This is a genomic window from Rhodococcus sp. JVH1 (assembly GCF_000280725.2).
Classification (GTDB): domain Bacteria; phylum Actinomycetota; class Actinomycetes; order Mycobacteriales; family Mycobacteriaceae; genus Rhodococcus_F; species Rhodococcus_F jostii_A.
In genome coordinates this window covers 1,146,685-1,201,348 of sequence record NZ_CP166289.1, presented here as the reverse complement: position 1 = coordinate 1,201,348, position 54,664 = coordinate 1,146,685, and the positions used below count along the sequence as shown (strand labels likewise).

At 66.3% G+C, this 54,664-nt stretch carries 64 protein-coding genes and 1 pseudogene (2 of these 65 running past the window's edge); 52 read left to right on the top strand and 13 right to left on the bottom strand.

What is annotated here, in order from left to right; all coding sequences use genetic code 11:
• A protein-coding gene (locus JVH1_RS05810; RefSeq protein WP_009479342.1) for a non-ribosomal peptide synthase/polyketide synthase crosses the window boundary here: on the top strand, positions 1-1,309 show its 3' portion. Its footprint begins 32,417 nt before the window's first position; only the last 1,309 of its 33,726 coding nucleotides appear in the window; its start codon lies beyond the left edge, outside the window; it ends in the stop codon at positions 1,307-1,309.
• 73 nt (positions 1,310-1,382) lie between these two features.
• On the opposite strand, the gene JVH1_RS05805 is transcribed toward JVH1_RS05810, so the two are convergent.
• From JVH1_RS05805 to JVH1_RS05790, 4 genes are read right to left on the bottom strand one after another with little or no spacing between them, the layout of a single operon-like run.
• A complete protein-coding gene (locus JVH1_RS05805; protein WP_009479343.1) occupies positions 1,383-2,342 on the bottom strand; it encodes a diiron oxygenase in 960 nt (319 codons plus the stop codon).
• Positions 2,339-3,271, bottom strand: coding sequence for a prephenate dehydrogenase (locus JVH1_RS05800; protein ID WP_009479344.1), 933 nt, complete (start codon positions 3,269-3,271; stop codon positions 2,339-2,341). The genes JVH1_RS05805 and JVH1_RS05800 overlap by 4 nt, the downstream gene beginning before the upstream one ends.
• Positions 3,268-5,340: an aminodeoxychorismate synthase component I gene (gene pabB, locus JVH1_RS05795; protein ID WP_043782018.1), complete on the bottom strand. Its 2,073-nt coding sequence runs from the start codon at positions 5,338-5,340 to the stop codon at positions 3,268-3,270. The genes JVH1_RS05800 and pabB overlap by 4 nt, the downstream gene beginning before the upstream one ends.
• Complete coding sequence (locus tag JVH1_RS05790; RefSeq protein ID WP_009479346.1) at positions 5,340-5,777, bottom strand: chorismate mutase family protein; 438 nt, start codon at positions 5,775-5,777, stop codon at positions 5,340-5,342. The genes pabB and JVH1_RS05790 overlap by 1 nt, the downstream gene beginning before the upstream one ends.
• 231 nt (positions 5,778-6,008) lie before the next feature.
• On the opposite strand from JVH1_RS05790, the gene JVH1_RS05785 reads away from it, so the two are divergent.
• Positions 6,009-6,944: a triacylglycerol lipase gene (locus JVH1_RS05785; RefSeq protein WP_043782021.1), complete on the top strand. Its 936-nt coding sequence runs from the start codon at positions 6,009-6,011 to the stop codon at positions 6,942-6,944.
• Between the two features lie 27 nt (positions 6,945-6,971).
• Here JVH1_RS05785 and JVH1_RS05780 read toward each other — a convergent pair whose 3' ends face one another.
• Both JVH1_RS05780 and JVH1_RS05775 read right to left on the bottom strand, forming a co-directional pair.
• Positions 6,972-7,667 carry a GntR family transcriptional regulator gene (locus JVH1_RS05780; protein ID WP_009479348.1) on the bottom strand — a complete coding sequence of 232 codons (696 nt, stop codon included), beginning with the start codon at positions 7,665-7,667 and terminating at the stop codon, positions 6,972-6,974.
• 47 nt (positions 7,668-7,714) lie between these two features.
• Positions 7,715-8,857, bottom strand: a complete 1,143-nt coding sequence (locus JVH1_RS05775) for an acyl-CoA dehydrogenase family protein (RefSeq protein WP_009479349.1) — start codon at positions 8,855-8,857, stop codon at positions 7,715-7,717.
• A 155-nt stretch (positions 8,858-9,012) separates the two neighbouring features.
• Here JVH1_RS05775 and JVH1_RS05770 point away from each other — a divergent pair, with 155 nt between their 5' ends.
• Both JVH1_RS05770 and JVH1_RS05765 read left to right on the top strand, forming a co-directional pair.
• Positions 9,013-10,545, top strand: coding sequence for an aldehyde dehydrogenase family protein (locus JVH1_RS05770; RefSeq protein WP_009479350.1), 1,533 nt, complete (start codon positions 9,013-9,015; stop codon positions 10,543-10,545).
• Between the two features lie 23 nt (positions 10,546-10,568).
• Positions 10,569-11,501 carry an oxygenase MpaB family protein gene (locus JVH1_RS05765; RefSeq protein WP_009479351.1) on the top strand — a complete coding sequence of 311 codons (933 nt, stop codon included), beginning with the start codon at positions 10,569-10,571 and terminating at the stop codon, positions 11,499-11,501.
• 39 nt (positions 11,502-11,540) lie between these two features.
• On the opposite strand, the gene JVH1_RS05760 is transcribed toward JVH1_RS05765, so the two are convergent.
• Positions 11,541-12,779 (bottom strand): TetR/AcrR family transcriptional regulator, encoded by a 1,239-nt coding sequence (locus JVH1_RS05760; protein WP_043782023.1) that lies wholly within the window; start codon positions 12,777-12,779, stop codon positions 11,541-11,543.
• A 273-nt stretch (positions 12,780-13,052) separates the two neighbouring features.
• Between JVH1_RS05760 and JVH1_RS05755 the strand changes: the two genes are divergently transcribed.
• The 14 genes from JVH1_RS05755 to JVH1_RS05690 all read left to right on the top strand — a co-directional run bounded on the left by JVH1_RS05755 (position 13,053) and on the right by JVH1_RS05690 (position 28,546).
• Positions 13,053-14,288, top strand: a complete 1,236-nt coding sequence (locus JVH1_RS05755; RefSeq protein ID WP_009479353.1) for an acetyl-CoA C-acetyltransferase — start codon at positions 13,053-13,055, stop codon at positions 14,286-14,288.
• Positions 14,289-14,308: 20 nt separating this feature from the next.
• Positions 14,309-16,483: a 3-hydroxyacyl-CoA dehydrogenase NAD-binding domain-containing protein gene (locus JVH1_RS05750; protein WP_009479354.1), complete on the top strand. Its 2,175-nt coding sequence runs from the start codon at positions 14,309-14,311 to the stop codon at positions 16,481-16,483.
• 1 nt (position 16,484) lies between these two features.
• The gene (locus tag JVH1_RS05745) at positions 16,485-17,474 is read left to right on the top strand and encodes a nitronate monooxygenase family protein (protein ID WP_009479355.1); all 990 of its coding nucleotides are present in this window, start codon (positions 16,485-16,487) and stop codon (positions 17,472-17,474) included.
• Entirely contained in the window at positions 17,471-18,262 is a 792-nt protein-coding gene (locus tag JVH1_RS05740) for an enoyl-CoA hydratase (RefSeq protein WP_009479356.1), read from the top strand. Before JVH1_RS05745 ends, JVH1_RS05740 begins: the two co-directional genes overlap by 4 nt.
• Before the next feature lie 126 nt (positions 18,263-18,388).
• Entirely contained in the window at positions 18,389-19,981 is a 1,593-nt protein-coding gene (fadD5, locus tag JVH1_RS05735; protein ID WP_009479357.1) for a fatty-acid--CoA ligase FadD5, read from the top strand.
• 64 nt (positions 19,982-20,045) lie between these two features.
• Positions 20,046-20,855, top strand: a complete 810-nt coding sequence (locus JVH1_RS05730) for an ABC transporter permease (protein WP_009479358.1) — start codon at positions 20,046-20,048, stop codon at positions 20,853-20,855.
• On the top strand, positions 20,855-21,715 hold the full coding sequence (locus JVH1_RS05725; RefSeq protein ID WP_009479359.1) for an ABC transporter permease: 861 nt from the start codon (positions 20,855-20,857) through the stop codon (positions 21,713-21,715). Before JVH1_RS05730 ends, JVH1_RS05725 begins: the two co-directional genes overlap by 1 nt.
• Positions 21,715-22,770, top strand: coding sequence for an MCE family protein (locus JVH1_RS05720; RefSeq protein WP_043782025.1), 1,056 nt, complete (start codon positions 21,715-21,717; stop codon positions 22,768-22,770). The genes JVH1_RS05725 and JVH1_RS05720 overlap by 1 nt, the downstream gene beginning before the upstream one ends.
• On the top strand, positions 22,767-23,783 hold the full coding sequence (locus tag JVH1_RS05715; protein ID WP_043782026.1) for an MCE family protein: 1,017 nt from the start codon (positions 22,767-22,769) through the stop codon (positions 23,781-23,783). Before JVH1_RS05720 ends, JVH1_RS05715 begins: the two co-directional genes overlap by 4 nt.
• Positions 23,780-24,820 carry an MCE family protein gene (locus JVH1_RS05710; protein ID WP_043782027.1) on the top strand — a complete coding sequence of 347 codons (1,041 nt, stop codon included), beginning with the start codon at positions 23,780-23,782 and terminating at the stop codon, positions 24,818-24,820. Before JVH1_RS05715 ends, JVH1_RS05710 begins: the two co-directional genes overlap by 4 nt.
• Positions 24,817-25,908: an MCE family protein gene (locus JVH1_RS05705; protein ID WP_043782059.1), complete on the top strand. Its 1,092-nt coding sequence runs from the start codon at positions 24,817-24,819 to the stop codon at positions 25,906-25,908. The genes JVH1_RS05710 and JVH1_RS05705 overlap by 4 nt, the downstream gene beginning before the upstream one ends.
• Positions 25,905-26,954: an MCE family protein gene (locus JVH1_RS05700; RefSeq protein WP_043782030.1), complete on the top strand. Its 1,050-nt coding sequence runs from the start codon at positions 25,905-25,907 to the stop codon at positions 26,952-26,954. Before JVH1_RS05705 ends, JVH1_RS05700 begins: the two co-directional genes overlap by 4 nt.
• Positions 26,951-28,138 (top strand): MlaD family protein, encoded by a 1,188-nt coding sequence (locus tag JVH1_RS05695; RefSeq protein ID WP_043782032.1) that lies wholly within the window; start codon positions 26,951-26,953, stop codon positions 28,136-28,138. The genes JVH1_RS05700 and JVH1_RS05695 overlap by 4 nt, the downstream gene beginning before the upstream one ends.
• A 30-nt stretch (positions 28,139-28,168) precedes the next feature.
• On the top strand, positions 28,169-28,546 hold the full coding sequence (locus tag JVH1_RS05690; RefSeq protein WP_009479360.1) for a hypothetical protein: 378 nt from the start codon (positions 28,169-28,171) through the stop codon (positions 28,544-28,546).
• 19 nt (positions 28,547-28,565) lie between these two features.
• Here the strand turns inward: JVH1_RS05690 and JVH1_RS05685 are convergent, their stop codons facing one another.
• The 4 genes from JVH1_RS05685 to JVH1_RS05670 form a co-directional block, all read right to left on the bottom strand.
• Positions 28,566-29,414, bottom strand: coding sequence for an ABC transporter permease (locus JVH1_RS05685; RefSeq protein ID WP_009479361.1), 849 nt, complete (start codon positions 29,412-29,414; stop codon positions 28,566-28,568).
• Positions 29,411-30,226 carry an ABC transporter permease gene (locus JVH1_RS05680; RefSeq protein ID WP_009479362.1) on the bottom strand — a complete coding sequence of 272 codons (816 nt, stop codon included), beginning with the start codon at positions 30,224-30,226 and terminating at the stop codon, positions 29,411-29,413. Before JVH1_RS05680 ends, JVH1_RS05685 begins: the two co-directional genes overlap by 4 nt.
• On the bottom strand, positions 30,223-31,191 hold the full coding sequence (locus tag JVH1_RS05675) for an ATP-binding cassette domain-containing protein (RefSeq protein ID WP_009479363.1): 969 nt from the start codon (positions 31,189-31,191) through the stop codon (positions 30,223-30,225). Before JVH1_RS05675 ends, JVH1_RS05680 begins: the two co-directional genes overlap by 4 nt.
• Before the next feature lie 288 nt (positions 31,192-31,479).
• Positions 31,480-31,956 carry a hotdog fold domain-containing protein gene (locus JVH1_RS05670; protein ID WP_009479364.1) on the bottom strand — a complete coding sequence of 159 codons (477 nt, stop codon included), beginning with the start codon at positions 31,954-31,956 and terminating at the stop codon, positions 31,480-31,482.
• A gap of 466 nt (positions 31,957-32,422) precedes the next feature.
• On the opposite strand from JVH1_RS05670, the gene rpsJ reads away from it, so the two are divergent.
• The 24 genes from rpsJ to map all read left to right on the top strand — a co-directional run bounded on the left by rpsJ (position 32,423) and on the right by map (position 44,992).
• Positions 32,423-32,728, top strand: coding sequence for a 30S ribosomal protein S10 (gene rpsJ, locus JVH1_RS05665; RefSeq protein WP_003938093.1), 306 nt, complete (start codon positions 32,423-32,425; stop codon positions 32,726-32,728).
• A 20-nt stretch (positions 32,729-32,748) separates the two neighbouring features.
• Positions 32,749-33,405 (top strand): 50S ribosomal protein L3, encoded by a 657-nt coding sequence (rplC, locus tag JVH1_RS05660; protein ID WP_009479366.1) that lies wholly within the window; start codon positions 32,749-32,751, stop codon positions 33,403-33,405.
• The gene (rplD, locus tag JVH1_RS05655; protein ID WP_009479367.1) at positions 33,402-34,091 is read left to right on the top strand and encodes a 50S ribosomal protein L4; all 690 of its coding nucleotides are present in this window, start codon (positions 33,402-33,404) and stop codon (positions 34,089-34,091) included. Before rplC ends, rplD begins: the two co-directional genes overlap by 4 nt.
• Positions 34,088-34,393 carry a 50S ribosomal protein L23 gene (gene rplW / locus JVH1_RS05650; protein ID WP_005239632.1) on the top strand — a complete coding sequence of 102 codons (306 nt, stop codon included), beginning with the start codon at positions 34,088-34,090 and terminating at the stop codon, positions 34,391-34,393. Before rplD ends, rplW begins: the two co-directional genes overlap by 4 nt.
• A 40-nt stretch (positions 34,394-34,433) precedes the next feature.
• Entirely contained in the window at positions 34,434-35,270 is an 837-nt protein-coding gene (gene rplB, locus JVH1_RS05645) for a 50S ribosomal protein L2 (protein ID WP_009479368.1), read from the top strand.
• A gap of 13 nt (positions 35,271-35,283) precedes the next feature.
• The gene (gene rpsS, locus JVH1_RS05640; protein WP_003940820.1) at positions 35,284-35,565 is read left to right on the top strand and encodes a 30S ribosomal protein S19; all 282 of its coding nucleotides are present in this window, start codon (positions 35,284-35,286) and stop codon (positions 35,563-35,565) included.
• The gene (gene rplV / locus JVH1_RS05635) at positions 35,562-35,966 is read left to right on the top strand and encodes a 50S ribosomal protein L22 (RefSeq protein ID WP_005239634.1); all 405 of its coding nucleotides are present in this window, start codon (positions 35,562-35,564) and stop codon (positions 35,964-35,966) included. The genes rpsS and rplV overlap by 4 nt, the downstream gene beginning before the upstream one ends.
• The gene (gene rpsC, locus JVH1_RS05630) at positions 35,966-36,772 is read left to right on the top strand and encodes a 30S ribosomal protein S3 (protein ID WP_005239635.1); all 807 of its coding nucleotides are present in this window, start codon (positions 35,966-35,968) and stop codon (positions 36,770-36,772) included. The genes rplV and rpsC overlap by 1 nt, the downstream gene beginning before the upstream one ends.
• Positions 36,773-36,775: 3 nt before the next feature.
• Complete coding sequence (gene rplP, locus JVH1_RS05625; RefSeq protein ID WP_005239636.1) at positions 36,776-37,192, top strand: 50S ribosomal protein L16; 417 nt, start codon at positions 36,776-36,778, stop codon at positions 37,190-37,192.
• Complete coding sequence (gene rpmC / locus JVH1_RS05620; protein ID WP_005239637.1) at positions 37,192-37,428, top strand: 50S ribosomal protein L29; 237 nt, start codon at positions 37,192-37,194, stop codon at positions 37,426-37,428. The genes rplP and rpmC overlap by 1 nt, the downstream gene beginning before the upstream one ends.
• Complete coding sequence (gene rpsQ / locus JVH1_RS05615) at positions 37,425-37,706, top strand: 30S ribosomal protein S17 (RefSeq protein WP_005239638.1); 282 nt, start codon at positions 37,425-37,427, stop codon at positions 37,704-37,706. Before rpmC ends, rpsQ begins: the two co-directional genes overlap by 4 nt.
• A 170-nt stretch (positions 37,707-37,876) precedes the next feature.
• On the top strand, positions 37,877-38,245 hold the full coding sequence (gene rplN, locus JVH1_RS05610; RefSeq protein ID WP_005239639.1) for a 50S ribosomal protein L14: 369 nt from the start codon (positions 37,877-37,879) through the stop codon (positions 38,243-38,245).
• Positions 38,245-38,562, top strand: a complete 318-nt coding sequence (gene rplX / locus JVH1_RS05605; RefSeq protein ID WP_005239640.1) for a 50S ribosomal protein L24 — start codon at positions 38,245-38,247, stop codon at positions 38,560-38,562. Before rplN ends, rplX begins: the two co-directional genes overlap by 1 nt.
• Before the next feature lies 1 nt (position 38,563).
• Complete coding sequence (gene rplE / locus JVH1_RS05600) at positions 38,564-39,130, top strand: 50S ribosomal protein L5 (protein ID WP_005239642.1); 567 nt, start codon at positions 38,564-38,566, stop codon at positions 39,128-39,130.
• A 4-nt stretch (positions 39,131-39,134) separates the two neighbouring features.
• Positions 39,135-39,320, top strand: a complete 186-nt coding sequence (locus JVH1_RS05595; protein WP_005239644.1) for a type Z 30S ribosomal protein S14 — start codon at positions 39,135-39,137, stop codon at positions 39,318-39,320.
• A 148-nt stretch (positions 39,321-39,468) separates the two neighbouring features.
• On the top strand, positions 39,469-39,867 hold the full coding sequence (gene rpsH / locus JVH1_RS05590) for a 30S ribosomal protein S8 (protein WP_005239657.1): 399 nt from the start codon (positions 39,469-39,471) through the stop codon (positions 39,865-39,867).
• A gap of 14 nt (positions 39,868-39,881) precedes the next feature.
• Positions 39,882-40,421, top strand: a complete 540-nt coding sequence (rplF, locus tag JVH1_RS05585; protein ID WP_009479371.1) for a 50S ribosomal protein L6 — start codon at positions 39,882-39,884, stop codon at positions 40,419-40,421.
• A gap of 1 nt (position 40,422) precedes the next feature.
• Positions 40,423-40,830, top strand: a complete 408-nt coding sequence (gene rplR, locus JVH1_RS05580) for a 50S ribosomal protein L18 (RefSeq protein ID WP_009479372.1) — start codon at positions 40,423-40,425, stop codon at positions 40,828-40,830.
• Between the two features lie 37 nt (positions 40,831-40,867).
• On the top strand, positions 40,868-41,524 hold the full coding sequence (rpsE, locus tag JVH1_RS05575) for a 30S ribosomal protein S5 (RefSeq protein WP_005253858.1): 657 nt from the start codon (positions 40,868-40,870) through the stop codon (positions 41,522-41,524).
• Positions 41,524-41,703, top strand: a complete 180-nt coding sequence (gene rpmD / locus JVH1_RS05570) for a 50S ribosomal protein L30 (protein ID WP_005253859.1) — start codon at positions 41,524-41,526, stop codon at positions 41,701-41,703. Before rpsE ends, rpmD begins: the two co-directional genes overlap by 1 nt.
• 2 nt (positions 41,704-41,705) lie before the next feature.
• Complete coding sequence (rplO, locus tag JVH1_RS05565; RefSeq protein WP_005239667.1) at positions 41,706-42,149, top strand: 50S ribosomal protein L15; 444 nt, start codon at positions 41,706-41,708, stop codon at positions 42,147-42,149.
• Positions 42,150-42,339: 190 nt separating this feature from the next.
• Positions 42,340-43,653, top strand: a complete 1,314-nt coding sequence (gene secY, locus JVH1_RS05560; RefSeq protein ID WP_005239668.1) for a preprotein translocase subunit SecY — start codon at positions 42,340-42,342, stop codon at positions 43,651-43,653.
• Positions 43,650-44,195 (top strand): adenylate kinase, encoded by a 546-nt coding sequence (locus JVH1_RS05555; protein WP_009479373.1) that lies wholly within the window; start codon positions 43,650-43,652, stop codon positions 44,193-44,195. Before secY ends, JVH1_RS05555 begins: the two co-directional genes overlap by 4 nt.
• Positions 44,195-44,992 (top strand): type I methionyl aminopeptidase, encoded by a 798-nt coding sequence (gene map, locus JVH1_RS05550; RefSeq protein ID WP_009479374.1) that lies wholly within the window; start codon positions 44,195-44,197, stop codon positions 44,990-44,992. The genes JVH1_RS05555 and map overlap by 1 nt, the downstream gene beginning before the upstream one ends.
• A gap of 25 nt (positions 44,993-45,017) precedes the next feature.
• Here map and dtd read toward each other — a convergent pair whose 3' ends face one another.
• The gene (dtd, locus tag JVH1_RS05545; RefSeq protein WP_005253862.1) at positions 45,018-45,455 is read right to left on the bottom strand and encodes a D-aminoacyl-tRNA deacylase; all 438 of its coding nucleotides are present in this window, start codon (positions 45,453-45,455) and stop codon (positions 45,018-45,020) included.
• A gap of 269 nt (positions 45,456-45,724) precedes the next feature.
• Between dtd and infA the strand changes: the two genes are divergently transcribed.
• The 9 genes from infA to JVH1_RS05500 all read left to right on the top strand — a co-directional run bounded on the left by infA (position 45,725) and on the right by JVH1_RS05500 (position 51,107).
• Complete coding sequence (infA, locus tag JVH1_RS05540; RefSeq protein WP_003418601.1) at positions 45,725-45,946, top strand: translation initiation factor IF-1; 222 nt, start codon at positions 45,725-45,727, stop codon at positions 45,944-45,946.
• Between the two features lie 86 nt (positions 45,947-46,032).
• Positions 46,033-46,146: a 50S ribosomal protein L36 gene (gene rpmJ / locus JVH1_RS05535; protein ID WP_003938068.1), complete on the top strand. Its 114-nt coding sequence runs from the start codon at positions 46,033-46,035 to the stop codon at positions 46,144-46,146.
• A gap of 221 nt (positions 46,147-46,367) precedes the next feature.
• Positions 46,368-46,742: a 30S ribosomal protein S13 gene (gene rpsM / locus JVH1_RS05530; protein ID WP_005239677.1), complete on the top strand. Its 375-nt coding sequence runs from the start codon at positions 46,368-46,370 to the stop codon at positions 46,740-46,742.
• A complete protein-coding gene (rpsK, locus tag JVH1_RS05525; RefSeq protein WP_009479376.1) occupies positions 46,742-47,155 on the top strand; it encodes a 30S ribosomal protein S11 in 414 nt (137 codons plus the stop codon). Before rpsM ends, rpsK begins: the two co-directional genes overlap by 1 nt.
• A 22-nt stretch (positions 47,156-47,177) precedes the next feature.
• A complete protein-coding gene (rpsD, locus tag JVH1_RS05520; protein WP_005253863.1) occupies positions 47,178-47,783 on the top strand; it encodes a 30S ribosomal protein S4 in 606 nt (201 codons plus the stop codon).
• 117 nt (positions 47,784-47,900) lie between these two features.
• Positions 47,901-48,962, top strand: coding sequence for a DNA-directed RNA polymerase subunit alpha (locus JVH1_RS05515; protein WP_005239684.1), 1,062 nt, complete (start codon positions 47,901-47,903; stop codon positions 48,960-48,962).
• Between the two features lie 27 nt (positions 48,963-48,989).
• Positions 48,990-49,559, top strand: a complete 570-nt coding sequence (rplQ, locus tag JVH1_RS05510) for a 50S ribosomal protein L17 (protein ID WP_005239685.1) — start codon at positions 48,990-48,992, stop codon at positions 49,557-49,559.
• A 5-nt stretch (positions 49,560-49,564) separates the two neighbouring features.
• Complete coding sequence (gene truA / locus JVH1_RS05505) at positions 49,565-50,458, top strand: tRNA pseudouridine(38-40) synthase TruA (protein ID WP_011598159.1); 894 nt, start codon at positions 49,565-49,567, stop codon at positions 50,456-50,458.
• Positions 50,459-50,540: 82 nt separating this feature from the next.
• Positions 50,541-51,107, top strand: coding sequence for an NADPH-dependent FMN reductase (locus tag JVH1_RS05500; RefSeq protein ID WP_083849883.1), 567 nt, complete (start codon positions 50,541-50,543; stop codon positions 51,105-51,107).
• A gap of 645 nt (positions 51,108-51,752) precedes the next feature.
• On the opposite strand, the pseudogene eccE reads toward JVH1_RS05500, so the two are convergent.
• A pseudogene (gene eccE / locus JVH1_RS05495) lies at positions 51,753-52,376 on the bottom strand (type VII secretion protein EccE); the annotation flags it as partial.
• Positions 52,377-53,089: 713 nt separating this feature from the next.
• On the opposite strand from eccE, the gene JVH1_RS05490 reads away from it, so the two are divergent.
• Positions 53,090-54,664 carry the 5' portion of a zinc ribbon domain-containing protein gene (locus JVH1_RS05490; protein WP_371112943.1) on the top strand. Its footprint extends 237 nt past the window's final position, so 1,575 of the gene's 1,812 nt are visible here — the first part of the coding sequence; it begins with the start codon at positions 53,090-53,092; its stop codon lies beyond the right edge, outside the window.

Genomic DNA, 54,664 nt, shown 5'->3' with positions numbered 1-54,664 from the left:
GATCGCGACGATCGCCGCCGTGGTCGACAAGCACGACGTGCTGCGGTCGACCCTGGTCACGTCCGGCGTGGGGGACGCGCTCGAGATCGCACCCGCGGGCAGCGTCGACATCGACGCCACCGTGCAGCGGGTGGCGATCCGGGCCGGCGACGAGCCCGGTTCGCCGGAGTTCGACTCGGTGGCGAGTGCGGCGTTCGACGCGGCGCTGGATCGCCTCGACCCGCGCACCGGGTCGATGCTCCAGTTCGTCTGGTTCGACCCCGCCGAGTCGGATCGGCGCGGACGGCTCCTCGTGGTGCCGCACCACCTCGTCATCGACTCTGTGTCGTGGCGGATCCTGGTGCCGGATTTCGCGACCGCGGGCGCGCAGATCGCCGCCGGCACGTCGCCGTTCCTCGAGCCGGTCGGAACGTCGCTGCGGCGCTGGACCGACGGTCTGCTCGAGGCGGCGGTCAAGCCGGAGCGGGTGGCCGAACTCGAGGTGTGGGAACACATGCTGACCGGACCGGATCCGCTGCTCGGATCGCGTGAGCTGGACCTGGGAACCGATCTGGTGAGCACGCTGGAGCGGACCCGGGTGGATGTTCCGGCACCGGTCACCGAGGCATTGCTGGGTGGCACGCCGGGTGCGCTCGACGGTGAGATCGGCGACGTCCTCGCGGCAGCCCTCGCGTTGGCAGTGGCCGGATGGCGGCGCGACCGCGGAGTCGAGGCTTCGTCGACGGTCGTCACCCTCGAGGGCCACGGACGTGAAGAGTCCACGGTGCCGGGTGCGGATCTGTCGCGGACGGTCGGCTGGTTCACCACGATGTACCCGGCACGTCTCGACCTCGCCGGGGTCGACATCGCCGATGCCCTGCGGGGTGGCGCGGGCGCGGCGGACGCCGTGCGCGCCGTACGGGATCAGCTGAGCGCGATCCCGGACCGGGGAATCGGGTACGGGCTGCTCCGGTACCTGAACCCCGACACGTCGGCGGTCATGAGGAACTGGTCGGAACCGCAGATCGTGTTCAACTACGTCGGACGCGTCAGCGCGGCCGAGGTTCCCGAGGCGGTACGCGGACTCGACTGGCTGCCCGATTTCGAATCCTCCATCGCAGGCGGATACGAGAACAGCGCGATGCCTGCCCAGGCCGTTCTCGACATCCAGTCGGTGGTTTCGGAAACCGCGGAGGGCCTGCAGTTGTCGGCGTTCATGTCGTTCCCGCCCGACATCATCTCAGCGCCGGAAGTGGATCGGTTCGGGGAGTTCTGGGTGGCCGCCCTTACCGCGCTCGTGGCTCAGGCCGAGGAGCGGTCCGGGCGCTGATCTCCGCGGCCCGTGGTGGGGAGGCTCCGAGCCTTTCCACCACGTGGCCCCGTCTGTTTCCGTCGCCGCGGAGTCAGGCCCACTCGAAGGACATCTCGCCCGCGACGCCGAGGTGCTTGCACAGCTTGTGGATCCCACTGAAATCCTGGACCAGTGCGGATCGGCGGGTGTCGTGTTCGGCGTCGTCGATCATCGCCTGACCGCCGTCCAGGTCCAGGATGTCGACGATGGTGTGCCACGTCGAGTAGTCGTTGCTGCTGAATGCCGTCATCGCGTCGACGAGCCCGTCCAGGAAGTGGCGGCGGTCGTCGGGGCTCAGCGTGTCGTAGACGACGCCCGCGATGTCGTCGGCGATCGAGGCGTGACAGTACTCGTCGCGGTTGTGGAGGCGGACCGTCGCCCGGTTGACCGGCTGGATGACGTCGTTCTCGGAGATCAGGTCGAGGTAGGAGCTGATCGAAATCTCCGCCACCGTCATGAAGGCGAACGTGGTGATCGCTTGCTTCCTCGGGTCGGCGGCATCGGCGGTCGCCGCGCGTTGACGGCGCAACGTCAGGACGTCGGGAAGGGCGTTGTTCGGCATGGCCCAACCGCGTTGCCTGCGCGTGACCGCGCTCGCGTTCAGGTGCATGAGGGTGTGGTACTGCTCGTCGACCATCGCCTGGTGGACGGCCACGGCGAACGTGTCGCCGAGCCCGGTGTCCAGGGCGTCGTGCGCGACGAGGTCGAACCCGGGATTGACCACGTACTGCTCGATGTCCATGACGTTCTTGTTGAAAGCGATCCAGGCCCACGCCCGGAGCTGGTTCCGTTGCTCCTCGCGCATGCCGAGGAACCGATCGTGATCGGCGAAGGGCAGCAACTCGTTCGGGTAGTCCTGCTTGTCGAGATCGAACAGCGCGTCGAGGTCCGGTTCCGGCTTCTTCACGGTCGCCCGCTGTCCCCAGTTCCGGGCGAGTCGGGACACGACGGCGCTCTCCACCGGATCAGACGGGTCGTACTCCGGGAGCGAAGGAGTCTTCTGGGGCGTCATGACGAATCTCCATTCCTGTCCCACGACTGCGGCTGTCTGCGAACGAGATCGGTGAAGAGGTCGGCGCACAGCCGGGCGAGGGGTTCGCTCCGGCCGCCGAGCGTCGACGTCGAGCGGGACATGAGCGTGGCGAAATCATCGTCCGAGCCCTGCTCGATGGTTTCCGTGAGAGTGGTCAGCGCCGCGGCGAGCGCGCGGCGGGCCTCGCCCGCGAAGGGATTGCCCGCCTGGATGTCCCGGTAGACCTCCGGGACACCTCCGCCGACCCGCGCGAGGAGCGCGAGCGACACGAGGTGGGGAGGGGTTGCCACCGCGGTGAGTTCGGCGCCGTCGACACCGAGGTCCGCGAGCGCGAGGCCGAACGCGAGGACGCCGGCGTGGGTCAGTGCCTGGGTCGCTGCCGTGAGCCGGTCGTGGTGTTCGGCGTCCAGGCGGACCACCGACGACCCCCAGCCGGACAGCACCGACAGGAACCACTCGACCTCACCGCTGTCCCGGTAGGTCACCGCCGCGACGGGGCGGCCCTCCGGCCCGAGGGAAGGCGCGAACATCGGGTTGACGCCCACTGCGCCGTTGCGCAACGCGCTGTCACGCAGGGCGGCGTCGAATCGGGACTTCACGGACAGCGTGTCGACCAGCAGGGCGTGTTCGGGCAATTCCGCGACGACGAACGGAATCGCCTCCAGAGCGACGCTTTCGGGGATCGCGAGGATTACCGCATCGGCGGCGTGCACCACCGCCCGCAGCTCCGGCGACGGGTCGGTGACGTCCCCCTTCACCTGATCCGGGTCGGACCGGTCGGTGAATCGGATGTCGATGGTGCGCACCGTGTTTCCGTCGGCGCGCAGCCGAGCCGCCAGCATCCGGCCGACATCGCCGGAACCGCCGATCAGCGCGACGGTCCGGGGGGATGCGGCCGGGACGTTCACGGCCCGATCTCGTTCGGCCGGTCTGCCGTCACGGTCAGTGCCCGCAACATGGTGGCGGCCTTGACCATCGCCTCGTCGAACTCCTCCTCCGGGTCGGAGAGGGCGGTGATCGCGCCGCCGATGCCGAACGTCACCTCGGTATCCGTGGCGACGATCGTGCGGATGACGATCGACAGGTCGGCCGTCCCCGTCAGTGAGAAGTAGCCGATCGACCCGGAATACACACCGCGAGGCCCGGACTCGAGCCGGTCGATGATCTCCATGGTCCGGATCTTCGGGGCGCCCGTCATCGATCCGCCCGGGAAGGCGGCGCGAACGCACTCGACGACGGAGGCGTCGGCGCTGAGCGTCCCGCGCACGGTCGACACGAGTTGATGCACGGCCGCGTACGTCTCGACGTCGAAGAGCTTGGGAACGTGCACCGATCCGGGAACGCACACCCGGGCCAGATCGTTGCGCGTCAGGTCGACGATCATCAGGTTCTCGGCGCGGTCCTTCTCGCTGTCGAGCAGGTCCTGCCGCAGTGCCGCGTCCTTGGCGGGGGTCGCGCCGCGCGGACGCGTCCCCTTGATGGGTTTGGACTCCACCACCCGGTCCGCGCCGATCCTGAGGAACCGTTCGGGGGAGGCGCTGAGAACCGACAGACCGGCGAACTGGAGGTACGCGCTGTACGGGGTGGGGCTGATGGAGCGCAGCAACTCGAACGTGTGCAGGGGATCGATCGACTGGTCCACCGTCGCCATGTTGGTCAGGCACACCTCGTAGGACTCGCCGGTCCGGATCTCGCCGAGCGAGGTCCCGATGTGTTCGAGGTACTTGTCGTGATCGTGGCGCAGGGCGAGTTCGGCGGACTCCGGCTTCCGGATCGGCGACACCGCGGTCGGCGGGTTGTCCGGCTCGGCCAGCCGATGCAGCGCCACCTCCATCTCGTCGAGCCAGCGGCGCAACTCCGGATCGTCCTGGTGATCGCTCAGGCACAGCGCGTAGGTGCGCTCGCCGGAATGGTCGATGACGACCGCGCGGTCCGCGAACACCAGCGCGGCGTCCGGGGTGGGCGACTTGTGGGCCGCCGTGCCGCCGGTCTCGGCCTTCAGTTCGTAGCCGAGGTACCCCACGTAGCCGAGGCCGAACGGCACCCCCGGGAGGCCGGGCACCGACCGGGCCTGCAGTTGCCGCTCGAGGTAGTCGAAGAACGGTGCATGTACCTGTTCGACCGGCAACCCCTCGCGAGTGATCCGGACGATCGCTTCGCTGACGTCGTACGTGATGTATTCGGCGCGGGGGCCGGAACAATTGCCCATGATGGTGAACCGCGAATTCGGTTCCGATGCCGACGTCCCGTCCAGCCAGAACGCGTTGGGCCCGGACGCGAAGAGATCCTCGAACGTGGTGCGGGGATCGACTTCGTGGTCGACGCGCACCTGCTGGACCACGTACGGCGCGTGGGGAATCGGGATTCTGAGCATGGAACCGTGCGTGGATGTCCCGGAATGCGTCTGCGTGAGATCGCGGAAGTTCGCGAGCAGTTCGTGACCGAAGGCGGTGCTGATCGACTCGGGGTGGAACTGGACGCCCCACAGCGGACGAGTGCGGTGACGGACACCCATCAGCAGGCCGTCGGCGGTCCAGGCGGTGGCCTCGAGGTCGTCGGGGAGATCCTCGACGATCAGCGAGTGGTAGCGGACCGTCGGAAACGGTGACGGAATGCCCGCGAAGAGTTCGGAACCGTTGTGTTCGACGAGGGACACGCGGCCGTGCATCGGTTCGGGTGCGAGAACCACACTGCCACCGAACAGCTGACACAGCCCCTGATGGCCGAGGCACACACCGAGGACGGGGAGTGCGGTCTCCGTGATGACGCGCGCACTGATGCCGAAGTCCCGTTGCCGCTCCGGGCGTCCGGGGCCGGGGGAGATGACGATGTTGTCGAAGTCGGACCAGGGGATCGAATCCCACTCCACATCGTTGTGCACGACTGTGGGGGGTTCACCGTTCACCTCGGCCAGCAGGGTGAACAGGTTGTAGGTGAAGGAATCGTAATTGTCGACCAAGAGCGTCCGGGTACTCATCACGACTCGACATTCGCAGAGGGCACGGAACTGTGACGAACGTGGTGGTTGTCATGGTGGTCGTGGCGTCCGTTGTGGTGAGGGCCCTCGTCGGCGGGCTCCGCGTTGATCACGAGGTCCTCGAGCCTGCAGGTCTCGGCGATGAGAAGGTCGTAGAGCGAGTCGAAGAACTCCGGGGACAGTGAGTGGCTGTCCGCGTACTGTCGTGCCCGTTCGCGGACGATGTGGATCCGGCCGGGCTGCATCATGGCGATGTGCTCGCGTCGCTTCAGTTCGCCGATGCGCAGGCACACCTCCAAGCGCTGCCGGACCGCGTCGAGAAGGGTCGCGTCGACTGCGTCGAGTACGGCGCGCAGACCGTCGAGTGCCTGCTGCGCCGAGGCGTCAGAATGCTCTCCGGAATCGTCGCCGTTCCGCTGTTCTACGGAGAAATACATAATCGCCCCACTCACTCGATTGGCAGTAGTTTTCTCATCCCGACTATCGTGTGTCGTTGGTGGTTCGTTTCGGCGAGCCTTCCGGATGGCCGGGAGGACTGTCTGTGATCAGCCGAAGACGAATCGTGTGGGTTATCACCCCCCAGAGTCTCGATCTCAGGTTGAGACTTCGATGGACAGTTGGGTAACGTAACCTGAAGTCTATTTCCGTCAACTCAGGATACGAGGAATATGCGTATATCGTCGGCCGGTAGGGCCCTGTTGTTCGCGCTGGCAGGCATCGTGATGCTCTGCGGCGTGGCACCAGCGGCAGCGGATCCCGTGGAAGCGGAACCCGCACCCGCGGCCGACCCGTCGGTACTGCCGGGGGCGAACGACTGGAGCTGTAAGCCGTCCGCGGCGCACCCGCGCCCCGTCGTACTGGTGCACGGCACCTGGACCGGCATGGTGGGAACGTGGAAGGACCTCGCCCCGGCGCTCACGGCGGAGGGGTACTGCGTCTTCGCCCTCAACTACGGACAGGCTGCCGGTCTGACCGAAGGTAACCTGATGCGCATGTTCGGCGGCGCCGACATCGCGGAGTCCGCGCGGCAGCTCGCCGGATTCGTCGACCAGGTCCGTACCACCACCGGCGCTTCGCAGGTCGACATGATCGGGCATTCGCTCGGTGGCACGGTGTCCCGCCAGTACCTGCGGTTCGACGGCGGCGCCGACCGCACGAACCCCGCGCTGAACAAAGTGCACTCGCTCGTCACGCTCGGTGCCACCAACCACGGCACCAGCTTCGGGGACGTCCAGGCGCTCGGTGCAATTGCTCAGGCACTGGGCGTGCCGGTCACGACGCTCGCCGGTGTCGCGGTCGGGCCGTCCTACATCCAGCAGATGGTGGGCTCGCCCTTCCTTCAACTCCTCAACGCGGGCGGCGACACCGACCCGGGCATCGAGTACACGGTGGTCGCCAGCCGCAGGGATACTGTGTCGACCCCGCCGGAGAACACGTTCCTGGCGGCTGGTCCGGGGGCCGTCGTGCACAACATCTGGCTCCAGGACGGCTGCGAGACGAACACGGCCGAACACGGCCAGCTGACCACCGATGCGCGGGCCGTGTACATCATCCAGCGGGCGCTGGACCCCACCTACGGAGATCGCAACCCCGCACCGTGCTGACCCGGCGCCGGGGACCGGTAGTGCCGGTCAGTCCCAGATGCCGACCTCGTCGAGATGCGCGACCAGTCGCTGGGCGCCGTCGATGAAGTGGGCCTTGTTCTCGGCACCCACCACTTCGGCCTTCCCGTCGGCGAGGGCGGCGATGAGACGGCGATGGCTGTCGACCGCCGACTCACCCCAGGCCGGATCGGACGAATAGAACTGCACCGGGGTGTAGCGGGTGGCGCTGAGCAGGAACCACGACAGCTTGCTCGCGTCGGCAAGCCGGTTGATGACCCGGTGGAACGAGAACTCGAGATCCTCGATGCGGCCGGCGTCGCCGTCCTCGACGGCGCGCCGCAGCTTCTCGTTGATCGCGGTCAGCTCTTCCACGGCCTCCGGGGTGGCCGACCGTGTCGCGCGGACCGCGAGTTCCTCGGCGATCTGCCCCTGCAGCCAGAAGAGGTCGTGGATGTCGTCCCGGCTGAGCGGTGCGACGACGTACCCGCGGTGAGGAACCAGTTCGACGAGTCCCTCGCCCCGCAGGGTCAGAAGCGCCTCACGGACAGGTGTGACGCTGACCCCCAGGTCTGCCGCAGTCTCGTCGAGGCGGATGAAGTCACCCGGGCGAACGCCCCCGGACATGATCAGGTTGCGGACGTGCACGGCGACGTCGTCCGACAGCTGGGGTCGGCGGCGCAGGGTGCGGCCCGCTGGGGATCGTGACACGGAGGGCGATGCCATGGAGAACTCCTTCGATGCGGCAAACCAGCATAAACCGCAGGGGATGATTACAAGCCGTAGGTCTTGCCGATGATGTCGCGCTGAATCTCGTTGGTACCGCCGTAGATGGTCGACACGATGGTGGAGCGGACGTGCTTCTCCATGTCGAACTCGGTGGCGTAGCCGTACCCGCCCATCATCTGCATGCCCTCGAGCGCGACCTTTTTCGCCGTCTCCGTGACCTTCAGTTTGGCCATCGACGCCTCGCGGGCCAGCATCTTGTCCGGGTTCGCGTCGACGTCCTTGGCGACGCTGTAGACGAGCAGCTTGCAGCACTCGATCTCGGTCGCGAGATCGGCGATGCGGTGGCGCAGTGCCTGGAACGATCCGACGGGCCGCCCGAACTGCTTGCGCTGGGTGACGAAGTCGAGGGTGTCGGCGAACGCGCGCTGCGCGGTGCCGAGCATCATGGCGGCGAGGATCAGGCGTTCGAAGTTCAGGCCGGTCATCAGCTGGCGCCAGCCGTTGCCGACCTCGCCCACCACCGCGTCCTCGGGCAGGACGCAATCGGTGAAGTAGAGATCGTTGACCTCCTTGCCGCCCATCGTGTCGATTCCGCTGATCTTCAGCCCGCCGGTATCAGCGGGGACGTGGAACATCGTGAGGCCTTCGTGCTTGCCGTCGCCGCGCCCGGTGCGGGCCACGAGCAGGATGTTGTCGGCGAAGTGCGCGTTGGAGCACCACGTCTTCTGACCGTTGATCACCCAGCCGTCGGCGGTCTTCTCCGCGCGGGTGCTGAGGTTGCCGACGTCGGAACCGGCTTCCGGCTCGGACATCGAGATGGACTGTGATCGGCCTGCCACGATGCCGCGCAGCACGATGTCCTTCTGTGCGTCGGTCCCGAACTTCGCGTAGGCGCCGCCCGTGATCAGGGTGGGGCCGATGCCGCCGATGGGGGCCATGCCCATGGCGGCCTCCTCGAGCAGGATGCACATGTCGACGTGGCTGGCGGCCGAGCCGTCGTACTCCTCGGGAATGGTGATGCCCAGCCAGCCCAGCTTGGCCATCTTCTCGTAGACGTCCTGATTGTGGTTGTGCTCGCCGTGATTCGTCAGCCTGTCGCGCTGCTCGCGGGTGCCGCTCTCGCGCTTGCAGAAATCGGCGATCGCCGACGCGAAGTCCTTCTGTTCACTGGTGAATTCGACGCTCATGTCCGGGGGACTCCTCATGGTTGATTCGGCCGGCGAGTCGGTCGGCCGGAGTGACTGTGCGGGGCTTGCCGCGATGGGGTCTGCCGCATACTGTGATGTCCACTACATTACATCACATCACATATATTTGATGTGATCTCGAGGGAGGACAGACCATGCCACAGCAGGCGGAGACGACCGAGACGACGGCCGGCGAACAGCCCGCAGCCCCGACGGAGCAGGCGCCGAAGACGTTCGCGTCCCTGGACCCGCGCAGTGGCAACGTCCTGGCCGAGTACCCGATCCAGGGGGAGCCGGAGGTGCGCGACGCTGTCGACGCGGCCCGAGCGGCCGCGCAGTGGTGGAACGCTCTCGGATTCGACGGCCGCAAGCAATGGCTTCTCGACTGGAAGAAGTCCGTCGCACGAGACGGTGAGCAGCTCGCCGCACTCGTCGCCGCCGAAACCGGTAAGCCGTACGACGACGCGCTCCTCGAAGTGATGCTTGCCGTCGAACACCTCGACTGGGCCGCGAAGAACGCGGGCAAGGTCCTGAAACGGCGCAAGGTGCCGTCCGGCCTGGTCAGCGCGAACCAGGCCAGCAGCGTCGGATACGAGCCGATGGGTGTGGTCGGTGTCATCGGGCCGTGGAACTACCCCGTCTACACGCCGATGGGTTCGATCTCCTATGCGCTGGCGGCAGGCAATACCGTGGTCTTCAAACCCAGCGAGCTGACCCCCGGGGTCGCGGTGTGGCTCGCCGACAAGTGGAAGGCGCTCGTTCCCAACCAGCCCGTGCTGCAGGTGGTCACCGGAGACGGATCGACCGGCGCGGCGCTCGTCTCGGCCGGGGTCGACAAGATCGCCTTCACCGGATCTGCCGCCACCGGCAAGCGCGTCATGGCCGCGTGCGCCGAAACGCTCACCCCCCTCGTCGTCGAGGCGGGCGGCAAGGACGCCATGCTCGTCGACGCCGACGCGAATCTCGACGAGGCGGCCGGCTTCGCGGTGTTCGGCGCGATGGGCAACGCCGGACAGACGTGCGCCGGCGTCGAGCGCATCTATGTCGTCGACTCGGTCTACGACGAGTTCGTCCGACTGGTCGCCGAGAAGTCGAAGGTCCTGCACCCCGGCCCCCGGGACGCCGCCTACGGTCCGATGACGATGGCCGGCCAGTCCGACGTCGTCCGCGGCCACGTCCAGGACGCACTCGACAAGGGCGGATCCGCGGTGGTCGGCGGACTGGACTCCATCAAGGACGGCTACGTCGGGCCGATCGTGCTGACCGGCGTTCCCGAGGACAGCACCGCGATCCGCGAAGAGACGTTCGGCCCCACGGTCGTCATCAACAAGGTTGCCAGCCTCGACGAAGCGGTCACGAAGGCCAACGGCACCACGTTCGGGCTCGGCGCATCCATCTTCACCAAGGACGCGACGAAGGCGATGCAGGCTGCCGAGAAGCTCAGGACCGGAGTCGTGACGATCGGTTCGGTGCTCGGGTTCGCCGGTGTGGCGGCGCTGCCGTTCGGCGGTGTCGGAGATTCGGGCTTCGGCCGCATCCACGGCGCCGACGGTCTGCGTGAATTCAGCCGGGTCAAATCCATCGCCAGGCAGAAGTTCGCGGCTCCGCTGAACCTGCTCACCATGCAGCGCAAGTCGCGGGACATGAAGATCTCGGCCTGGATGTTGAAGAACCGGCACGGACGCTGATCACACGGCAGGAGGGTATTCACATGCTGATGAAGACCAAGCGCGCCGACAGCGGCGCGCCGGGCGGGATTCCGCGGGGCAGGCACGGCTGGCAGCGCCGCATCGAGGAACTCGACCCGGTTCGGGATCACCAGGAGATCCATCGCATCACGGCCGGCTACGAATTTCCGTGGGACTACCAGCGATCCCTCGAGTTCGCGCTGTTCCGGACGTACTGCGTCCCCACCATTTCGGAACTGCTGCAGCGCACCGGTGAGTTCGAGAAACGACCACAGAAGCGGTACGACGACACCGCATTGCTGATGGCCGAACTCGTCGAACACGGCTACGACTCCGAGCGCGGCGTCGAATCGCTGCGCGTCGTGAACCGCATGCACGGCAAGTACGACATCGACAACGACGACATGCTGTACGTGCTGACCACCTTCATCTACGAGCCGATCGACTGGATCGACCGCTTCGGGTGGCGGCGGCTGACCCCGAACGAGCGTCTCGCGTGTTTCCATTTCTACCGTCAGGTGGGAATCCGGATGGGAATCAAGAACATTCCCGAAGATTTCGAGGCCTTCTACCGGTTCAAGGTCGACTACGAGCGGCGGCATTTCCGGTACACCGACGACAACCATCGCGTCGGTACCTACACACTGAAGCTGTTCTGCTCCTGGTTTCCGGCGCCCGTCCGGCCGCTCGTCGCTCAGGGGGTCTACGCCCTCCTCGACCCGATGATGCTGTCGGCGTTCGGGTTTCCCGCCGCCCCGGTCTGGCTGCAGAACGCTTCCCGCCGTGCGCTGGGGATCCGGGCGAGGTTCGTGCGCTACCTGCCGCCGCGGCGGGAGTCCAAGGCCGCCCGGGATCGGCACAACCGGAGCTACCCCGGATACCCGGTCGGCTACCGTCCCCGGGACCTGGGGGCGGAAGGCGACAATCACCGTGGAGCCCGTCGACGGGTCGCATGACGGGCTGTGTCCCTGGGTGATTCGTCCAGGGGCACGGCCTCAGTGGCCGAGCAGTACCGCCGTCATCAGGGTGTGGAGACGCGCACGCGACTCCTCGCGGGTGTCGAAGTGGACCAGTCGGCCGATATCGAGAACCAATCCCAGCGCTGCGTGAACCAGGAACCGTGCCTCCGGAGCCGAGAGTTCGGAGCGCACGGTGGTCACCAGGTGGACCCACTCCTCGACGTGTAGGCGCTGCACGTTGCGGAGATTGGTCCGCTCGTTCTTCGGGAGATTCCCGATCTCCGCGAAGTACACCGACAGCACTTCCGGGTTCCGGAAGGAGAGTTCCAGATAGGACTCCGCGAGTTTGCGGAGCGCATCCTCGGGGCCGGTGGCGGTGGACAGCGCCGCCGAGGTGGCCACGGCCAGCCGGTCGGACGCACGGTAGAACACCGCTGCGAGAAGGTCGGCCTTGCTGGGGAAGTGGCGGTACACGCTCGACGCGTTGATGCCGGCCGCGGCGCCGATTTCTTCGATGCTCGAGTCGTGATAGCCGTGCCGGTCGAATATCTTCACGGCCTCGTTGATCAGCAACTCGCGCTTGGACGTCACCGCCAGGCCGCGTACCGCACCTGTGCCCGCGTTCATTCCGTCGGCCGGGACGGCGGGAGGCAGTGTCGCACGTAGGATCGATTCGCACGCCGACTTCAACAGCGCGTCGAGCCGGCGCGTCGCGAGGGTGGTGCGGTGTGCGCTGATGCTCCCCATCACGCTCAGTGTCGACGCCCCCAGCGTCGTGGCGTCGACGGACGTGAGTTCGGGGCGCAGTTCCCGCAGGGGGCCCGCCACGCACTGGGTGACGTGAACGAAGACGTCGCGGATTCGCGTGCGATCCTCGGCCTCGAGGTACCGGCCCTCCCAGCGGTAGAGCCCGGCGACCTTGCGGTTCTCGATGGTGTTCGCGACGAGCGCGGAGACCAGATGGTCGAGGCGGTCTCCGGGCTCGCGTTCGGCCATCCCCTCGAGCGCGCCGTCCGCGGCTGCCTGCAGAGCGTCGGCCGTCGTGGTGGCGGCGTGTACGAGCAGGGCGTACTTGTTGGGGTAGTGCCGGTAGAGGGCGGGGCCGGAGATCCCGATGGTGGCGGCGATCTCGTCGACGCCGACCGCGTGGTAGCCGCGCTCGCTGAAGGCCTCGGCAGCGACGTTCGCGATCTGGGCCTTGCGGTTCTTCGGGCGACGGCGGATCGGCCGCTCGGTGGCGGCACCGGCCGCCGTGCTGGTCCGAGCCACGGTCACCTCCAGTAATCGGCAGTCATCTGCCAGTTTAACTGTCGATCATCTTAACCGAGACTTTCGCATCGTCGGGTCGGGCTGAGGGTCGCGTGCGAAGAAAGCGCCACGCCGCGTTCTCGGAAAATGCCGGTGAATCCGGCTGCGGAGGTGTCGTGGGGGTATTGACACGTGAGGAACAAGCGGAATAAGTTAACCGCAATTCGCATGTGTCCGCGGTCTCCTGACGGTCGTGCACTCCTGGATGTCACATTTCGAACTATCGGAGGTAGCTGGATCATGAGTGCAACCCGGCAGAGCGGGCAGGCATTGATCTTCGACGCGATCAGAACCCCCCGTGGGCGGGGCAAGAGCAACGGTGCCCTGCACGGCACCAAGCCAATCGACCTGGCGGTCGGATTGATCGAGGAGATCCAGGTCCGGAATCCGAATCTGGACCCGGCACTGATCGACGACATCGTGCTCGGCATCGTGTCGCCGCTGGGTGAACAGGGCGGCGTGCTTCCGCGGGTCGCGGCGCTGGCTGCCGGACTGCCCGAGACCGTCGCGGGTGTCCAGATCAACCGCTTCTGCGCCTCCGGGCTCGAGGCCGTCAACCTCGCCGCGCAGAAAGTGGCGTCCGGCTGGGAAGACTTCGTTCTCGCCGGTGGCGTCGAGTCCATGTCGAAGGTTCCCATGGGGTCGGACGGCGGTGCATGGGGACTCGATCCGGCGACCAACTACGACACGTACATGGTTCCGCAGGGGATCGGCGCCGATCTCATCGCGACCATCGAGGGATTCGGTCGCAGCCAGGTCGACGAGTTCGCGGTTCGCTCACAGGAACTGGCGGCCGAGGCGTGGGCCCGCGGACGGTTCGACCGCTCGGTCGTCCCGGTGCGGGATCGCAACGGTGTCGTCGTCCTCGACCGGGACGAGCACATGCGGCCCGGCGCCACCGTCGAGGTCCTGGCGGCGTTGAAGCCGTCATTCGCCGCGCTGGGGGAGCAAGGCGGATTCTCCGCGGTGGCACTGCAGAAATACCACTGGGTGGAGCGCATCGATCATGTCCACCACGCCGGCAACTCGTCCGGAATCGTGGACGGTGCCTCCCTGATGCTCATCGGCAGCGCCGAAGCCGGCGAACGCGCCGGCCTCGCGCCGCGCGGCCGGATCGTGTCCACGGCCGTCATCGGCTCCGAGTCGACGATCATGCTCACCGGTCCCGCGCCGTCGGCGCGCAAAGCACTCGCGAAAGCCGGACTGGCCGTCTCCGACATCGATCTGTTCGAGATCAACGAGGCATTCGCCTCCGTGGCACTGAAGTTTGCCAAAGACCTCGAGATCCCGCTCGACAAGGTGAACGTGAATGGTGGCGCCATCGCGATGGGCCACCCCCTGGGCGCCACCGGCGCAATGATCCTCGGCACGCTGCTCGACGAACTCGAACGTCGAGGCAAGCGTTACGGCCTGGCCACCCTGTGCGTCGGCGCGGGCATGGGCATCGCGACGGTCGTCGAACGCATCCAGCACTGACCACAGGAGAAGCGAACAGCATGACTGACAGCACAATTCGGTACGAGAAGGACGCGGACGGAATCGTCACCCTCGTTCTCGACGACCCCGCCCAGTCCGCGAACACGATGAACGAGGGGTTCATCGTGTCCCTGGGCGAGGTCGTCGACCGCTTGACCACCGAGCGCGACACCATTGCCGGAGTTGTGGTCACCTCCGCGAAGAAGACGTTCTTCGCCGGCGGCGACCTCAACGACATCCTGAAGTCCCGCGCGGGACAGGCAGAGGCGGTGATGGCGAACGTCGACCGAATCAAGGGACCACTGCGCAAGCTGGAGACGCTGGGCAGGCCCGTCGTCGCGGCCATCGGCGGCGCCGCTCTCGGCGGCGGACTCGAGATCGCACTCGCCACCCACCATCGGATCGCGCTGAATGCCGCAGGCGTGCAGATCGGACTCCCCGAGGTGACGAACGGGCTCCTTCCCGGCGGGGGAGGTGTGGTCCGGACGGTGCGCCTGCTCGGAGTCGTCTCCGCCCTCACGCAGGTTCTCCTGCAGGGGCAGCGCCACACAGCGGAGAAGGCGCACAGTCTCGGTTTGATCGACGAGCTCGTGGACGATGTCGACCACCTGGTGCCCGCGGCGAAGAAGTGGATCGCCGAGAACCCCGATGCAGTGCAGCCGTGGGACGTGCAGGGGTACCGGATTCCCGGTGGAACTCCCGCGTCCCCGGCGCTGGCCGCGAATCTTCCCGCCTTCCCCGCCAACCTGCGGAAACAGCTCAAAGGCGCGCCCTATCCGGCTCCGATCGCGATCATGAGCGCTGCCGTCGAAGGTGCGCTCGTCGACTTCGACACGGCTCAGAAGATCGAGAACCGCTACTTCGCCGGGCTGGCGACGGGGCAGATCTCGAAGAACATGATCCGCGCGTTCTTCTTCGACCTCCAGAAGGCCAACAGTCTGGTCAACCAGTACGGCGGTGCCGACCGCGCACCCGTCGGCACCGTCGCGGTGCTCGGCGCGGGGATGATGGGCGCGGCCATCGCGTACGTGTGTGCCGAGTCGGGCATGAACGTGGTGCTGAAGGACGTGAGCCTGGCCGCGGCCGAGAAGGGCAAGGGGTACTCGAAGACTCTTCTGGACAAGGCAGTCGCCAAGGGCCGGACGTCCGCCGGGAAGGCCGAAACGATCCTCGCGCGGATCCTCCCCACCGACCGGCCCGAGGACACCGCAGGTGCCCAGCTGGTCATCGAGGCCGTGTTCGAGGACCCGGCCGTGAAGAACACGGTGTTCGCCGAGATCGACGGCTTCATCGCGCCCGACGCGCTGCTCTGCACCAACACGTCGACATTGCCGATCACCTTCCTCGGCGAGAACGTGTCGCGTACCGAGGACTTCATCGGCCTGCACTTCTTCTCGCCGGTCGACAAGATGCCCCTGGTCGAGATCATCAAGGGCGAGAAGACCAGCGACGACGCGCTCGGACGCGCGCTCGCCGTGGTCCGGCAGATCGGCAAGACTCCGATCGTCGTCAACGACAGCCGCGGTTTCTTCACGAGCCGCGTCATCGGTACCTTCACCAACGAAGGCATCGCGATGCTCGGCGAGGGCGTCTCCCCGGTGTCGATCGAGCAGGCGGTGTCGCAGGCCGGATATCCCGCTCCCGTCCTCGCGTTGATGGACGAACTCACACTCACTCTGCCCCGCAAGATCCGCGAGGAGACGAAGGCCGCGATACTCGCCGACGGGAAGACCTGGGAGCCGCATCCGGCGGATGCCGTCGTCGATCGCATGATCGACGAATTCGGTCGCAAGGGCCGCTCCACGGGCGCCGGTTTCTACGAGTACGCGGACGGTAGGCGGGTCGGATTGTGGTCCGGGCTCGAGATGTTCCGGCGCGATGGTGCGCATACCGAGATCCCGTTCGAGGACATCAAGGAGCGGATGCTCTTCATCGAGGCCGTCGAGACGGTCCGATGCCTGGAAGAGGGTGTGCTCGAGTCGACCACCGACGCCAATGTCGGTTCCATTCTCGGCATCGGCTACCCCGGCTGGACCGGTGGCGTGGCCCGCTACATCGACCAGTACCCGGGCGGGATCCAGGGATTCGTCTCCCGGGCGCAACTGCTGGCCGCGCGGTACGGCGACCGATTCCTTCCACCCCAACTGCTGCTGGACAAGGCCGCCACAGGCGGCACGTTCGAAGAGGTGAACTGATATGAGGACGAAATTCACCGAGGCCTTCGGTGTCGAGCATCCGATCGTCCAGGGCGGCATGATGTGGGTCGGCCGTGCCGAACTCGTAGCGGCCGTGGCCGATTCGGGGGCGCTCGGATTTCTCACCGCGCTCACCCAGCCGACTCCCGAAGATCTCGTCGCGGAGATCGCCCGCACACGGGAGCTCACCGACAAGCCCTTCGGTGTGAATCTGACGATCCTCCCGTCGATCAACCCGCCGCCGTACACCGAGTACCGCCAGGCGATCATCGATTCCGGAATCGGCATCGTCGAGACCGCCGGCTCCAATCCGGCGGACCACCTCCCGCACCTCAAGGACGCGGGGATCAAGGTGATCCACAAGTGCACGAGCGTGCGGCACGCGGTGAAGGCGGAACAGGTAGGTGTCGACGCGGTCAGCATCGACGGCTTCGAATGCGCAGGGCACCCGGGTGAGGACGACGTCGCGGGCCTGATTCTGATCCCGGCAGCCGCCCGAAAGCTCACGATCCCCCTGATCGCGTCCGGTGGTATCGCGGACGCGCGTGGTCTCGTCGCAGCACTCGCACTCGGCGCCGACGGCGTGAACATGGGCACCCGATTCATGTGCACGGTCGAATCCCCGGTGGCACACGCCGTCAAGGAAAGGATCGTCGCCAACACCGAACGCGACACCGAACTCATCTTCCGCTCCCTTCGCAACACCGCCCGCGTCGCGACCAACGCGGTCAGCACCGAGGTGGTCGACATCGAATCCCGTGGCTGCGAATTCGCCGACATCCAGCATCTCGTCGCCGGAGCCCGGGGACGCACGGTGTTCGAAAAGGGCGATCTCGACGCCGGAATCTGGACCGCGGGACAGAGCCAGGGCCTGATCGACGACATCCCGACGGTGCGCGAACTCGTGACCCGGATGGTCACGGAGGCGCAATCGATCATCACCGGGCGGCTCGCGAGCACGGTCGACTCGCGTATCGGCGCGGAGTCGTGACCGCCCCGGCGGTCGACGGGCTACGCGTCGTCAACGAGGCCGGGATCCTCCGGATCACGATCGACCGGCCCGACCGGATGAACGCCCTCGACCTGGCGCACATGACGGCGCTGGGAGACGTGCTCACTGCAGCCGCCACGGACTCCTCCGTTCGTGTCGTGGTCATCGCGGGGGCGGGCAAGGCGTTCAGCACGGGCGCGGACCTCGCGGCGGCCGCCGCGGCCGGAGGCCGGGAAGCGCCCGCCGATGTGGTCATGGACTCCGCCAACCGGGTGGTTCGTGCCATCGTCGAGTTGCCCGTTCCGGTCATCGCGCAGGTGAACGGGGCGGCCGCGGGGGTCGGGGCGTCTATCGCTCTGACCGCCGATCTGACGTACGCCTCCGAGAATGCCTATCTACTCCTCGCGTTCGTCAACATCGGGTTGATGCCCGACGGCGGTTCCAGCGCGCTGATCGCGGCGTCCATCGGCCGGGCGCGGGCCACCCGGATGGCTCTCCTCGGGGAGCGCCTGCCCGCCGCGGAGGCGGAGCGGGAGGGCCTGATCGCGGGTGTTCTCCCACCGGACGAACTCGCCGCGCACGTCGATGCCGTGGCGGTCCGGCTGGCTCGTGGTCCGAGGCGGGCCATCGAACTCACCAAGCGGGCACTCACCGGAGCGACACTGACAGCTCTGGACGCATCGCTCGACCGCGAGAAGGCGGGCCAAACGGAACTGTTGCAGGGCCCCGACTTCGTCGAAGGGGTCACCGCGATGCTCGCGAAACGCACTCCGAACTTCCGGAGCTGATGCGAATTGCGGTTAACAAGATTGTTCCGATAGACGTCGAGATCTGTAATACTCGTCACATCTCGGTGCAGGTCCGAACAGGCACACAGGCGCCGGGCACGAGTACAGCGAAGGGACCACCACCACATGTCGTCACGTAGCGAGCTGCTGGAGCAGCCACTGCAATCCCGCCGCAACCACTGGAACAACTGGGTTGCTTCACACGCGGAGATGAAGCCCGATCAGGCCGCGTTCCGCTTTCTCGGCCACAGTACGACCTGGCGCGACTTGCACGACCGATCGGAGGCGCTCGCCGGCGCACTGTCCCGGCGCGGTGTGAACTTCGGCGACCGTGTCCTGCTGCTCACCCTCAACCGCACCGAGTTCTTCGAGGCGGTTCTTGCGATCAACGCCCTCGGCGCCATCGCGGTTCCCGTCAACTTCCGGCTCACCCCACCCGAGGTCGCGTTCATCGCCCGTGACTCGGGGGCTCGTGCGGTGTTCACCGAGCCCGCGCTCGCGCCGCTGGTCGCCGCGGTGCGGCAGGACGTTCCCGGACTGAGCCTGGTCGTGAACATCGGCGCCGACACGGAAGCCGACGTGCTCGGTTACGAAGAACTCGTGTCGGAGGACGGCCCGGCCCATGCCCCCGTCGATCTGCCGGAGGACACACCGTCGCTGATCCTCTACACGGCCGGAACGACGGGTACGCCCAAGGGTGCGGTGCTGTCGCACTCGAACATGGTCGGACAGTCCATCACCTGTATCCGCGCGATGCGTTACGACCGCGGCGACGACATCGGGTTTCTCGCGTCCCCCGTGTTCCACGTGGCCGCGCTCGGTTCCGTCGCCCCGATGCTGATGCTCGGGGGTACCACGGTGATTCACCCCCTCAAGGCGTTCAACCCCACCGAGATGCTCGACGTGTGGGAGCAGGAGCGGATCACGACGGTGTTCCTCGTGCCGGTGCAGTGGCAGGCCGTCTGCGCCGACCCGACCGTCCGGGGTCGCGATCTCGCCCTCCGCGTCATCAGCTGGGGGGCGGCGCCCGCATCGGATACGGTGCTGCGCGCCATGGCGGACACGTTCCCGCGGGCGCTCATAGTCGCGGTGTTCGGGCAGACCGAGATGTCGCCCATCACCTGTGTCCTCGACGGTGACGACGCGATCCGCAAGCTGGGCTCGGTGGGCAAGCCGATCCCGACGATCCAGACGCGCGTCGTCGACGACGACATGAACGACGTCGCACCCGGGACCGTCGGCGAGATCGTCTACCGCGGACCGACGATGATGCTGGAGTACTGGCAGAACCCGGCCGCCACGGCGGACGCGTTCGCAGGCGGGTGGTTCCATTCCGGAGATCTGGTGCGACAGGACGACGAAGGATTCGTCTACGTCGTCGACCGGAAGAAGGACATGATCATCTCCGGCGGCGAGAACATCTACTGCGCCGAGGTGGAGAACGTCCTGTTCGGACACCCGCGGATCCGGGAGGCCGCCGTCGTCGGCCGGCCCGATCCCAAGTGGACCGAGGTGCCCGTCGCCGTCGTCGCACTCGACGACGAGGGATCCGACCTCGCCGTGGAAGAACTCGCGGCGTGGCTCGACGACAAGCTCGCCCGGTACAAGCACCCGAAAGACGTCGTGATCGTCGACGCTCTGCCCCGCAACGCCAGCGGCAAGGTCGTCAAAGGCGAGCTCCGAAAGGCCCACGGCGCAACCGGCGTCGCGGTCGTCTGACCCCGTATCGAACATCTCGAGGCCGGTCCCCGCTCTGCGGTGACCGGCAACGGGGGAGGACCGCGTGACATTCGAGTTGCCACCCGCCAAAGGGCCCGTGAGTCATTTCGCCAACGAAGTCGGCGCACTCATCGGATTCTCCATCGCGACCACGGTGGCCGCGGTACGAGTTCTGGTGCGGCGCAAGCTGGCCTGGCGGGAACTGCTGGACCAGGCCTGGCGGCTCGCGTCGGTCACGTCGGCGCCCGCCCTGCTGTTGATGATCCCCATCGGAGTCCTCATCGCTGTCACGATCGGTAGCCTCGCCGGTCAGCTCGGCGCCGAGGGGTACACCGGGGCGGTCGTGGGGTTCGTGATCGTCGGGCAGGCGTCCGCCCTGGTCTGCGCGCTGATGCTGGCCGGGGTCGGAGGGTCCGCGATCTGCGCCGACCTCGGCTCGCGGACGATCCGCGAAGAGGTCGAGGCCATGGAGGTGCTCGGACTCAACGTGATCGAGCGGCTCGTGGTCCCGCGCGTGCTCGCAGCGGTGATCGTCGGCATCGCACTCTGCGCGATGGTCACCGCCGTCGGAGTGTCGGCCTGCTTCCTCTTCCAGGTGATCGTCCAGAACAGTTCGGCGGGAAGCTTTCTCACTGCACTGTCCCAATACACGCGGTTGTCGGATTTCGTGGTCGCCCTCGTCAAATCGACTGCGTTCGCGGTGACGTCGGCGCTCGTCGCCAGTTTCAAGGGGCTGCACGCCAAGGGCGGGCCCAGCGGTGTCGCCGACGCCGTCAACGAGGCCGTCGTTCTGGCTTTCATCCTGGTCTTCATCGTCAACACCGTGCTCAGTCAGCTCTATTCCGTTCTCGTCGTCCCGGTAGGTGGTTACTGATGGTCGTGAGCACCAGATGGCCCGCAGTGCACTGGGTGCGGGCCCGGGCCCGTCAGCCCCTGGACCTGATGACGGGGCTGGGCCGGGAATTCACGTTCTACGGCAGCGTGATCGCCGGAGTTCCCCTCGCGATCGTGAAGTACTGGCGGCACATCATGCGTCAGATCGGCGACATCAGCTTCGGCGGTGCCACGCTGCTCGCCGGCGGCGGCGCGATCGGTGTCGTCTTCGCGATGTCCGCCGTCGCCGCGACGCAGGTGGGCATCGAAGGGCTGCGCGGACTGGACCTGCTCGGCATGGGATCCCTGTCCGGACTCCTGTCGGCGATCCTCAACACCCGCGAACTGGCGCCCGTGATCGCCAGTATCGCGCTCGCGGCGAAGGTCGGAACCGGGTTCACCGCGCAACTCGGCGCCATGCGCATCTCGGAGGAGATCAGTGCGCTGGACGCGATGGCGATCCGGTCGCTGCCGTTCCTCGCGAGCACACGACTCGTCTCGTGCCTGATCTGTGTGGTCCCGTTGTACGTCGTCGGCCTGTTGTCGTCGTACCTGGCTTCGCGGCTGGTGATCGTCACGTTCGGCGGGCAGTCGGCCGGAACGTACGACTACTACTTCCATCTCATGCTCACCCCCACCGACGTCGTGTACTCGTTCGTCAAGGCCGTCGTGTTCGCGACGATCATCGCGCTCGTCCACTGCTCGTACGGGTACCACGCGCACGGCGGCCCCGAGGGCGTCGGCCGTGCGGCCGGACGCGCGTTGCGGACCAGCATCCTCGCCATCGGCATCGTCGATCTGCTGCTCACGCTCTCGCTGTGGGGCCTCGTCCCGTCCGCCCCCGCCCTGGGGTTGCCGTGATGCGCGGTCGCCCGGGTGGGCCGGGCACCGGCGCACTCGCAGTGCGGGGGGTGATCGGAGTGGCGGTCCTGATCCTGGGATCGGCATTGCTGGTCGGTTTCGGCACCGGAACGATCGTCACCGATCCCGTGGTGACAGCGACACTTCCGGCCGACGCCGGTGCAGTGAAGTCGCACACCACGGTGTCCTACAAGGGGGCGACCGTCGGAACCGTGTCGAGTGTCGACCCCGGAATGAACGAGACGGGCATGGACATCAGTCTCCGCCCCGAGCAGATGCGCCACATCCCGGCGTCCGTCCAGGTGCGGGTCGTGCCCCGCACGCTGTTCGGCGACCAGACCGTCGAGCTGGTGTCGACCGCCGGAACCGGCGGTCGACACCAGCTCGAGGCCGGCGCGCGGCTGCAACCCGACACCTCGGCCGAGACCGTCCAGATGTACGACCTGTACTCGAAGGTCTACGACATGCTGTCGCGGGTGAAGCCCGAGCAGATGCAGGCCGCACTCAGCGCCGTCGCCGACGCGTTGCGGGGTCGCGGCGAGCGGTTGGGGCACACCATCGACAGCCTCCACACGGTGGCGACATCGGCCGCGCCGCTCGTCGAGTCGGTCGCGGAGCGGGCTCCGCAGATCGCCCGGATCAGTGAGCAGCTGGCCGCGGCCGCACCGGACGTCCTCGCCACCATGGACGCGGCGGTGTCCCTGTCGAACACTCTCGTCGAGAACACCGACAGCTTCACCGGTTTCCTCGCCGCCTCACTCGTCGTGTCGAGGAACTCCGGCGACGTACTGGAACAGAACGCGGACAACATGATCGCGGTGGCCCTGAACGTCTCGCCGACCCTGGGCACCATGGCCAGCAAGTCCGATCTGCTGCGGGCCACCCTCGACGAGGCAGGCCCGTTCGGCGAGGCCGGCGCCGCCGTCTTCTCCACCGGCAAGTTCGCGGTCCGCGTTGCCGCGGACCTGTCCAACCCGCGGCCCTACACGTCGGCCGACTGCCCGCGGTATCCCGGCGTGGACGGACCGAACTGCGGGGGAGGTGGCGGAGGATGAGCGTCCGGAACTCGGCAATCAAACTGGCGATCTTCGCCGTTCTCGGCACCCTCTCGGCAGTGCTCGTGGTGAACACTCTGCGGGTGCCGGTCGAGGGGCAGACCGTGACGTACGAGGCGTTGTTCACCGACGCCCAGGGTGTCACTCCCGGCAGCGACGTCACCATCGCCGGCGTGCGGGTGGGACGCGTCGATTCGATCGACATCGTCGACGGCGACGCCGGAAGTGCTACCGCCCTGGTGGACTTCGAGGTGCAGCGCGATCAGGAACTGCCCGCCGACACCACCGTCGCCATCCGATACGGCGACCTGCTGGGGGTCCGGTATCTCGATCTCGCGGCCGGGCCGTCGGGCGAGGGCACGCTCGGGGAGGGTGACACGATCCCGCTCGACCGAACGTCGCCCGCACTCGATCTCACCAGTCTCTTCAACGGATTCAAGCCACTGTTCGACGCCATCGACCCGAAACAGGTCAACGCACTCGCCACCGAAGTCGTCGCCGTGTTCGACGGCAGGAAGACGAGCATGGAAACCCTGCTGCGCAGGGTGGCCGACGTCACCGGCAACCTGGCGAATCACGACCAGCTGATCGGCGATCTCATTCGAAACCTCGAGGTGGTGGTGGGCACGGCGGCGGCGCGGGGTCCCGAGCTGTCCCACCTCGTCGACAGCCTCACCCAGTTCACCGGAATGCTCGCCGAGAACAACGAGGTTCTCATGGACACCCTCGATCAGAGTGCGGCGGTGAGCCGCTCGGCACTGCAGATCGTGGACGGGCGCGTCCCGGAACTCAGCCGCACCGTGCAACAGCTCCATTCGCTGACGGGGGCGATGCTGGGCGCCAACCCGGAATTCGATCACCTGATGGTGGCCATGCCGCAATTCTTCTCGTCCGTCGACCGCTCGGGCTCGTACGGCTCGTGGCTCAACATCTACCTGTGCACCTTCATCGTCAACGTCGACGGTCGCGAAGGCGCCCTCGGTCCCGACCTGCATTCGAGGTACTGCCAATGAGTGTCACCGAGAAGGTGCGCGACGTCTGGGACTCGCTGGCCGGAAATCAGCGAGTGCGGCCCGTCAACCCGCTGATCGTCGGGATCGCAGGAATTCTCGCGGCAACACTGGCGCTGGCGCTGGTTCTGGTGATCCCGCGGGTGAGCTTCGCCGTCCGGACCGACGGCTACACGGCCGAACTCGCGAACGCGGCGGGCCTGACCGATTCGGACTACGTGTACGTGGCGGGTGTCCCCGCCGGCCGGGTCACCGGAGTGGACCTGGCGGGCGATCACGTGGTCGTGCACTTCCGGCTCGACGGTGAACGTCACCTCGGATCGACGACGTCCGCGGGGGTCAAGCTGTCGACCATCCTCGGCAAGCGATATCTGGACGTGGCCCCGTCGGGGCCGGGAGACCTGGAGGGCGACGGGGTGATTCCACTCCGCCGCACCAGCGTTCCGTACTCGCTCGACGACATCGGGTCGTCCGCGATCGAGACGGCGGACGAACTGGACCTCGGGGGACTGCAGAAGATGCTCGCTGTCGTGACGGACACGTTGCCGCAGGACGCGAACCTCAACCGGGAGGCACTGGCGGGTGTGAGTGCGGCGTCCGCGATCCTGGCGAAGAACGCCGATCAGGTCACGCAACTACTCGACAGCTCGCGGACCCTCACGGACGTGCTGGTCGGTCAGCAGGATCAGCTCACCACCCTGCTCGGTAACGCGGACGTCGTGATGAACACGCTCGCCACCCGGCGCGCGGCCATCCGCCAGATGGTCGACGATCTCCAGGCGCTCGTCGCACAGGCATCCCAGTTCCTGGGCGAGAACACCGCCGAGCTGGATTCACTGCTCGTCAACGCGAGACAGGTGACGGACCGGCTGCAGGCGAACCTCGCCAACCTCGACGCGCTCCTCACCACGGGCGCACCCGCCGCGAGGGCGCTCGTGAACGCGACCGGAACCGGCGACTGGGCCGACGTCTCCGCGCCGTCGGCCGTCATCGCCGACAATCTGCTGTGCGTCGTCGGACTGATCACGGGGTGCTCGTGAACGCGGGCATCGCGCGCAGGGCCGCCGGGATCGGCGGCGTGCTCGCCCTCGTGGTGGCGATCGTCGTGGCCGGCTGGCTGCTGATCTTCCGTACGTCGTCCACCGTCGTGCATTCCGAATTCGCCTACGTCAACGGCGTGTTCCCCGGCACCAAGGTCTCGGTGCTCGGGGTTCCGGTCGGCACGGTCGAGGCGGTCGAGCCGAGAGGCGCGACCGTGATGGTCACGATGTCCGTCGCGTCGGACGTCGTGCTGTCCGCGGACGCGAACGCGTACGTGCTGGTGACTTCCGCGATCGGCGAGCGCTTCGTCGAACTCGGTCCCGCGTACACCGGCGGCCCGGTGTTCGAGAGTGGGCAGACCATTCCACCCGTGCGCAGTCATTCGCCCATTACCTGGGACCAGTTGATGGACAGCGTCGACACCGTCGTCAAGGCACTCGGCCCGGACGGGGGTGACGCCGGTGCCGCGATCTCCGCTGCCGCCGCGTCCACGGACGGTCTCGGTCCCGCGATGAACGACGCCATCCGCACACTGTCGCAGGCGAGTTCGGTGATCGCAGGCAACAGCGCGGACGTCGGCGAGCTCGTCGACAACCTCGAGGTGCTCGTGCACGCGATCTCGTCGCGTCAGGCGCAGGTCGATTCACTCGCCGGTTCGCTCACCGCGATCGGCGACGAGTTCGCCGGCCAGCAGTTCGCGATCGGCGACACCATTACCCAGTTGTCCACGCTCCTGGACCAGATCGACCAACTCGTGTCCGCCCGGGGCGGCGATGTCACCGCCGGAATCGACAACCTCGCGGGAGTGAGCGAGGTGCTGCAAAGACACGACACCGACCTCGCCGAGATCATGGACCTGGTGCCCTTGCTGATCGACAACATCCAGCGTGCGGTGACTCCGGACCAGCGTGCCCGCATCCGGCTGAACATCTCCACCAACCTGGCGCAGGCCGAGCCGACGTCCCCGCTCTGCGCGGTGGTCGATCCGATCCTCTGCCGCGGAGCGGGAATCACCAACCCGATTCAGTTTCCGCCCAGCATGTCCGACCCGTTCGGGCTGCGCGAACTCATGGTCGGAGGACGATGACGATCCGGACGAGAACGAAATCGCTGACGGCGGCGCTGATCGTCGGTATGGCGCTGCCGGTCGCGGGGTGTTCGCTGAGCCTGCAGGATCTGTCGGTGGGCCGTTCGCCGGACGGTCCGTCGTATCAGATCTCCGCGCAGTTCGACGGAGTAGATCGTGTCGTCCCCGGCGCCGAGGTCCGGGTGGGTCAAGAGGTGGTGGGCCGAGTCTCGGACGTGTCGACCCGGCACTTCACCGCTCGGATCGAGATGCGGATCCGCGACGACGTCCCGATACCGCAGGATGCGACGGCCCGGATCGAATTGCCCACGGCCCTCGGCAATCCCTTCGTCCGACTCGAGGTCGGGCACGCGGCGGGCGCGCCGATGAGCGAGGGTGACACCATCCCACTGGACCGGACGTCGCGCGGTCCCGACATCGAGAGCGGCCTGGCCGCGCTGGCCACCGTGTTGAACGGCAGCGGCATCGACCAGATGCACGCCATCATGAACGAATTGACCGTCGCCTTCGCGGGCCGCTCGGACAAGGTCCGGGAACTGGTGGACATGTTGAACGACACACTGGGCGTCGTCGACGACCATCGGGACGAACTCGACCGGGCGATGGTGGCGTCCAATGCCTTCGCGGCGGAACTCGCCGCCGGGCAACCGACCCTCGATCGGGCGATGACCGACCTGGCGCCTGCGGTGGACCTCCTAGCGTCGCAACGAGATCAGATCGTCGCGTTGATGGGGGAGGCGTCCCGTCTCAGCCGCGAGGCGCAGCATGTCCTCGGCAGCGCCGGATCCGAACTGTCGGCCGAGATCAGCGACGCGGGGGCCGTGCTCACGGCACTCGACGGGTTCGAGTCACAACTCGCGCCGACGTTGAATTCGGTGGCGACGTTCCTCGGTGGATTCGCCGCGGCCACACCCGGTGATTACACGACGTTCGACGGAACGTTCGACGTCACCGCCGTCATAGCCAAGTTGCTCACCGGATCGGCTCCTCTCGAGGTGCCGGAAGCCCGCACGCTGCCCGAGGTACTCGGCGGAGGCGTCCGATGATGACACGTCACGTGGTGGCGCAGTTGGTCCTGTTCCTCGTGATCTCGATCGCCGCGATGCTGTTCGGGCTGCGGTACGTCGCCGGCCCGGACACGTTCGGAAGTCCCATTCACCTGAGTGCGCGGCTCGACCACGCCGCCGGCCTCGCCCAGGGAGCGTCCGTCAATTATCGCGGCGTCGGAGTGGGCACGATCAGCTCCGTCGACGTGAACCCCGAAGGAACGGGCGTCGTCCTCGGCATCGAACTGCATCCAGGTACCCAGGTGCCGGCCGGCTCGACGGCGAAGATCACCACCGAGAACGCGATCGGCATCCAGGCGCTCGACATCATACCCGACAGTGCGAACCCGCCGTACCTCGCGGACGGGGACGTCGTCGAGGTTCCGGAGGAGGGAATCCCGCGCTCGCTCGACGCGACCCTCGTCGAGACCACGGACCTCGTGAACTCGTTGGACGTCACCGCTCTGTCGTCGCTGGCCGACACGTTCGGCACCGCCTTCGGGGGCACGGGGCCCGACCTGCAGAACCTGCTCGACGGTTCCGCCGAGATCGCCCGGACACTCGAAACCCGCACCGACGCACTGTCGACCATCGTGAACAAGGGCATGCCGCTCCTGGACACCGCCGACCGCCTCACCGCCGCTCTGCCGGAATCGGCGAGCACCGCCCGGAGCGTCCTCGAGCAGTTGCGGGCGAACGACTCCGCGCTCGTCGACCTGCTCGGGCGCTCGCCGCAGACTACGGCGAGCCTGGACTCGTTGCTGTCGGGAAACCGGGACTCACTGGGCGCCCTGATGGCGAATCTGGTTCTCCCCACGCGGATCGTCGGTGACCGCACACCCTCCCTCGACTACGGCCTGACGATCATGCCCGGCGCGCTGCCGAAGATCGCCTCGATCGAGAAGGGCGGACTCGCGGACCTACTTTTGGTCGGAACGCAGGGGCCGATATGCGTGTACGACGCCCCTCGCCGTCTGGTGACCGACGCGGAACCGAGTCAGCCCGCCCTGGACTGGACGTGCCAGTCGCAGCAGTACCTGGAGCAGCGGGGCGCCGTGAACGTTCCACGACCGGACGACCGGGGTCAGGAGAACGCGACGAGGAACGGCGGCGTCTACGGACCACCGGCTGCGGACGATCCGCTGGTGATCGAGCCGCCACTCACGGGGCATACCCCACGCTAGGTCCGTGCACGAGCCGAGGAGCGAACATCGATGAGCAAACCGACGGGTGTAGGGGCGGACGGTGTCGACACGGCCGGCCGTATCAGGAGACTCACCCAGGCCGCACTCAATGCCGACGTCACCATCGGCCGCGTCGACGGGGTGGCCCACGAGATCGGGACGTCCCTCGACGAATTCGCCCGCGTGCTGGGCAGGTTCGACGCGTTGCTGAACAAGTTCGCCGAGGGGCTCGACACGTTCGCAGGCACGGTTCGGTCGGTGGACGGAGTCGTCGGATCGCTGACGGCCCCCGAACAGGACCTCGACGAGCTGCTGCTGCGCGTCGGCCGGATAGTCGAGACGGTCGACTGGCTGCTGACCCCCGCGACGGCGGTGCGTCACCGGTTGGCCGGGATCAGATTCTTCTGAGCTCCGGTATACGTAGGGGCTACGCCGGGTTGCCCGCGGCCCGGCGATAGCCGCGCACCGCCGGGTAGGTGAAGATCAGCAGCCCGGCGAGCGACCACGCAATCGTCTTGAGCAGGGGTTCCGCGACCGGTCCGCCCATCGACAGTCCCTTCATCGCGTCGATCGCGCACGACATCGGCTGGTTCTCCACGAACGGCTGAAGCCACGTGGGGTAGGCGCCTGTGGGTACGAATCCCGAGTTGAAGAACAGCAGGAGAGTGCACAGTAGGGAGAGGATTTCGACGAGCGGCGCCTTCGCCGCGTTGACGGCGAGGGCGGTCACCATCGTCGCGAAACTCACCCCGAACAGCAGCGGCAGGAGCATCAATGCGATACCGGCGAGAATGCCTTGATCGAACCGGAACCCGATGGCGAAACCGACGGCGATGATCAGCACCGTGGTGAGCATGATCCGCACGGATTCGGCCATCAGGCGGCTGATCAGGCCCGACGCGCGGTGCACGGGCAGCACCCAGAACCGGCTCAGGAGCCCGTCCGCCCATTCCTTCTTCAGCGACAGACCGCCCGCGATGGATCCGAACATCGCGCCGACGAGCGTGATCATCGGAACGGTCCCGAAGACGCTGTTGACCCCGGTGGCCTTGGTAATCGAGATCCCGAGCACCGCCCAGAACATCAGCAACATCAACGACGGGTACACGATCGCCTGAAGCATGGTGTACGGGTCGCGAGCCCATCGGAGCAGAAGTCGTCCGGTCTGCAGCAAGCTATGAGAGAACAGCGCGGCGAGGGAATTCTCCGGGTGAGGTTCGAGCACCTCGGGGAAGGTCACCGTCGCCGGTGTGTCGGATCGGTACTCGGTGGTCATCCGCGCCTCACATTCGACCAGATCGACAACGGGAGGAAAACCAAGGCAAATCCTGCGCACCACAGCAACGTAGGTGTCAGTAGCTGGAACGTGATCGTCCCATCGGTCATCGCGCGCATGGACGTGGAGAACTGTGAGATCGGCTGATTTCGCACGAAGCCCTGAGCCCATTCGGGGAATTGCGTCACCGGAACGAAACCGGACGAGAACATGCCGAGGATCAGTTGGGGGAGCGTCAGCGCTTGACTTGTGATCTCGGGGCTCCGGGTCAGGGTGCCGAGCGCATCGGCCCCCGTTGTGAGGGTGAATCCAATGGCCATGGCTAGTCCGCAGAACGCGGCAGTTTGTGCCACACCGCCATCGAATCGGAATCCGATCAGCAATCCGTATGCGATCGATGCTACGAGCGAAATCGCCGAATGTATGAAGCTGGCGGTCATCCTTGCCGCCAACGGAATTGCTGGGCCGATCGGCATCGTCTGGAACCGGGAGTTCATCCCGTTCGATGCCTCGGTAGCAGCTCGGTGCGCCGCCGAGATGGCGGTGAATGCCATGGCCTGCAGGACGATGATCGGCATGACGAACTGTGCGTAATCGATGCCCTGGAATTTCATCACCAGGCGTAGCGGCAGGTAGAAGCCGATGGTGAAGATTAATGGCGCCAACACTGCTATGAAGAACTGACCGGACACTGCCATCGTGTGCAGGTTGCGCTTGGACAGCGCAATCCACTGCTGGATGCTCGACGGTTGAGGCCGCCGGTGCTTTCCTTCGAGGGCACGCTCGAATCCGAGCTGGGCGGGCGCCGTCACGACGGCAGGCTCTCGTCGACGCGGACGTGACCGGTGAGGGAGAGGAAGACGTCGTCGAGGGACGGGCGCCGCAGGGCGATGTCGGCGAGCGTGACCCCGGCGAGGTCGAGGCGGCGCAGAACCTCGGCGAGGGTCTGGGCGCCGTGTTCGGCGGGAATCGACAGCCGGTCGGTGCCTTCTTCGATGGCCCGGCCGGGTGGGCAGAGGCTCGAGAGGATTTCGCGGACGCGCGGCAGGTCGTCGAGACTCACCGGGACGACCTCGCAGTAGCTTCCGCCGGTCCGGGCCTTCAGTTCGTCGGCCGTGCCCTCGGCGATCACGGTGCCTTTGTCGATGACGACGATGTTGTCGCTCAGCAGGTCGGCCTCTTCGAGGTACTGCGTGGTCAGCAGGATCGTGATGCCCTGCTCTTTCAGTGCGGATACGAGGGACCACACGCCCTGGCGGCTGCGGGGGTCGAGGCCGGTGGTGGGCTCGTCGAGGAACACCACCTCGGGACGGATCACGAGGCCACAGGCGATGTCGACGCGCCGGCGCATACCGCCGGAGTACCCGGACACCTTCCGGTCACCCGCTTCGAGCAGATCGAACTGGCTCAGGAGGTCCTGCGCGCGCGATTTCGCGGACGCCTTGGGCAGGCCCATCAGGCGGCCGAACAGCACCAGATTCTCGCGGCCGGTCAGCGACTCGTCGAGGGCGGCGTACTGACCCGTCATCATGATGCTGCGCCGGACGTTCGCCGACTCCTCGACGACGTCGTGTCCGGCGACGAACGCGCGGCCCGCATCGGGCCGCAGCAGAGTGGACAGCACGTTGACGGTGGTGGTCTTCCCTGCGCCGTTGGGGCCCAGGATGCCCAGGACCGTGCCGCGGGGCACCTCGAAGCTCACACCCCGCAACGCTGCTACGTCACCGAAGGATTTCTCGATTCCCTCGACAAGAACGGCGGTGTCAGGTGCTGGCATGTCCCGAGTATGTCACGCGAAGAGGGTGATCAAGGCAGACCGGGGAACACCTTCGCGCCCGACGAAGGGGAGGGGAAAACTTCTGTAACGCGTAAAGACAGGTACACGATAAATGCCGGACGTCTGTACCACTTCGGCCCCGGCGACCACGGCGGAAACCGATCCCGTCCGGCCGGAAGGGCGTGCTGTGCCGTGACGTTCCGGCTCCGGGGAAGTGCCACACGGTAATTCGGGCCACCCCCACGAACTCCGGAACGAATGTGAGCTTCGACATGTGCCTTTCGCGCTCTACCGCGGCGTGACCCACGTCGTGATGTCGGCGTGAACCACCTCTACTCCCTGCCGGTCGAAGATGCGCACGGGCACGACCACGTGGGTGCCCTCGGTGATCGCGGCGAAGTCCGGCAGCTCCCGCAGTTCCGCGACGGCGCGCAGCGTTCCGTTCGCCTTGGCGAGGTAGTCGACCGTCATCGACTTCGGGATCCACCGGTGGGTCGACGGCACGGTCGCCTCGGACAGCATGCCCATGGCGGCCTCGGCGAGGTTGCACGCCGCGATCGCGTGGAAGGTGCCCAGGTGGTTGCGGACGCCCCACCATTTCGGTGCGCGGACTTCGCAACGGCCCGGCCGCATCTCGACGACGCGGGGGAGTACCGAGCCGAAGTAGGGGACGCGCAGACACATGCCGACAGAGAAGAGGACGTGCCCGAGCGCGTTGTCGGGGAGCTTCTGCCACGCGGCGAACGTGGGACTCGAGGTAGTCATCCCCGTATCTTACTTCAGAGTAAGTTCGGTCGAGCACGAGAGGAATCGAGCCCGGTTTGAAGTCTCCCGCCCGGTACGGCATACTGGTCGGGTTGCCTTGTCTGGGACGCGATCGTTTGCGGCCCGAAACAGGTGGGGTGAAACGTCGCGGTGTAGATCACATGACCTGCTCGCGGCCACATGCAAGACGGAAGCAGTACCTACTGGCACTCGAATTCGAGTGCATCCGGTGCGCGTTCCCGGCCCGAAAAGCTGAAAAGTTCCGGGTCGGAGAATGAGTGGAAGGGCGACACGCCCGACCGCGTGTACCGGAGAACCATGACAGATGAACAGCGGCAGCGGATCGGGTGTGTCCCGGTCGCCTAGCGTTCGGACAGTTGCGGCCCAGGTAAGGGACTGTGCAGACGAGGTAGTTCGGCCCGACTCGGGTGGGACTACGAAACGCGGCAAGAAAAGGACACTAAGCGTGGCGGGACAGAAGATCCGCATCAGGCTCAAGGCCTACGACCATGAGGCGATCGACGCGTCAGCGCGCAAGATCGTCGAGACGGTGACCCGTACCGGGGCCCGCGTCGTTGGACCCGTGCCGTTGCCGACCGAAAAGAACGTGTACTGCGTCATCCGCTCGCCGCACAAGTACAAGGACTCGCGCGAGCACTTCGAGATGCGTACTCACAAGCGGCTTATCGACATCCTCGACCCGACGCCCAAGACGGTTGACGCGCTCATGCGCATCGACCTTCCGGCCAGCGTCGACGTCAACATTCAGTGAGCGCGGCGGAGACAAAAACAATGACTGATACCAAGATCAAGGGAATCCTGGGCACCAAGCTCGGCATGACCCAGGTCTTCGACGAGAACAACCGGGTCGTTCCGGTCACCGTCGTGAAGGCCGGACCGAACGTCGTGACCCAGATTCGTACCGAAGAGCGTGACGGCTACAGCGCCGTGCAGCTCGCGTTCGGCGCCATCGACCCGCGCAAGGTGAACAAGCCGACTTCCGGCCAGTTCGCCAAGGCCGGCGTCACCCCGCGCCGCCACGTTGTGGAGCTCCGCGTTGCCGACACCTCGGAGTACGAGGTCGGCCAGGAACTTACCGCCGAGGTCTTCGAGGACGGCGCCTACGTCGACGTCACCGGAACCAGCAAGGGTAAGGGCTTCGCCGGAACCATGAAGCGTCACGGCTTCGCCGGTCAGGGTGCATCGCACGGTGCGCAGGCCGTTCACCGTCGCCCCGGTTCCATCGGTGGTTGCGCCACTCCGGGCCGCGTGTTCAAGGGCATGCGCATGTCCGGCCGCATGGGTAGCGACCGCATCACGACGCAGAACCTCTCCGTTCACAAGGTGGACGCCGAGAACGGCCTGCTGCTGATCAAGGGTGCGATCCCCGGCCGCAAGGGTGGCCTCGTGATCGTCAAGAGTGCAGTGAAGGGTGGTGCACGAGCATGACCAGCACCGAGACATCGACGACCAAGCTGACGCTGGACGTCAAGGTCGCCGGCGGCAAGACCAACGGCACCGTCGATCTCCCCGCGGAGATCTTCGACGCGCCTGCCAACATCGCGCTTCTCCACCAGGTTGTCGTCGCGCAGCTCGCTGCTGCACGTCAGGGCACCCACGCCACCAAGACCCGCGGCGAGGTTCGCGGCGGTGGCAAGAAGCCGTACCGCCAGAAGGGCACCGGCCGCGCTCGTCAGGGCTCGACGCGTGCACCGCAGTTCGCCGGTGGTGGCACCGTCCACGGCCCGCAGCCGCGCGACTACAGCCAGCGGACCCCCAAGAAGATGAAGGCCGCCGCCCTGCGCGGAGCCCTCTCCGACCGGGCCCGCAACGAGCGCATCCACGTGATCACCGAACTGGTTGCCGGTCAGACTCCGTCCACGAAGTCCGCCCGCACCTTCCTCGGCGAGATCTCGGACCGCAAGAAGGTCCTGCTCGTCGTCGGACGCGAGGACATCGCGGCCTGGAAGAGCGTGCAGAACCTGGACGGCGTGCACCCCATTGCACCCGACCAGCTCAACACCTACGACGTGCTCAACAGCGATGATGTCGTCTTCAGCGTCGAGGCGCTGAACTCGTTCATCCACGGGCCCGCCGAGACCGCCCAGGAAGAGAATAAGGAGGAGGGCAAGTGAGCACCATCGCCGATCCCCGCGACATCCTGCTCGCCCCGGTCATCTCCGAGAAGTCCTACGGACTGATCGAGGAGGGCACCTACACCTTCCTGGTGCACCCGGACTCGAACAAGACGCAGATCAAGATTGCCGTCGAGAAGATCTTCGGCGTCACCGTGACCAGCGTCAACACCGCCAACCGTCAGGGCAAGCGCAAGCGGACCCGGTTCGGTTACGGCAAGCGCAAGGACACCAAGCGCGCGCTCGTGACCCTCTCGGCCGACAGCAAGCCCATCGAGATCTTCGGAGGACCGGTCGCGTAAGCGCCCGGGACTTGACGAGACATAGAGGACGAGAAGACTCATGGCAATCCGTAAGTACAAGCCGACTACCCCGGGCCGTCGTGGCTCGAGCGTCTCGGACTTCGCCGAGATCACTCGGTCGACCCCCGAGAAGTCGCTGGTTCGCCCGCTCCACGGACGCGGTGGACGTAACGCACACGGTCGTATCACCACCCGGCACAAGGGTGGCGGACACAAGCGCGCCTACCGGCTGATCGATTTCCGTCGCAACGACAAGGACGGCGTGCCGGCCAAGGTCGCTCACATCGAGTACGACCCCAACCGCACCGCGCGTATCGCCCTGCTGCACTACGCGGACGGCGAGAAGCGCTACATCATCGCCCCCAAGGGCCTGGCCCAGGGTGCTCCGGTCGAGTCCGGCGCAGGCGCCGACATCAAGCCCGGCAACAACCTGCCCCTGCGCAACATCCCGACGGGTACCACCATCCACGCGGTGGAACTCCGCCCGGGTGGCGGCGCCAAGATGGCCCGCTCGGCCGGATCCAGCATCCAGCTGCTCGGTAAGGAAGGCACCTACGCCACGCTGCGTATGCCGTCCGGCGAAATCCGTCGTGTCGACGTTCGCTGCCGCGCCTCGATCGGTGAGGTCGGCAACGCCGAACAGTCGAACATCAACTGGGGCAAGGCCGGCCGTATGCGCTGGAAGGGCAAGCGCCCGACCGTCCGTGGTGTCGTGATGAACCCGGTCGACCACCCGCACGGTGGTGGTGAGGGTAAGACCTCCGGTGGTCGCCACCCGGTCAGCCCGTGGGGCAAGCCCGAGGGCCGCACCCGCAAGAACAAGGCGAGCGACAAGCTCATTGTCCGTCGTCGCCGTACCGGCAAGAACAAGCGCTAGGAGGGAGTGAAGGATGCCACGCAGCCTCAAGAAGGGCCCGTTCGTCGATGACCACCTCCTCGCGAAGGTGGACGTGCAGAACGAAAAGGGAACCAAGCAGGTCATCAAGACCTGGTCCCGTCGTTCCACGATCATCCCGGACTTCATCGGCCACACGTTTGCGGTTCACGACGGCCGCAAGCACGTCCCCGTGTTCGTTTCCGACTCGATGGTCGGACACAAGCTCGGAGAGTTTGCACCGACCCGCACGTTCAAGGGTCACATCAAGGATGATCGGAAGGCGAAGAGGCGATGAGCAACACCGAAACCGCCAACCCGACCGCCAAGGCAGTAGCGCGCCACGTGCGCGTCACGCCGATGAAGGCGCGTCGTGTTGTGGACCTGGTCCGCGGGCGTTCGGTTGAAGACGCCCTGAACATCCTGAAGTTCGCGCCGCAGGCAGCGAGCGAGCCGGTCGCCAAGGTGATCGCCTCCGCAGCAGCCAACGCCGAGAACAACCTCGACCTCGACCCGAGCACGCTTGTCGTCGCCACGGCGTTCGTGGACGAGGGCGCGACCCTCAAGCGGTTCCAGCCGCGTGCACAGGGACGTGCGTTCCGTATCCGCAAGCGCACCAGTCACATCACCGTGATCGTGGAGAGCCTGCCGAAGACCGGAACATCGACCCGTAATCGCCGGAAGGGAAGTGCTCAGTAGTGGGCCAGAAAATCAACCCGCACGGCTTCCGCCTCGGCATCACCACCGACTGGAAGTCTCGCTGGTACGCAGACAAGCAGTACGCGGAGTACGTCAAGGAAGACGTCGCGATCCGTAAGCTCCTCGCCACCGGCATGGAGCGCGCGGGCATCGCGAAGGTCGAGATCGAGCGCACCCGTGACCGTGTGCGTGTGGACATCCACACCGCTCGCCCGGGCATCGTCATCGGCCGCCGCGGCGCCGAAGCCGATCGCATCCGTTCCGAGCTCGAGAAGCTGACCGGCAAGCAGGTCCAGCTGAACATCCTCGAGGTCAAGAACGCCGAGGCCGAGGCTCAGCTCGTCGCACAGGGTGTGGCCGAGCAGCTCTCGAACCGAGTCGCCTTCCGTCGCGCCATGCGCAAGGCCATCCAGTCGGCCATGCGTCAGCCCAACGTCAAGGGCATCCGCGTTCAGTGCTCCGGTCGTCTCGGCGGCGCCGAGATGTCCCGGTCGGAGTTCTACCGCGAAGGCCGTGTGCCGCTGCACACGCTTCGTGCGGACATCGACTACGGCCTCTACGAGGCCAAGACCACCTTCGGCCGCATCGGCGTGAAGGTCTGGATCTACAAGGGCGACATCGTCGGTGGCAAGCGTGAGCTGGCCGCCAACGTGGCTGCTCCCGCAGGCGACCGCCCGCGTCGTGAGCGTCCGAGCCGTCCCCGTCGTTCCGGTGCCACCGGCACCACCGCGACCAGCACCGAGGCCGGCCGCGCAGCGACCGCCACTGCCGATGCACCCGCTACGACTGAACAGAAGGAGGGCTGACGCATGTTGATCCCACGGCGGGTCAAGCACCGCAAGCAGCACCATCCGAGCCGTTCGGGTGCCGCCAAGGGTGGAACCCAGGTGACCTTCGGTGACTACGGCATCCAGGCTCTCGAGCCGGCCTACATCACCAACCGGCAGATCGAGTCCGCTCGTATCGCCATGACCCGGCACATCAAGCGTGGCGGCAAGATCTGGATCAACATCTTCCCGGATCGCCCCCTCACCAAGAAGCCGGCCGAAACCCGCATGGGTTCCGGTAAGGGTTCGCCCGAGTGGTGGATCGCGAACGTCAAGCCCGGTCGCGTGATGTTCGAGATGAGCTACCCCAATGAGGAGATCGCTCGTGAGGCCCTGCGCCGCGCGATGCACAAGCTCCCGTGCAAGTGCCGGATCGTGACAAGGGAGGAGCAGTTCTGATGGCTACTGGAACCCCAGCCGCAGAGCTCCGCGAGCTCACCGAAGAAGAGCTGGTCACCCGGCTTCGTGAGTCGAAGGAAGAGCTGTTCAACCTTCGTTTCCAGATGGCAACGGGTCAGATGGACAACAACCGTCGACTTCGTACCGTTCGTCACGAGATCGCGCGTATCTACACCGTTCTGCGTGAGCGTGAGCTCGGGCTGGCCGTTGGTCCGGACGCAGGTGACGCGGCATGAGTGAGGAAAAAGCAGTGAGCACTGAAGAGCGCGGCAGCCGCAAGGTCCGCACCGGATACGTCGTCTCCGACAAGATGGAGAAGACGATCGTGGTCGAGCTCGAAGACCGGGTCAAGCACCCGCTCTACGGCAAGATCATCCGGCGCACCAGCAAGGTGAAGGCGCACGACGAGAACGGCGTCGCAGGCATCGGTGACCGCGTGCAGCTGATGGAGACCCGTCCGCTGTCCGCGACCAAGCACTGGCGTCTCGTCGAGGTCCTCGAGAAGGCCAAGTAAGAAACCGAATAATGTATCCAGTACGATGGTGGGGTTGCCTTGCGGCAGACGCACGGCAACCCCACCGTTGTGCCGCCCACCCGGGCGGCCCCTCTCGCAGGGCACGGGTACAGACCGCGCACGTCGGGTCGGAAATCTGCCGTGCAACAGTCCAGGTCAAGGAGAAGTAAGTGATTCAGCAGGAGTCGCGGCTGCGCGTCGCCGACAACACGGGTGCCAAGGAGATTCTCTGCATCCGCGTTCTCGGTGGTTCGTCTCGCCGCTACGCCGGGATCGGTGACATCATCGTCGCCACCGTCAAGGACGCCATCCCGGGTGGAAACATCAAGAAGGGCGAGGTCGTCAAGGCCGTCATCGTCCGTACCACCAAGGAGCGTCGCCGTCCGGACGGGTCGTACATCAAGTTCGACGAGAACGCCGCCGTCCTCATCAAGCCGGACAACGATCCCCGTGGCACCCGCATCTTCGGCCCCGTCGGCCGTGAGCTGCGTGAGAAGAAGTTCATGAAGATCGTCTCGCTCGCCCCGGAGGTGCTGTGATGAAGGTGCACAAGGGTGACACCGTGCTGGTCATCGCCGGCAAGGACAAGGGCGCGAAGGGGAAGGTCATCCAGGCCTACCCCGCGACCAACAAGGTCCTCGTCGAAGGCGTGAACCGCATCAAGAAGCACACCGCGGTTTCCGCGAACGAGCGCGGAGCCTCCTCCGGCGGCATCGTCACGCAGGAAGCCCCGATCCACGTTTCCAACGTCGCGGTCGTCGACTCGGACGGCAACCCCACCCGCGTGGGCTACCGGACCGACGAAGAGTCCGGCAAGCGCGTTCGGATTTCCCGGAAGAACGGGAAGGACATCTGACATGACCTCCACTGAGAACAAGATCCAGCCGCGCCTGAAGACTCGCTACCGCGAGGAGATCAAGGCTGCGCTGAACACCGAGTTCGACTACGCCAACGTGATGCAGATCCCCGGCGTCGTCAAGGTCGTCGTCAACATGGGTGTCGGTGACGCCGCGCGCGACGCCAAGCTGATCAACGGTGCCGTCAACGATCTCGCTCTGATCACCGGTCAGAAGCCCGAGATCCGCAAGGCACGCAAGTCCATCGCGCAGTTCAAGCTCCGCGAGGGAATGCCGATCGGTGCCCGCGTCACGCTGCGTGGCGACCGCATGTGGGAGTTCCTGGACCGTCTCGTGTCCGTCGCGCTTCCCCGCATCAGGGACTTCCGCGGCCTGTCGGGCAACCAGTTCGACGGCAACGGCAACTACACGTTCGGCCTGAACGAGCAGTCGATGTTCCACGAGATCGACGTGGACAAGATCGACCGCCCGCGCGGCATGGACATCACCGTGGTGACCACCGCGACCAACAACGAAGAAGGCCGTGCCCTGCTGAAGCACCTCGGCTTCCCGTTCAAGGAGAACTGAGCTAATGGCTAAGAAGGCATTGGTCAACAAGGCCAACAAGAAGCCCAAGTTCGCGGTGCGCGCCTACACCCGCTGCCAGCGCTGCGGCCGTCCGCACTCGGTGTTCCGCAAGTTCGGCCTGTGCCGAATCTGCGTCCGTGAGATGGCGCACGCCGGCGAGCTGCCCGGCGTTCACAAGAGCTCCTGGTGAGCCGGTGACGCCGTCGCCTCGGCGGCGGCGTCACCCCACAGACTTCCGGTTCGTAACCTCGGACCGGGAAACGTAAGACCTACTTCGCGATAGGCCTGCGCCGGAATCGGCAGAGGGAACCGTTGTGAGAAAGGTAGAGGTCAACCTCATGACCATGACCGACCCCATCGCAGACTTCTTGACGCGTCTGCGCAACGCCAACACGGCGTACCACGATGAGGTGAAGTTGCCCCACTCGAAGATCAAGGCGAACATCGCCGAGATCCTCAAGCGCGAGGGTTACATCGCCGACTACCGCACCGAAGACGCCGAGGTGGGCAAGACCCTCATCGTCGACCTGAAGTACGGCCCGAGCCGTGAGCGCAGCCTTGCTGGCGTGCGTCGCGTCTCCAAGCCCGGTCTGCGTGTGTACGCGAAGTCCACCAACCTGCCCAAGGTTCTGGGCGGCCTCGGAGTGGCGATCATTTCCACGTCCACCGGCCTGCTCACCGATCGCCAGGCGGCCAATCAAGGAGTGGGCGGGGAAGTCCTCGCCTACGTCTGGTAAGGGAGGCCACCACAATGTCGCGTATTGGAAAGATTCCCGTCACCGTCCCCGGCGGCGTCGACGTCTCGATCGACGGCCAGGACGTCACGGTCAAGGGTCCCAAGGGCTCGCTGGCCCTGACGATCTCCGAGCCGATTGCCATTGCGAAGAACGACGACGGCACGCTCAGCGTGACTCGTCCGGACGACGAGCGTCGCAGCCGCGCGCTGCACGGTCTGTCTCGCACCCTGGTGCAGAACCTCATCACCGGTGTCACCGACGGTTACACCACCAAGATGGAGATTCACGGCGTCGGTTACCGCGTCGCTCTCAAGGGCAAGGACCTCGAGTTCGCACTCGGCTACAGCCACCCGGTTCCGATCGAGGCTCCGGAAGGCATCACCTTCGCGGTCGAGTCGCCCACCAAGTTCTCGGTGTCGGGCATCGACAAGCAGAAGGTCGGGCAGATCTCGGCCAACATCCGTCGTCTCCGTCGTCCGGACCCGTACAAGGGCAAGGGCGTGCGTTACGAGGGTGAGCAGATCCGCCGCAAGGTCGGAAAGACGGGTAAGTGATATGAGCCAGACTGCAAACCAGAAAGCCAAGCGGATTCCGCTCGGCAAGGATGCGTCCACGAAGCGTCGCCTGTCGAAGGTGCGTCGTCACTTCCGTCTCCGCAAGAAGGTCTCCGGCACGCCCGAGCGTCCCCGCCTGGTCGTCAACCGGTCCGCGCGCCACATCCACGTCCAGCTCGTGGACGACCTCGCAGGCCACACCCTGGCTGCGGCGTCGACCACCGAGGCCGACGTGCGTGCAGCGGACGGCGACAAGAAGGCCCTCAGTGCGAAGGTCGGTCAGCTGATCGCCGAGCGCGCGAAGGCAGCCGGTGTCGAGGCCGTCGTGTTCGACCACGGTGGACACGGCTACCACGGTCGCATCGCGGCCCTTGCGGACGCAGCTCGCGAAGGCGGGTTGAAGTTCTGATGACCAAGACCGAGTACATGAACGGAAGGACAGCCTGATGCCGGGACGTCAGAGGCGTGACGGCGGAAGCGGACCCGCCGGACAGAATGGCCCCAACACCGGGGACAACCGCGGCGGCGGCGACCGTCGTGGTGGCGGTCGCGACGATCGTCGCGGCGGACAGTCGGCCGAGAAGTCGAACCACATCGAGCGCGTCGTCACGATCAACCGCGTGTCGAAGGTCGTCAAGGGTGGTCGTCGCTTCAGCTTTACCGCGCTGGTGATCGTGGGCGACGGCAACGGACTGGTCGGCGTCGGCTACGGCAAGGCCAAGGAAGTTCCTGCGGCCATCCAGAAGGGCGTCGAGGAGGCTCGTAAGAGCTTCTTCCGCGTTCCGATGATCGGCAGCACCATCACGCACCCGGTTCAGGGTGAGGCCGCAGCGGGCGTCGTCATGCTGCGTCCGGCAAGCCCCGGTACCGGTGTCATCGCCGGTGGCGCGGTGCGTGCCGTGCTGGAATGCGCCGGCATCCACGACATTCTGTCGAAGTCGCTCGGTAGCGACAACGCCATCAATGTTGTGCATGCGACCGTTGCTGCGCTCAAGGGCCTGCAGCGCCCCGAGGAAGTTGCCGCTCGCCGCGGTCTCGCCCTCGAGGACGTTGCCCCCGCCGGCATGCTGCGTGCGCGCGCACAGGCTGGGAGCGTGAAGTAATGGCCGAACTCAAGGTCACTCAGATCAAGAGCACCATCGGTACCAAGCAGAACCAGCGGAACTCGCTGCGCACCCTCGGCTTGAAGGGCATCCGTCAGACGGTTGTCCGCGAGGACAATGCCCAGAACCGCGGTCTGATCAACGTGGTGCGCCACCTCGTCACAGTTGAGGAGGTCTAACCATGACCATCAAACTGCATCACCTGCGCCCCGCGCCGGGAGCCAAGTCCGACAAGATTCGTGTCGGTCGTGGTGAAGGCGGCAAGCGCGGCAAGACCGCCGGTCGCGGCACCAAGGGCACCAAGGCCCGCAAGAACGTGCCCGCCGCCTTCGAGGGTGGACAGATGCCGCTGCACATGCGTCTGCCCAAGCTCAAGGGTTTCACCAACCCGTTCCGCACCGAGTACCAGGTCGTCAACGTCGGCGACATCGCCCGTCTGTTCCCCGAAGGTGGACAGGTCACGGTCGAGGACCTCGTTGCCAAGGGTGCCGTCCGCAAGAACCAGCTCGTCAAGGTTCTCGGCGACGGCGACCTGACTGTCGCCGTCCAGGTGACGGTCGACAAGTTCACCGGCTCCGCCAAGGAGAAGATCGCTGCTGCCGGTGGTACCGCCACCGAGCTGTGAGCTATCACCGCTAGCCAGTAGATGGCCGCAGTACAGCCTCGCGCTGTACTGCGGCCATTTGCGGCTGTACGGGCAGCCCTGCCGCAGGTCTCCCAACTGTGCGTTCAGTTGCCACTGTTAGAGTTCTAGAGTTCATTCACGGACAAGTCTGCTTTCGACTCGTCTCCCCACCGTCGTGCCAGGAGGATCTTTGCTTTCCGCCTTCGTCTCGGCCCTCAGGACCCCAGACCTGAGGCGGAAGATCCTCATCGCGCTCGGTCTCGTTGCGCTCTATCGCATCGGTGCCGTGATTCCGTCGCCGGGCGTCGACTACGGGAACGTCCGAGCCTGTGTCGATCAGCTGTCGGGCGGTGACTCCGCGGGTATCTACTCGCTGATCAACCTGTTCTCCGGCGGCGCGCTACTCCAGCTGTCCATTTTCGCGATCGGCATCATGCCGTACATCACGGCCAGCATCATCGTCCAGCTGTTGACGGTCGTCATCCCGAAGTTCGAGGAACTTCGGAAGGAAGGCCAGTCCGGCCAGGCGAAGATGACGCAGTACACGCGTTATCTGTCGATCGCCCTGGCGATCCTGCAGGCCACCGGCATCGTGGCGCTCGCGTCGCGCGGCCAGCTGCTGCAGGGATGCCAGGAAGAGATCATCGCCGACAAGAGCATCTTCGGCCTCGTGATCATCGTGCTGGTCATGACCGCGGGCGCTGCTCTCGTCATGTGGTTCGGTGAGGTCATCACCGAGCGCGGTGTCGGTAACGGCATGTCGCTGCTGATCTTCTCGGGTATCGCGTCCCGCCTGCCGTCCGAGGGCAAGGCCATCCTGGACAGCCGTGGGGGACTGATCTTCGCGATCATCTGCGTCGCGGCCCTCGCCATCATCGCCGGCGTCGTGTTCGTCGAGCAGGGCCAGCGGCGGATCCCCGTGCAGTACGCCAAGCGCATGGTCGGCCGCAAGATGTACGGCGGTTCGTCGACGTACCTGCCGCTCAAGGTCAACCAGGCCGGCATCATCCCGGTCATCTTCGCGTCGTCGCTTCTGTATCTGCCGAACCTCATCGCGCAGCTCACCGGCGCCACGTCGTCCGCCGATCCCAGCTGGTGGCAGCGGATCATCAACGAGTACCTGGTGAATCCGAACAACCCGGTGTACATCGTCATCTACTTCGCGCTGATCGTGTTCTTCGTGTTCTTCTACGTCGCGATCACGTTCAATCCGGAAGAGCGCGCGGACGAGATGAAGAAGTTCGGCGGTTTCATTCCCGGTATCCGCCCCGGTCGCCCCACCGCGGACTACCTGAATTACGTGCTCAACCGCATCACCGTTCCCGGCTCGATCTACCTCGGCCTGATCGCGGTGCTGCCCCACTTCTTCCTGTCCGGAAGCCAGACCTCCAGCAGCATCTTCGGTGGTGCGGCCGTGCTGATTCTCGTCAGCGTCGCCCTGGACACGGTCAAGCAGATCGAAAGTCAATTGATGCAACGTAACTACGAAGGGTTCCTCAAGTGAGACTTGTCCTCCTTGGTCCTCCCGGTGCAGGCAAGGGCACCCAGGCCGCGATTCTGTCCGAGAAGCTCGGCGTCCCGCACATCTCGACGGGCGACCTGTTCCGCGCGAACATCGGCCAGGCCACCCCCCTCGGCCTCGAGGCGAAGAAGTACCTGGACGCCGGGGACCTGGTTCCCAGCGAGATCACCAACAACATGGTGAAGGCCCGTGTCGGCGAGCCGGACGCGGCCAACGGATTCCTCCTGGACGGCTTCCCCCGGACGGTCGACCAGGCTCAGGCGCTCGAGGCGATCCTCGCCGAGCTGAACACCAAGCTCGACGCAGTGCTGTCCTTCATCGTCGACGAGGACGTCGTGGTCGAGCGGATGCTGGCCCGTGGCCGCGCCGACGACAAGGAAGACGTCATCCGCAACCGGCTCCGGGTGTACCGCGAGGAGACCGCGCCGCTGCTGGACTACTACAAGGACCAGCTGGTGACCGTCGACGCCCTGGGCGAGGTCGACGAGGTCAACGCTCGTGCACTGGCAGCGTTGGGTAAGTAATGGGCTTCGGGCGTAAGCGCAAGGTCGTTCCGTTCCGGACCGCAGGCGAGCTCGACGCGATGGCGGCCGCCGGTGCCATCGTCGGTGCGGCTCTGGTGGCGGTCCGCGATGCGGCGAAGCCGGGTGTGAGCACGCTCGAACTCGACGAGGTGGCCGAATCGGTCATCCGCGGCGCAGGCGCCGTGCCCTCGTTCAAGGGCTACCACGGGTTCAGCGGATCGATCTGTTCGTCCGTCAACGATCGTGTGGTGCACGGGATTCCCTCGGCGGAAGACATTCTCGCCGAGGGAGACCTCGTCTCCATCGACTGCGGCGCCATTCTCGACGGCTGGCACGGCGACTCTGCGTGGACTTTCGGTGTCGGAGACATCATCGAAGCGGATCAGCAGCTCAGCGAGGCCACTCGGCTGTCCATGGAGGCGGGGATCGCGGCGATGCTTCCCGGCAACCGCCTCACCGACATCTCCCACGCCATCGAACTCGGCACCCGCGCCGCCGAGGTGGCGCACGACCGAAAGTACGGCATCGTCGACGGCTACGGCGGTCACGGCATCGGTCGCGAAATGCACATGGAGCCGTTCCTCGCCAACGAGGGCGCTCCGGGCAAGGGGCCGCAACTGGTGGTCGGCTCCGTTCTGGCGATCGAACCGATGTTGACCCTCGGCACCACAGATACCGTTGTCCTCGAGGATGATTGGACGGTCGTCACCTCCGACGGCACCCGTGCCGCGCACTGGGAGCACACGGTCGCGGTCACCGAGGACGGGCCGCGCATCCTGACCCTGCGTCCGGAGTAGCGGCCGGCCGGCCGAGGGCGCGGGCCTATACGTCGATGAGCAACGTCACCGGGCCGTCGTTGACGAGGCTGATTTCCATGTGTTCGCCGAACACGCCGGTCTCGACGGTCGCGCCCAGCTCGCGCAGGGCGCCGGTGAACTCGTCCACGAGTGGTTCCGCCACCGGCCTCGGCGCCGCGGCGGACCAGGACGGGCGCCGGCCCCGGCGGGTGTCCGCCATGAGCGTGAACTGACTGGCGACGAGCACCGGGGCGTCGAGGTCGGACGCGGACTGTTCGTTCTCCAGGATGCGCATGGTCCACACCTTCTTCGCGAGCAGAGCCGCCTTCGCCTCGTCGTCCGTATGGGTGACGCCGACCAGGACGAGCAGCCCGTGGCCGCCGGCCGGGGGAGTGATCCGTCCGACCTCGTCGCCGTCGACGCGGACCGACGCGGACGTCACTCGCTGCACCAGGGCGCGCACGCACACCATCCTTCGCATAGTGGCCGTGGCCGTGGCCGTCGGAAGTCGAATTCTGCCGGGCGGGCGGCTCCGTCGGGGACCGCATTTGGCCTGGTGAGCAATTTCCCGTAACATGGATCAACGGTGCGCTATGCGTGCCGGTTGTCTGCGTGCCCAGTGCCGGATTCGATCCGGATTGTTCATGTTTCGGCCGGTGAAGATCCCATTGGGCGCCACGGTAACGGAAACAGATGCAATAAGCACGCCAAACCACATGGATCGCGGAGGATATGGCTAAGAAAGACGGGGCCATCGAGGTCGAGGGACGAGTAGTCGAGCCGCTGCCCAATGCGATGTTCCGCATTGAGCTCGAGAACGGCCACAAGGTTCTCGCCCACATCAGCGGAAAGATGCGTCAGCACTACATTCGCATCCTCCCGGAAGATCGCGTTGTCGTAGAGCTCTCGCCCTACGACTTGTCGCGCGGACGCATCGTTTACCGGTACAAGTAAAGCTTCCCCGCCCGACCAGGTCGGGGAGAAGTACGTCCGCTGCGGCTCTGCGTAGTGGGCTGCCACAAAACAGGAGATCAGAAGACGTGAAGGTTCAGCCGAGCGTCAAGAAGATCTGCGAAAAGTGCAAGGTGATCCGTCGTAACGGCCGGGTCATGGTGATCTGCGAGAACCTGCGCCACAAGCAGCGTCAGGGCTAGATCTCCGCTTTTCGAGGATCTGCTTGGCAACAAGCAAAGATGACCTCCCAGCACCAGCCAGTACTCACGGCTTTCGAGCAGGTACTGGTTCACCCCCGGCACGGAGGCCGGGGCCCCACTGAGTTAGTTGAAGCATTGTCGGTCGCGAGACCGCCGACGTTTGAAGAGGCACAGGGGATGGACTGGGAGCAGACCTCCGCACACCGATAGGAAATGCCGACATGGCACGTCTCGCAGGTGTCGATCTTCCCCGTGAAAAGCGGATGGAGATCGCACTTACTTACATCTACGGCATCGGCCGTACCCGCTCCAAGGAGATCCTGGACGCCACCGGCGTCAGCCCGGATCTGCGGAGCAAGGATCTCTCGGACGAGGATCTGGCCAAGCTCCGCGAGTACATCGAGGAGTCGCTGAAGGTCGAGGGTGACCTTCGCCGCGAGGTCCAGGCCGACATCCGACGCAAGATCGAGATCGGCTGCTACCAGGGCCTGCGCCACCGTCGTGGTCTGCCCGTGCGTGGTCAGCGCACCAAGACCAACGCCCGCACCCGTAAGGGTCCGAAGCGCACCATTGCAGGCAAGAAGAAGGCGAAGTAATGCCCCCCAAGTCACGTGGCACCGGTCCGAAGAAGACCCAGAAGGCGCGTCGCAGGGACAAGAAGAACGTCCCGCACGGCGCCGCTCACATCAAGAGCACGTTCAACAACACCATCGTGTCCATCACGGACCCCGCCGGAAACGTGATTTCCTGGGCGTCCTCGGGACACGTCGGCTTCAAGGGTTCGCGTAAGTCGACCCCGTTCGCCGCTCAGCTGGCCGCCGAGAACGCAGCCCGCAAGGCGCAGGAGCACGGTGTCAAGAAGGTCGACGTCTTCGTCAAGGGCCCCGGCTCCGGCCGTGAGACCGCGATCCGCTCGCTTCAGGCCGCGGGCCTCGAGGTCGGCACCATCTCCGATGTCACCCCCCAGCCGCACAACGGCTGCCGTCCGCCCAAGCGGCGTCGGGTCTAGCGGGAAGGATAGGTAGAAGAAAATGGCACGTTATACCGGACCCATCACCCGCAAGTCGCGTCGTCTGCGCGTCGACCTCGTTGGAGGCGACCAGGCGTTCGAGCGTCGTCCCTACCCGCCGGGCCAGCACGGCCGCGCGCGGATCAAGGAGAGCGAGTACCTGCTCCAGCTGCAGGAGAAGCAGAAGGCTCGCTTCACCTACGGCGTCATGGAGAAGCAGTTCCGCCTGTACTACAAGGAGGCGAACAACCGCCCCGGTAAGACCGGTGAGAACCTGCTCCGCATCCTGGAGTCGCGTCTCGACAACGTCGTGTACCGCGCCGGACTGGCTCGCACCCGCCGCCAGGCCCGTCAGCTGGTCACCCACGGCCACCTCCTTGTGAACAACAAGAAGGTCGACATCCCCAGCTACCGCGTCTCCCAGTACGACATCATCGATGTCAAGGAGAAGTCGCTGTCCACGCTTCCCTTCCAGGTTGCGCGCGAGACCCAGGGCGATCGCCCGATCCCGGGTTGGCTGCAGGTTGTCGGTGGACGTCTCCGGGTTCTGGTTCACCAGCTTCCCGAGCGTGCGCAGATCGACGTTCCTCTGCAGGAACAGCTCATCGTCGAGTACTACTCGAAGTAGGCCTGACGGCTCGTGCGCCTTTCCGGTAGTTCCGACTACCGGAAAGGCGCACGGGCACGAAGTGCCTTTCCCATCGTGGGCGTCAAATAGCGGACGCCCGTACAGGAGGAAATTCAAATGCTCATTTCTCAGCGACCCACGCTGACCGAAGAGGTCATCGCTGACAACCGCTCGAAGTTCGTCATCGAGCCCCTCGAGCCAGGCTTCGGGTACACCCTCGGCAACTCGCTCCGCCGCACGTTGCTCTCGTCGATTCCCGGCGCTGCTGTCACCAGCATCCGCATCGACGGCGTTCTGCACGAGTTCACCACAGTTCCCGGTGTGAAGGAAGATGTCACCGACATCATCCTGAACCTCAAGGGCCTCGTCGTGAGCTCCGAAGAGGACGAGCCGGTCACCATGTACGTCCGCAAGCAGGGCCCCGGCGCTGTGACCGCAGGCGACATCGTGCCCCCGGCCGGCGTCACCGTGAACAACCCGGATCTGCACATCGCCACCCTGAACGACAAGGGAAAGCTGGAGATCGAGCTCGTCGTCGAGCGCGGTCGCGGCTACGTCCCCGCCGTCCAGAACAAGGCGTCCGGCGCCGAGATCGGCCGTATCCCGGTCGACTCGATCTACTCGCCGGTGCTCAAGGTCACCTACAAGGTGGAGGCCACCCGCGTCGAGCAGCGCACCGACTTCGATCGGCTCGTGCTCGATGTGGAAACCAAGAACTCCATCACCGCTCGGGACGCGCTCGCTTCGGCGGGCAAGACCCTGGTTGAGCTCTTCGGCCTGGCCCGTGAGCTGAACGTCGAAGCAGAAGGCATCGAGATCGGACCCTCGCCTGCCGAGGCCGATCACATTGCTTCGTTCGGACTGCCCATCGAGGACCTGGACCTCACGGTCCGTTCCTACAACTGCCTCAAGCGCGAAGGTGTTCACACCGTCGGTGAGCTTGTCGGCCGTACCGAGTCCGATCTGCTCGACATCCGCAACTTCGGACAGAAGTCCATCGACGAGGTCAAGGTCAAGCTGCATTCGCTCGGCCTGGCCCTCAAGGACAGCCCCGCGTCCTTCGATCCCACCACCGTTGCCGGCTACGACGCCGCCACCGGAACGTGGAGCGACACGGACGCCGGTTCCTTCGGTGATGCCGAGGGCACCGAGGACTACGCCGAGACCGAACAGCTGTAGCTCACGGTCCTTTACTAGGAGATCATCATGCCCAAGCCCAAGAAGGGTGCCCGCTTCGGCGGGTCGGCTTCGCACCAGAAGGCGATCTTCGCCAATCTGGCTACCGCGCTCTTCGAGCACGGCCGCATCACCACCACGGAGTCCAAGGCCAAGGCCCTGCGCCCGTACGCCGAGAAGCTCGTCACGCACGCCAAGGCCGGAACCCTGGCTCACCGTCGCGAGGTTCTGAAGGTCATCCGCAACAAGGATGTCGTGCACACCCTGTTCGCGGAGATCGGCCCGTTCTACGCCGATCGTGACGGCGGCTACACCCGCATCATCAAGACGGTCCCCCGCAAGGGCGACAACGCGCCGATGGCGATCATCGAGCTCGTCAAGGAGAAGACCGTCACCTCCGAGGCCGACCGCGCTCGTCGCGTGAAGGCATCGAAGGATGCGCCGGCTGCAGCTCCCGCCGAGGAGAACGTCGTCGAGGCCGTCGAGGCCGAGGCAACCGACGCCGAGGTCGAGAACGCTGACGCCGTCGTCGAGGCCATCGAGGACGAGACCGCCACCGCGGCCGACGCCCCCGAGGCCGAAGAGGCCAAGAAGGACTAGTCCACTTGGTTTCGGCACACGCTGAATCGAACGAGCCCGTCGTCCCCCCGAGGGACGGCGGGCCCGTTTCGTATGGGACCCGTCGCTTGCGCCTGGACATCGCATACGACGGAACCGATTTCTCCGGGTGGGCCCGGCAGAACGGGTTACGCACGGTGTGCGGGGAGATCGAGGAGAAGCTCGGCGCCGTCCTGCGCACGCCGTTGCAACTCACGGTGGCGGGCCGCACCGACGCCGGGGTCCACGCCACCGGACAGGTGGCGCACGTCGACGTTCCGGTCGACGCCCTTCCGGACGACCCGTCCCGGCTGGTCCGCAGGCTCGCGCGGTTCCTGCCCAAGGACGTGCGGATCAAGCGGATCGCCTTTGCGCCCGAACACTTCGATGCACGGTTCTCCGCGATGCGCAGGCACTACGAGTACCGCCTGACATCGGCGGTCTACGGCGCCGATCCGCTCCGAGCCCGGGACACCGTGTCGTATCCGAAGGTTCTCGACCTCGAACTCATGCGCTCGGCGTCCGCGACGCTGCTGGGGCTGCACGACTTCGCGGCGTTCTGCAAACGCCGGGAGGGCGCCACGACTGTCCGCGATCTCCAACGTTTCGACTGGGAGCGCGACGGCGACGTGTTCACGGCTTTCGTCAGCGCCGACGCCTTCTGCTGGTCGATGGTGCGCAGTCTCGTCGGTGCTGTTCTCGCCGTGGGGGAGGGACGCCGCGACCTCGGCTGGATCGAAGGACTCCTCCAGGAGAAGTCGCGGTCGAGTTCGATCCTGGTGGCCCCGGCGCACGGACTGTCCCTGGTGCGCGTCGACTACCCGGACGACGCGGATCTGGCGGCACGCAACAAGATCACCCGGGACGTCAGGACCGCGCCGGGCGGCTGCTGCGGCGACTGACCGGAATCTGCGGCGTCGATCACCACCGCGTTAGCGGAGGCACCAGCACCTACGATGGCTCCGGAAGAGAAGGAGCCTGTTCATGACCGCAGTCGCACCCGTCCGGATCGAGATCATCATCGGATCCGTCAGAGTGGGTCGGATCGCTCCCGTCGTCGCCGCCTGGTTCGCCGAACGTGCTCGCGCCTACCCGGGACTGGACGTGGGCATCATCGATCTTGCCGACACGCCGTTGCCGCAGGATCTCGGCGCATCCCCCGTGGCGGACAAATTCCGGGAGCGAGTGGGCAGAGCCGAGGGGTTCGTGGCCGTCACCTCCGAGTACAACCATGGTTACCCTGCAGCGCTGAAGACCGCGTTCGACAGCGTCAAACACGAATGGCGCTCGAAGCCCATCGGTTTCGTGTCGTACGGCGGGTTGGCAGGCGGGCTCCGGGCAACCGAACAGCTGCGCCAGGTGGTGGCCGAATTGCACATGGTGTCGGTGCGGCAGAGCGTGAGTTTCCACCAGGTGCGCAAGCGATTCGACGACCAGGGGCAGACGACCGACGGCGCCGCCATCGACTCGGCGGACCGCATGCTGGCGCAGCTGGCGTGGTGGGCCGACGCAGTCCGTGTCCAGCGCGGGACCATCCCGTACCCCGGCTAGTACTGGTGGACCGGCGGGTACTCGTCCACCGCGCAAGGCCGGCCGGGATGCCGTCTCGGACGAGATCGTGACCAGCATCAGTTCGATACTCGTCCCTCCTGTCGACAGAAGAATGCGGTCGCCCAGCGCATTCGGCTGGACGATCGACAAGTCCGGTTCGGCACCGGGCCACTGGCTCGGTTCTCCGTAGAGATAGATCGCGGTGACCCCGGCGCGGCGCGGCAGCGCGTTGACGCCGTCGAGCACGACGGTGTTGAACCTGTTGTCGGACTGCGGATTGTGGCCGGCAATCCGCAACCGGTCGGGTGTGGCGATGGAGTCGATCAACGACGACCACGCGTCGGGCCGATCGGTGTGGATGAGCACCCGGGCTCCGGTCGCGACGGCGCGGAACACCAGTTGCTGGGCGAGATACAATTCGCCCGCCACGTAGACCATGCCGACGCCGGGACCTGCGATGCGGGCGGTGATTCCGTGCCCGTTGTCGTCGGAGCCGATGAGCTGGCCGCACCCCGCGAGCGGTAACTGCAGCGCACGCAGGTCCTCGACGAACATGTCGGTCAACGGCATCACGTCGTCGAGGTCCGGCATCGCGACGGGAAGATTGGACAGCAGTCCGTCCCGGTGCCTGCCCTGCATCGAGACGAGCCCGGGAATCGTGAGCGGCTCGGACATCGTCCGGGTGGTGACCCGGCAGGCCGCGCCGACCTTCACTTGACCGTGGTGTGCGCTGGGGCGCAGCCGGATCGTCACGGTCGTGCCGAGGCTCGACGGAACCCAGAGCTTCGCGAGCAGATCTCGTGTTAGATGGCGCGGATCGACTCCGTAGCCGGTGTTGCACACTCCGGGCAGCGGTGCATGCTTCCACGTCTCCGTGAAGGTCTTCGGATCGACGCCCCGACTGACCTGCAGCGCTGCGGATTCGATCTCCGGTGCGGTGAGAATGCGGGCGCGGCAGCCGGAATCGGCCAGTGCACGCACGACGCGGCTTGCCGCGATCGTGATCGCGCGCGATGCGCCTTCCTCGCCGCCGCCGCGCCGCGCCACGGCGGCAACGCTCTGGGTGGCGTCGAATCGCAGGGCGAGCCAGACCATCCGGGTCTCGGTCGCCGGGAGCGGACCGATCAGCCTGTCGTACACATCGGTGGTGGGGGAGCTGGCCGCGGCACGATAGCCGTGGCTGACGATGTCGATTCCGCTCAGCGAGATGTCGTGCTGCACGAGACGCGCGGCGAGCGCGTCGGTGGGGAGTTCGTGCGTCGTCTGCAAGCCGTCCCGAGTGACCTGCGTGAGGCTCCAACTGTTGCCGCTACCTCTCAACCGTGGGCGCTTCGGTAGTTGGGTGCGCAACGAGGCATCGGACGGCCGGTTACTTTTCCCGGCGTATCGGTTCGGGTCACCGAATCATTGACCTCACGGACCGCGACGCCTATCTGGGCAGGCCCGCATCAGAGTGTGCGGGAGCAGACTCCGGAGAGAGTGGACGCATTGCATTGTCGGGCACGATCGCAAGAGGCGTCGCTGCCCGATCAGCAAAAGATGTTGCGGGAGGGCGCCTGCTGGTGCGGTGTATCGGGTCTACAACTATCGTGTTCGGGTTTGCGGGAGCGGCGGGGCGCGGCCGGATGATCGACGACGCGGCCCTGGGCGGGTCGCGGTGGTGCGGGTCATGTGGCGAGATCGATTGCCCCGGCCCGCCTGCGGACTCCTTCCGAGGCTGAATGTCGGACGCCGGCGTTACAGTCGAGGTCCTGCGAGAGAAGGGTGATGCATCGCTGGTGGAGAGGGTTGATGGATGACGGCATGGCACGGTTGGCATCGTTGTCCGGCCGGTTCTCTCCGTCGAGGTCGAAGCAGAATCATCACCGGCTTCGGGGCGATGCCGCCGCACGGTTGGGGAAGGGGTGACCGGTGAGCATCTCGGGCGATCGCGGGTCATCTCGGAACGCGACGGTGCTCGCCGCTCATGAATTGGGCCCGGCGTGACCGGGCCGGGATCGACCGCGGCGCGGCAGTTCTCGTTCACCACCCGCGCCCACGTGGCGGTCGACGACGCGACCGGTGAGCGGATCGGCCTCGATGACGTCGACACCCGGGTGGGGTGGCTGCTCGATCTGATTGCAGGTGCTGGCGCCGAGTTGGTGTCGCGGCTGTGGCGGCCGGCGACGTTCGACGTGCTCGCCGCCGGCCGTGACCGCCAGGACCGCAGGCTGCCCACACAGGGTCATGTCGCCGCGGCGCGGCTCGGCTGGGATCCGACCTATCCGGACGGGGTCTATGTGCCGTCGCGGGTGAGCCGGGTGGTGACCGCGCAGGTGCTGGCAACCCTGCGGACCCTGACCTACCGAGATACCGCGATCGCGGCACTGTCGACCCGATTCGACCCGGCCACCGGTCGTCTGACCGCACCCACCGAGCCGGGCGACTCTGTGCCCTCGGGTTTCGCTCGGGGTGTGCGGCGCCAGCTCGCCGCACGCGCCCGCTCCAGTGGCGGGGCACCGGCCGGCCGGTTGCGGATCACCGACCTGCAGGGACCACCGCAGATCGCGTCGATGGCCCGACTGTCGGCCGCCGATCGGCAGCTCGCGCAGCTTGCCGTCACCGTCGCAGAGCATGAGCTGGTGTTGACGGTGAAGCTGCCGACCTGTCCCGCGCCGGCGGGGCGGGCGCAGTGGCGGCGGGTGCGGCTGACCGCGGCCATCCCCGCGCACCTGTGCGGTCGGCCTGTCATCGATTGGCCTCTGCCGACCCTGGTCCTCGACCACCGGGGTCTGCTCTGGCGGTGCGCCGCCACCGAACTCGTCCCGGCAGGCGACCTGGACTCGGCCGCGGTCGCGGTGGGGGTGGATTGGTCCCCGTCCACGCTCGGTGCCGCCGCCCTCACCACCGACAGCCCGGAGGGGCTGGTGTCGGATTACCGGGGCTTCACCTACGACGACCGCGGCCTCGGAATCAAACTGGCGCGCCTGCAGGCCGAGGGGCAGCTGCTGCACGCCAAGGCCGCCCGGCTGACCCGGCTGGCCGCCACCGCCCCACCGGAGGTCCGCGCCCAGCTGGAGGCGAAGATCGCCGTCCTCGACGAACACCGCACCGCGGTGGGTGCCAAGCGGGGGAAGATCAACCGGGAACTCGCGTTCCACTTCGCCCGCCAGGTCACCGACTACGCCACCACCGCGGGAGCGCAGGTGATCGCGGTGGAAGATCTCACCACCCTCGAGACCCGCGGACACGGCCGGGTCAACAACAACCGGGCCGCGCAGTCCGCCCGCCGCCAAGCGGTCGCCGCCCTCGCGCACACCGCCGCCGGTGCCGGCATCACGGTGGTCTCGGTGCCCGCCCGAGGATCGTCCGCATGGTGTCCGGGCTGCGACGAACCACTTGCCCGTCCCGGCGGGTACCACGACGCGTGGTGCCCGGGCTGCCGGGTCGGTGGCAACCGCGACCACCTCGCGGGGGTGAACCTGGCCAAACGCGCACTGCTCGGCAAAGGCAAGGTCACCCGTCGACGTGGGCAGCTGCCCGCGGTCCGGGTCGCCGAGCACGCGCCGATACGCAGG

Excerpts from the sequence above, each read along its gene's own strand:
- rpsH (WP_005239657.1), top strand. The coding sequence starts at position 39,469 with ATGACCATGACCGACCCCATCGCAGACTTCTTGACGCGTCTGCGCAAC.
- rpmC (WP_005239637.1), top strand. The coding sequence starts at position 37,192 with ATGGCTACTGGAACCCCAGCCGCAGAGCTCCGCGAGCTCACCGAAGAA.
- JVH1_RS05750 (WP_009479354.1), top strand. The coding sequence starts at position 14,309 with ATGACTGACAGCACAATTCGGTACGAGAAGGACGCGGACGGAATCGTC.
- JVH1_RS05700 (WP_043782030.1), top strand. The coding sequence starts at position 25,905 with ATGACGATCCGGACGAGAACGAAATCGCTGACGGCGGCGCTGATCGTC.
- JVH1_RS05670 (WP_009479364.1), bottom strand. The coding sequence starts at position 31,956 with ATGACTACCTCGAGTCCCACGTTCGCCGCGTGGCAGAAGCTCCCCGAC.
- JVH1_RS05685 (WP_009479361.1), bottom strand. The coding sequence starts at position 29,414 with ATGACCACCGAGTACCGATCCGACACACCGGCGACGGTGACCTTCCCC.
- JVH1_RS05515 (WP_005239684.1), top strand. The coding sequence starts at position 47,901 with ATGCTCATTTCTCAGCGACCCACGCTGACCGAAGAGGTCATCGCTGAC.
- rplX (WP_005239640.1), top strand. The coding sequence starts at position 38,245 with ATGAAGGTGCACAAGGGTGACACCGTGCTGGTCATCGCCGGCAAGGAC.
- rpsD (WP_005253863.1), top strand. The coding sequence starts at position 47,178 with ATGGCACGTTATACCGGACCCATCACCCGCAAGTCGCGTCGTCTGCGC.
- JVH1_RS05500 (WP_083849883.1), top strand. The coding sequence starts at position 50,541 with ATGACCGCAGTCGCACCCGTCCGGATCGAGATCATCATCGGATCCGTC.
- rpsQ (WP_005239638.1), top strand. The coding sequence starts at position 37,425 with ATGAGTGAGGAAAAAGCAGTGAGCACTGAAGAGCGCGGCAGCCGCAAG.
- rplC (WP_009479366.1), top strand. The coding sequence starts at position 32,749 with ATGACTGATACCAAGATCAAGGGAATCCTGGGCACCAAGCTCGGCATG.
- JVH1_RS05690 (WP_009479360.1), top strand. The coding sequence starts at position 28,169 with ATGAGCAAACCGACGGGTGTAGGGGCGGACGGTGTCGACACGGCCGGC.
- JVH1_RS05710 (WP_043782027.1), top strand. The coding sequence starts at position 23,780 with ATGAGTGTCACCGAGAAGGTGCGCGACGTCTGGGACTCGCTGGCCGGA.
- JVH1_RS05785 (WP_043782021.1), top strand. The coding sequence starts at position 6,009 with ATGCGTATATCGTCGGCCGGTAGGGCCCTGTTGTTCGCGCTGGCAGGC.
- rpsK (WP_009479376.1), top strand. The coding sequence starts at position 46,742 with ATGCCCCCCAAGTCACGTGGCACCGGTCCGAAGAAGACCCAGAAGGCG.
- infA (WP_003418601.1), top strand. The coding sequence starts at position 45,725 with ATGGCTAAGAAAGACGGGGCCATCGAGGTCGAGGGACGAGTAGTCGAG.
- JVH1_RS05790 (WP_009479346.1), bottom strand. The coding sequence starts at position 5,777 with ATGTATTTCTCCGTAGAACAGCGGAACGGCGACGATTCCGGAGAGCAT.
- pabB (WP_043782018.1), bottom strand. The coding sequence starts at position 5,340 with ATGAGTACCCGGACGCTCTTGGTCGACAATTACGATTCCTTCACCTAC.
- rplO (WP_005239667.1), top strand. The coding sequence starts at position 41,706 with ATGACCATCAAACTGCATCACCTGCGCCCCGCGCCGGGAGCCAAGTCC.
- JVH1_RS05720 (WP_043782025.1), top strand. The coding sequence starts at position 21,715 with ATGCGCGGTCGCCCGGGTGGGCCGGGCACCGGCGCACTCGCAGTGCGG.
- JVH1_RS05675 (WP_009479363.1), bottom strand. The coding sequence starts at position 31,191 with ATGCCAGCACCTGACACCGCCGTTCTTGTCGAGGGAATCGAGAAATCC.
- rplE (WP_005239642.1), top strand. The coding sequence starts at position 38,564 with ATGACCTCCACTGAGAACAAGATCCAGCCGCGCCTGAAGACTCGCTAC.
- fadD5 (WP_009479357.1), top strand. The coding sequence starts at position 18,389 with ATGTCGTCACGTAGCGAGCTGCTGGAGCAGCCACTGCAATCCCGCCGC.
- JVH1_RS05745 (WP_009479355.1), top strand. The coding sequence starts at position 16,485 with ATGAGGACGAAATTCACCGAGGCCTTCGGTGTCGAGCATCCGATCGTC.
- rplP (WP_005239636.1), top strand. The coding sequence starts at position 36,776 with ATGTTGATCCCACGGCGGGTCAAGCACCGCAAGCAGCACCATCCGAGC.
- JVH1_RS05780 (WP_009479348.1), bottom strand. The coding sequence starts at position 7,667 with ATGGCATCGCCCTCCGTGTCACGATCCCCAGCGGGCCGCACCCTGCGC.
- rpsS (WP_003940820.1), top strand. The coding sequence starts at position 35,284 with ATGCCACGCAGCCTCAAGAAGGGCCCGTTCGTCGATGACCACCTCCTC.
- JVH1_RS05595 (WP_005239644.1), top strand. The coding sequence starts at position 39,135 with ATGGCTAAGAAGGCATTGGTCAACAAGGCCAACAAGAAGCCCAAGTTC.
- JVH1_RS05725 (WP_009479359.1), top strand. The coding sequence starts at position 20,855 with ATGGTCGTGAGCACCAGATGGCCCGCAGTGCACTGGGTGCGGGCCCGG.
- rplQ (WP_005239685.1), top strand. The coding sequence starts at position 48,990 with ATGCCCAAGCCCAAGAAGGGTGCCCGCTTCGGCGGGTCGGCTTCGCAC.
- rpsE (WP_005253858.1), top strand. The coding sequence starts at position 40,868 with ATGCCGGGACGTCAGAGGCGTGACGGCGGAAGCGGACCCGCCGGACAG.
- JVH1_RS05695 (WP_043782032.1), top strand. The coding sequence starts at position 26,951 with ATGATGACACGTCACGTGGTGGCGCAGTTGGTCCTGTTCCTCGTGATC.
- map (WP_009479374.1), top strand. The coding sequence starts at position 44,195 with ATGGGCTTCGGGCGTAAGCGCAAGGTCGTTCCGTTCCGGACCGCAGGC.
- rplR (WP_009479372.1), top strand. The coding sequence starts at position 40,423 with ATGAGCCAGACTGCAAACCAGAAAGCCAAGCGGATTCCGCTCGGCAAG.
- JVH1_RS05805 (WP_009479343.1), bottom strand. The coding sequence starts at position 2,342 with ATGACGCCCCAGAAGACTCCTTCGCTCCCGGAGTACGACCCGTCTGAT.
- JVH1_RS05775 (WP_009479349.1), bottom strand. The coding sequence starts at position 8,857 with ATGAGCGTCGAATTCACCAGTGAACAGAAGGACTTCGCGTCGGCGATC.
- JVH1_RS05765 (WP_009479351.1), top strand. The coding sequence starts at position 10,569 with ATGCTGATGAAGACCAAGCGCGCCGACAGCGGCGCGCCGGGCGGGATT.
- JVH1_RS05755 (WP_009479353.1), top strand. The coding sequence starts at position 13,053 with ATGAGTGCAACCCGGCAGAGCGGGCAGGCATTGATCTTCGACGCGATC.
- JVH1_RS05770 (WP_009479350.1), top strand. The coding sequence starts at position 9,013 with ATGCCACAGCAGGCGGAGACGACCGAGACGACGGCCGGCGAACAGCCC.
- rplF (WP_009479371.1), top strand. The coding sequence starts at position 39,882 with ATGTCGCGTATTGGAAAGATTCCCGTCACCGTCCCCGGCGGCGTCGAC.
- JVH1_RS05715 (WP_043782026.1), top strand. The coding sequence starts at position 22,767 with ATGAGCGTCCGGAACTCGGCAATCAAACTGGCGATCTTCGCCGTTCTC.
- rpsM (WP_005239677.1), top strand. The coding sequence starts at position 46,368 with ATGGCACGTCTCGCAGGTGTCGATCTTCCCCGTGAAAAGCGGATGGAG.
- rpmD (WP_005253859.1), top strand. The coding sequence starts at position 41,524 with ATGGCCGAACTCAAGGTCACTCAGATCAAGAGCACCATCGGTACCAAG.
- rplD (WP_009479367.1), top strand. The coding sequence starts at position 33,402 with ATGACCAGCACCGAGACATCGACGACCAAGCTGACGCTGGACGTCAAG.
- rplB (WP_009479368.1), top strand. The coding sequence starts at position 34,434 with ATGGCAATCCGTAAGTACAAGCCGACTACCCCGGGCCGTCGTGGCTCG.
- rplV (WP_005239634.1), top strand. The coding sequence starts at position 35,562 with ATGAGCAACACCGAAACCGCCAACCCGACCGCCAAGGCAGTAGCGCGC.